Origin of the sequence: Actinacidiphila sp. bgisy167, from assembly GCF_965342175.1 — a bacterium.
Taxonomy (GTDB): Bacteria; Actinomycetota; Actinomycetes; order Streptomycetales; family Streptomycetaceae; genus Actinacidiphila.
Genome location: NZ_CBDRBL010000055.1, coordinates 1 through 45,343, shown reverse-complemented (window position 1 = coordinate 45,343; position 45,343 = coordinate 1). Strand labels below are relative to the sequence as shown.

Annotated in this window: 33 protein-coding genes and 4 pseudogenes; 20 read left to right on the top strand and 17 right to left on the bottom strand. The window is 71.3% G+C overall.

Features of this window, described 5'->3' with window-relative positions; all coding sequences use genetic code 11:
- From ACRWND_RS20610 to ACRWND_RS20595, 4 genes are all read left to right on the top strand, one after another.
- The coding region (locus ACRWND_RS20610) for a phosphoketolase (RefSeq protein ID WP_431951480.1) at window positions 1–1,570 on the top strand (1,570 nt) is incomplete at its 5' end.
- Window positions 1,571–2,034: 464 nt separating this feature from the next.
- Entirely contained in the window at window positions 2,035–2,802 is a 768-nt protein-coding gene (locus ACRWND_RS20605) for a hypothetical protein (protein WP_431951478.1), read from the top strand.
- Window positions 2,803–2,887: 85 nt separating this feature from the next.
- Window positions 2,888–3,073, top strand: coding sequence for a hypothetical protein (locus tag ACRWND_RS20600; protein WP_431951476.1), 186 nt, complete (start codon window positions 2,888–2,890; stop codon window positions 3,071–3,073).
- Window positions 3,070–4,413 carry a 6-phospho-beta-glucosidase gene (locus ACRWND_RS20595; RefSeq protein ID WP_431951474.1) on the top strand — a complete coding sequence of 448 codons (1,344 nt, stop codon included), beginning with the start codon at window positions 3,070–3,072 and terminating at the stop codon, window positions 4,411–4,413. Before ACRWND_RS20600 ends, ACRWND_RS20595 begins: the two co-directional genes overlap by 4 nt.
- A 150-nt stretch (window positions 4,414–4,563) precedes the next feature.
- Here the strand turns inward: ACRWND_RS20595 and ACRWND_RS20590 are convergent, their stop codons facing one another.
- Window positions 4,564–5,343 (bottom strand): CAP domain-containing protein, encoded by a 780-nt coding sequence (locus ACRWND_RS20590; RefSeq protein ID WP_431951472.1) that lies wholly within the window; start codon window positions 5,341–5,343, stop codon window positions 4,564–4,566.
- 445 nt (window positions 5,344–5,788) lie between these two features.
- Between ACRWND_RS20590 and cobF the strand changes: the two genes are divergently transcribed.
- On the top strand, window positions 5,789–6,556 hold the full coding sequence (gene cobF / locus ACRWND_RS20585) for a precorrin-6A synthase (deacetylating) (protein WP_431951470.1): 768 nt from the start codon (window positions 5,789–5,791) through the stop codon (window positions 6,554–6,556).
- A gap of 160 nt (window positions 6,557–6,716) precedes the next feature.
- Here the strand turns inward: cobF and ACRWND_RS20580 are convergent, their stop codons facing one another.
- On the bottom strand, window positions 6,717–7,319 hold the full coding sequence (locus ACRWND_RS20580) for a TetR/AcrR family transcriptional regulator (RefSeq protein WP_431951468.1): 603 nt from the start codon (window positions 7,317–7,319) through the stop codon (window positions 6,717–6,719).
- Window positions 7,320–7,474: 155 nt separating this feature from the next.
- Here ACRWND_RS20580 and ACRWND_RS20575 point away from each other — a divergent pair, with 155 nt between their 5' ends.
- Both ACRWND_RS20575 and ACRWND_RS20570 read left to right on the top strand, forming a co-directional pair.
- Window positions 7,475–9,073, top strand: a complete 1,599-nt coding sequence (locus ACRWND_RS20575) for an MDR family MFS transporter (RefSeq protein WP_431951466.1) — start codon at window positions 7,475–7,477, stop codon at window positions 9,071–9,073.
- 221 nt (window positions 9,074–9,294) lie between these two features.
- Window positions 9,295–10,197: a DUF3626 domain-containing protein gene (locus ACRWND_RS20570; protein WP_431951464.1), complete on the top strand. Its 903-nt coding sequence runs from the start codon at window positions 9,295–9,297 to the stop codon at window positions 10,195–10,197.
- An 82-nt stretch (window positions 10,198–10,279) separates the two neighbouring features.
- Here ACRWND_RS20570 and ACRWND_RS20565 read toward each other — a convergent pair whose 3' ends face one another.
- From ACRWND_RS20565 to ACRWND_RS20550, 4 genes are all read right to left on the bottom strand, one after another.
- Window positions 10,280–10,939: a response regulator gene (locus ACRWND_RS20565; RefSeq protein WP_431951462.1), complete on the bottom strand. Its 660-nt coding sequence runs from the start codon at window positions 10,937–10,939 to the stop codon at window positions 10,280–10,282.
- Between the two features lie 2 nt (window positions 10,940–10,941).
- Window positions 10,942–11,889 (bottom strand): sensor histidine kinase, encoded by a 948-nt coding sequence (locus tag ACRWND_RS20560; protein ID WP_431951460.1) that lies wholly within the window; start codon window positions 11,887–11,889, stop codon window positions 10,942–10,944.
- Window positions 11,890–11,967: 78 nt separating this feature from the next.
- On the bottom strand, window positions 11,968–13,185 hold the full coding sequence (locus ACRWND_RS20555) for a cation:proton antiporter (RefSeq protein WP_431951458.1): 1,218 nt from the start codon (window positions 13,183–13,185) through the stop codon (window positions 11,968–11,970).
- Window positions 13,186–13,189: 4 nt separating this feature from the next.
- A complete protein-coding gene (locus ACRWND_RS20550; RefSeq protein WP_431951456.1) occupies window positions 13,190–13,660 on the bottom strand; it encodes a cation:proton antiporter regulatory subunit in 471 nt (156 codons plus the stop codon).
- A 342-nt stretch (window positions 13,661–14,002) separates the two neighbouring features.
- On the opposite strand from ACRWND_RS20550, the gene ACRWND_RS20545 reads away from it, so the two are divergent.
- Together ACRWND_RS20545 and ACRWND_RS20540 are read left to right on the top strand one after the other, a co-directional pair.
- Window positions 14,003–14,800 (top strand): CAP domain-containing protein, encoded by a 798-nt coding sequence (locus ACRWND_RS20545; RefSeq protein WP_431951454.1) that lies wholly within the window; start codon window positions 14,003–14,005, stop codon window positions 14,798–14,800.
- Between the two features lie 256 nt (window positions 14,801–15,056).
- Window positions 15,057–19,274 (top strand): Kelch repeat-containing protein, encoded by a 4,218-nt coding sequence (locus ACRWND_RS20540; protein ID WP_431951452.1) that lies wholly within the window; start codon window positions 15,057–15,059, stop codon window positions 19,272–19,274.
- A 121-nt stretch (window positions 19,275–19,395) separates the two neighbouring features.
- On the opposite strand, the gene ACRWND_RS20535 is transcribed toward ACRWND_RS20540, so the two are convergent.
- The gene (locus ACRWND_RS20535) at window positions 19,396–20,415 is read right to left on the bottom strand and encodes a helix-turn-helix domain-containing protein (protein WP_431951450.1); all 1,020 of its coding nucleotides are present in this window, start codon (window positions 20,413–20,415) and stop codon (window positions 19,396–19,398) included.
- A 302-nt stretch (window positions 20,416–20,717) separates the two neighbouring features.
- A complete protein-coding gene (locus ACRWND_RS20530; protein ID WP_431951448.1) occupies window positions 20,718–22,565 on the bottom strand; it encodes a BTAD domain-containing putative transcriptional regulator in 1,848 nt (615 codons plus the stop codon).
- A gap of 234 nt (window positions 22,566–22,799) precedes the next feature.
- Between ACRWND_RS20530 and ACRWND_RS20525 the strand changes: the two genes are divergently transcribed.
- Together ACRWND_RS20525 and ACRWND_RS20520 are read left to right on the top strand one after the other, a co-directional pair.
- Complete coding sequence (locus tag ACRWND_RS20525) at window positions 22,800–23,159, top strand: FAD-dependent monooxygenase (protein ID WP_431951446.1); 360 nt, start codon at window positions 22,800–22,802, stop codon at window positions 23,157–23,159.
- Window positions 23,160–23,174: 15 nt separating this feature from the next.
- On the top strand, window positions 23,175–24,146 hold the full coding sequence (locus ACRWND_RS20520) for an alpha/beta fold hydrolase (protein WP_431951444.1): 972 nt from the start codon (window positions 23,175–23,177) through the stop codon (window positions 24,144–24,146).
- A gap of 222 nt (window positions 24,147–24,368) precedes the next feature.
- Here ACRWND_RS20520 and ACRWND_RS20515 read toward each other — a convergent pair whose 3' ends face one another.
- The gene (locus ACRWND_RS20515; protein WP_431951482.1) at window positions 24,369–25,367 is read right to left on the bottom strand and encodes a phosphotransferase family protein; all 999 of its coding nucleotides are present in this window, start codon (window positions 25,365–25,367) and stop codon (window positions 24,369–24,371) included.
- A gap of 454 nt (window positions 25,368–25,821) precedes the next feature.
- Between ACRWND_RS20515 and ACRWND_RS20510 the strand changes: the two genes are divergently transcribed.
- Window positions 25,822–28,392, top strand: a complete 2,571-nt coding sequence (locus ACRWND_RS20510) for a cation-translocating P-type ATPase (RefSeq protein ID WP_431951442.1) — start codon at window positions 25,822–25,824, stop codon at window positions 28,390–28,392.
- 266 nt (window positions 28,393–28,658) lie between these two features.
- Here the strand turns inward: ACRWND_RS20510 and ACRWND_RS20505 are convergent, their stop codons facing one another.
- Window positions 28,659–28,889 carry a DUF397 domain-containing protein gene (locus ACRWND_RS20505; RefSeq protein ID WP_431951440.1) on the bottom strand — a complete coding sequence of 77 codons (231 nt, stop codon included), beginning with the start codon at window positions 28,887–28,889 and terminating at the stop codon, window positions 28,659–28,661.
- A 191-nt stretch (window positions 28,890–29,080) separates the two neighbouring features.
- Window positions 29,081–31,870: a heavy metal translocating P-type ATPase gene (locus tag ACRWND_RS20500; protein ID WP_431951438.1), complete on the bottom strand. Its 2,790-nt coding sequence runs from the start codon at window positions 31,868–31,870 to the stop codon at window positions 29,081–29,083.
- 381 nt (window positions 31,871–32,251) lie between these two features.
- On the opposite strand from ACRWND_RS20500, the gene ACRWND_RS20495 reads away from it, so the two are divergent.
- Complete coding sequence (locus ACRWND_RS20495; RefSeq protein ID WP_431951436.1) at window positions 32,252–32,479, top strand: heavy-metal-associated domain-containing protein; 228 nt, start codon at window positions 32,252–32,254, stop codon at window positions 32,477–32,479.
- A gap of 118 nt (window positions 32,480–32,597) precedes the next feature.
- Complete coding sequence (locus ACRWND_RS20490) at window positions 32,598–34,859, top strand: heavy metal translocating P-type ATPase (RefSeq protein WP_431951434.1); 2,262 nt, start codon at window positions 32,598–32,600, stop codon at window positions 34,857–34,859.
- Window positions 34,860–35,137: 278 nt separating this feature from the next.
- On the opposite strand, the gene ACRWND_RS20485 is transcribed toward ACRWND_RS20490, so the two are convergent.
- The 3 genes and pseudogenes from ACRWND_RS20485 to ACRWND_RS20475 form a co-directional block, all read right to left on the bottom strand.
- Complete coding sequence (locus tag ACRWND_RS20485) at window positions 35,138–36,112, bottom strand: GNAT family N-acetyltransferase (RefSeq protein WP_431951432.1); 975 nt, start codon at window positions 36,110–36,112, stop codon at window positions 35,138–35,140.
- A gap of 125 nt (window positions 36,113–36,237) precedes the next feature.
- Window positions 36,238–36,374: pseudogene (locus tag ACRWND_RS20480) on the bottom strand (IS701 family transposase); the annotation flags it as partial.
- A gap of 50 nt (window positions 36,375–36,424) precedes the next feature.
- A pseudogene (locus tag ACRWND_RS20475) lies at window positions 36,425–36,958 on the bottom strand (aminoglycoside phosphotransferase family protein); the annotation flags it as partial.
- Between the two features lie 169 nt (window positions 36,959–37,127).
- On the opposite strand from ACRWND_RS20475, the pseudogene ACRWND_RS20470 reads away from it, so the two are divergent.
- The 3 genes and pseudogenes from ACRWND_RS20470 to ACRWND_RS20460 all read left to right on the top strand — a co-directional run bounded on the left by ACRWND_RS20470 (window position 37,128) and on the right by ACRWND_RS20460 (window position 39,967).
- A pseudogene (locus ACRWND_RS20470) lies at window positions 37,128–38,703 on the top strand (IS4 family transposase).
- An 80-nt stretch (window positions 38,704–38,783) separates the two neighbouring features.
- Window positions 38,784–39,083, top strand: coding sequence for a transposase (locus ACRWND_RS20465; protein ID WP_431951430.1), 300 nt, complete (start codon window positions 38,784–38,786; stop codon window positions 39,081–39,083).
- On the top strand, window positions 39,080–39,967 hold the full coding sequence (locus tag ACRWND_RS20460; RefSeq protein WP_431951428.1) for an IS3 family transposase: 888 nt from the start codon (window positions 39,080–39,082) through the stop codon (window positions 39,965–39,967). Before ACRWND_RS20465 ends, ACRWND_RS20460 begins: the two co-directional genes overlap by 4 nt.
- A 595-nt stretch (window positions 39,968–40,562) precedes the next feature.
- Here ACRWND_RS20460 and ACRWND_RS20455 read toward each other — a convergent pair.
- The 3 genes from ACRWND_RS20455 to ACRWND_RS20445 form a co-directional block, all read right to left on the bottom strand.
- Window positions 40,563–41,444, bottom strand: a complete 882-nt coding sequence (locus tag ACRWND_RS20455; RefSeq protein WP_431951426.1) for a GNAT family N-acetyltransferase — start codon at window positions 41,442–41,444, stop codon at window positions 40,563–40,565.
- Between the two features lie 73 nt (window positions 41,445–41,517).
- Complete coding sequence (locus ACRWND_RS20450) at window positions 41,518–42,480, bottom strand: JmjC domain-containing protein (RefSeq protein ID WP_431951424.1); 963 nt, start codon at window positions 42,478–42,480, stop codon at window positions 41,518–41,520.
- Between the two features lie 162 nt (window positions 42,481–42,642).
- Window positions 42,643–43,704 (bottom strand): cytochrome P450, encoded by a 1,062-nt coding sequence (locus ACRWND_RS20445; protein ID WP_431951422.1) that lies wholly within the window; start codon window positions 43,702–43,704, stop codon window positions 42,643–42,645.
- A gap of 169 nt (window positions 43,705–43,873) precedes the next feature.
- Between ACRWND_RS20445 and ACRWND_RS20440 the strand changes: the two genes are divergently transcribed.
- From ACRWND_RS20440 to ACRWND_RS20430, 3 genes and pseudogenes are all read left to right on the top strand, one after another.
- The gene (locus ACRWND_RS20440; RefSeq protein ID WP_431951420.1) at window positions 43,874–44,143 is read left to right on the top strand and encodes a hypothetical protein; all 270 of its coding nucleotides are present in this window, start codon (window positions 43,874–43,876) and stop codon (window positions 44,141–44,143) included.
- A gap of 459 nt (window positions 44,144–44,602) precedes the next feature.
- Complete coding sequence (locus ACRWND_RS20435; protein ID WP_431951418.1) at window positions 44,603–45,055, top strand: hypothetical protein; 453 nt, start codon at window positions 44,603–44,605, stop codon at window positions 45,053–45,055.
- A 90-nt stretch (window positions 45,056–45,145) separates the two neighbouring features.
- Window positions 45,146–45,343: pseudogene (locus ACRWND_RS20430) on the top strand (hypothetical protein); the annotation flags it as partial.

The window sequence follows — 45,343 nt, the reverse complement described above, 5'->3', positions numbered from 1 at the left end:
GGGGGGGGGGGAGCGGGTCCCCCCCCGCTGGCCAGTGATCGTGCTGCGCACGCCCAAGGGCTGGACGGGCCCTGCCGAGGTCGACGGCCTGCCCGTGGAGGGCACATGGCGCGCCCACCAGGTGCCGATGGCGGCCGTCCGCGACAACCCGCAGCATCTGCGGCAGCTCGAGGAGTGGATGCGCTCGTACCGGCCGCAGGAGCTGTTCGACGAGCACGGCGCCCCCACGGCTCAGGTGCTGGCCTGCGTCCCCGAGGGCGACCTGCGCCTCGGTGCCACCCCGTACGCCAACGGCGGGTTGCTGCTGCGGGCCCTGCCCGTGCCGCCGCTGGAGCGGTTCGCCGTCGCGCTCGACAAGCCGGGCGTGACCCGGCACGAGCCCACCCGCATCCTGGGCGGCCTGCTGGAACGCGTCATGGCCGACACCGCCGAACGCCGCGACTTCCGGCTCGTCGGCCCCGACGAGACCGCCTCCAACCGGCTCCAGGCCGTCTTCGAGGCCAGCGGGAAGGCCTGGCAGTCCGAGATCCTGCCCGTCGACGAGAACCTCGACCGGCACGGCCGCGTCATGGAGATCCTCTCCGAGCACACCTGCCAGGGCTGGCTGGAGGGCTACCTCCTCACCGGCAGGCACGGGTTCTTCTCCTGCTACGAGGCCTTCGTCCACATCGTCGACTCGATGGTCAACCAGCACATCAAGTGGCTGCGCACCACCCGGGCGCTGCCCTGGCGCCGCCCCATCGCCTCCCTGAACTACCTTCTGACCTCGCACGTGTGGCGGCAGGACCACAACGGCTTCTCGCACCAGGACCCCGGCTTCATCGACCACATCCTCAACAAGGCGCCCGAGGTCGTGCGGGTCTACCTGCCGCCGGACGCCAACACCCTGTTGTCCATCGCCGAGCACGTGCTGCACAGCCGCGACTACGTCAACGTCGTCGTCGCCGGGAAGCAGCCGACCTTCGACTGGCTCGACCTCGACGCCGCCCGCGCCCACTGCGCCCGCGGCGCCGGCGTGTGGCCGTGGGCGGGCACCGAGGACGGCACGCGGGAGCCGGACGTCGTCCTCGCCTGCGCGGGGGACGTCCCCACCTTGGAGGTGATGGCGGCCGCCTCGCTGATCCGCCGCCTCCTGCCCCAGCTCGCCGTACGCGTGGTCAACGTGGTCGATCTCGCCCGGCTCCTGCCCAAGGAGGAGCACCCCCACGGCATGGCGGACGCTGAGTACGACGCGCTCTTCACCCGCGACAAGCCGGTGATCTTCGCCTACCACGGCTATCCGTGGCTCATCCACCGCCTCGCCTACCGCCGTGCCGGCCACGCCCACCTGCATGTGCGCGGCTACAAGGAGATCGGAACCACCACCACGCCCTTCGACATGGTCGTCCGCAACGACCTCGACCGCTTCCGGCTGGTCATGGACGTCATCGACCGTGTGCCGGGGCTCGCGGTGCGAGCCGCCCCGGTATGGCAGCTCATGGAGGACGCCCGGTTGCGGCACCACGCGTGGATCCGCGAGCACGGCGTGGACCTGCCGGAGGTCGTCGACTGGACCTGGACCGGGCAGTGACCGGCTGACGCCGGGGCCCGCCGCCGGGGGCTCGTCCGGCGCACCCGTCCGGCGGTCGACCCCCGAGGGACGGCGACCGACGGCGCGCCGCCGGTCGCACCCGTTCGGCCTCAAGGGCGCGCCTGCCGTGCCCTGGTCCGCCTCTCCGAACCGGGCCAGGGCCAGTGCCCCCGCGATCGACGGCACGACCGAGCACCGCCGGCGGCGCCCGGTCGTGCCATGTGGAGTCCCCCCGCCGCACCACTCCGAAAACCGCGGGCCACAGGGACTCGGTGATGACCGTCGCGGCCGTCGCGGCGGTCACCGAGCCCGCCGGCTCATGCCTGCTCCACTGCGAGGGACGCACGGGTACCGACGCCCCGCGACAAGGTCGGCGGCTCACCCCTGCGGAGGATCGGGAATGCCGTGTTCGCGGCGATATGATCCGCCAGGGCGGGTCCGGTGCCGACAGCGAGGAGCGAGGCGTGGTGACGAGTCGGCGGGCCGTGGCGGCCGTGTCCGCCCTCATGGCGGTCGGGTGCCTCGTCGCCTGCGACGCGGGAGGCGGCGGCGAGCGGGCACGTCCCGCGTCCCCCGCTCCCGGTTCGCCCTCCGTGCCCCCAGCGGGCAGCGGCTCGACAGGCGGCGCGCCCTCCCCCCGGCCGCACGCGTACGAGGTGTCCGGCGTCAAGGCGTTGAGCGTGCGCAATGTGAACGGCACGGTGCGCGTCACCGCCGGGAGCGGTCCGGTGTCGGTGGTGGAGACGCTGGAGTACGGCGCCGTCGAACCCACCACCGGGCACCAGGTGAAGGACGGCACCCTGGAGCTGACCGGGTCCGGCTGCGGCGGCGCCAGCCCCTGCCGGGTCGACTTCACGGTGACGGTCCCGGCCGCCGTCCCCGTCACCGTCAGGCTCGACAACGGCGACGTGGACGTCGAGGGACTGACCGGGACGCTGAACCTCACGACCGGCAACGGCACGGTCAAGGGCGTCTCGCTGGGCGCCCGCGAGGCGACGCTCAGGAGCGGGAACGGCATGGTCGAGGCCGCGTTCACCGCCGCTCCGTACGATGTCGACGCCGGCACCGGGAACGGCGCGGTCACGGTCACGGTGCCCGCGGGCCGCTCCTACGACGTCCGGGCCACGGCCGAGGTCGGGATGCGGCAGGTGGACGCGCCGACCGACCCCTCGTCGCCGTACCGGATCACCGCGACCACCCGGGCCGGCGTCGTCACCGTGCGCACGGGATGACCGCCCCGCAGGCCCTGGCACGGGGCCGCGAGGGACGGGTCCGCCCTTGATTGACTTCGCCGAGCGCCCGGGTAGGGTTCGAGCCGTGCCGCCGCCCAACGACATGGACCGGTCCGGCGCCCGGCGCGCGAGGCGGGGCTTACGTCGCACCGGCACGGCTCTGACGGGCGGGGGCACGAAGGGCATCGGCGCCGTGGTGACCGATGCCCCGGCGGACACGACGACCCGCACCTCGCGGCGCGAGGCCGGGGTGGAGGTGGTCGAGGTATGAGGCTCACGATTCTCGGCGGCGGGGGCTTCCGCGTCCCGCTGGTGTACCGCGCCCTGCTGGAGGACCGCGCGGAGGGGCGCGTCACCCACGTCGCCCTGCACGACCTGGACCCAGCCCGCCTGGACGCCGTCGTCAGGGTGCTGCGCCGGCAGGCGCGGGACCGCCCCGACGCGCCCGAGGTCACCGTCACCACCGACCTCGACGAGGCGGTGACCGGGGCCGACTTCGTGTTCTCCGCGATCCGTGTCGGCGGCCTCGCCGGACGCGTCGTCGACGAGCACGTCGCCCTCGACGAGGGCGTCCTCGGTCAGGAGACGGTCGGCGCCGGAGGCATCGCCTACGGGCTGCGCACCGTCCCCGTCGCCGTCGACATCGCCCGCCGCGTCGCGCGGCTCGCCCCCGGCGCCTGGGTCATCAACTTCACCAACCCCGCGGGCCTGGTCACCGAGGCGATGTCCCGCCACCTCGGCGACCGCGTCATCGGCATCTGCGACTCGCCCGTCGGCCTGGGCAGGCGCGTGGCGCGAGCCCTCGGCGTCGATCCCGGCCGCGCCCGGCTCGACTACGCGGGACTGAACCACCTCGGCTGGCTGCGGGCGGTCCGCGTCGACGGCGTCGACCTGCTTCCGCGACTGCTGGCCGACGACGGGGCGCTCGCCTCCTTCGAGGAGGGCAGGCTCTTCGGCGCCGACTGGCTGCGCGCCCTCGGCTCGGTGCCCAACGAGTACCTGAACTACTACTACTCCACCCGCGAGGCCGTCGCCGCCGCCCGCGGCGCCGAGCACACCCGCGGCGCCTTCCTCCTGGAGCAGCAGCGGCGCTTCTACGACACGATGCGGGCCCCGGGCACCGAGCCTTTCGCCGCCTGGGACGCCGCCCGCCTGGAACGCGAGACCACCTACGGGGCGGACGTCCGGGAAGCCGCGGGAGCGGGCGAACGCGACGCGGACGACCTGGAGTCCGGCGGCTACGAGAAGGTCGCCCTCGCCCTCATGCGGGCCATCGCCCTCGACGAGCGGACGACCCTGATCCTCAACGTCCGCAACCGGCGCGCCCTCGAACCGCTCGACGCGGAGGCCGTCGTCGAGGTGCCCTGCCACGTCGACGCCAACGGCGCCCGCCCGGTCGTCGGCGACCCGCTGCCCGGACACGCCGTCGGCCTGGTCACCACCGTCAAGGCGGTCGAACGCGACGTCATCGCCGCCGCCACCACCGGCGACCGGGCCGCCGCCCTGCGCGCCTTCGCGCTCCATCCGCTCGTGGACTCCGTGGCCGTCGCCCGGCGGCTTCTCGACGGCTACCGCGAGCGCCTTCCCGGCCTGGCCTACCTCCGGGACTGAGCCGGACGCGGCCGACGGCGCGCGCCAACAAGCGCGCGGTTGACGGAACCGGCGAAACGCCGGTTCCGTCATCCGCCTCCGTGCCCACGGCTCGTGGCCGCCATCGCTTTCGAGACGCGCGCCACCGGCGCGGGCCTTTGGGCGGCGGCTTCAGCGCGCGGCGCCGAAGTCCTGCGTCCAGTAGTTCCCGGGCTGCGCCAGCGCGATCCCTATTTCCTTGAAGGAGCAGTCCAGTATGTTCCGCTTGTGATCCGGACTGGCCATCCAGGCGCGCATCACGCTGGACGCGGAGGAGTAGCCGTAGGCCACGTTCTCGCCGTAACGGCTCCAGTCGTAGCCCTCGGAGGAGATGCGGTCGGCGGGGGACGAACCGTCGGAGCCGGTGTGCGACATGGCGTGCTGGGAGGCCATGTCCTTGCTGTGGTCCTGCGCGGCCTCGGTCAGCTTGGGGTTGGCCTTCAGGGCCGTGCAGCCGGCCTTGGCCCGCTCCTTGTTGACCAGGCTGAGGACGGTGGCCGGGGCTCCCTTCAGCGCCGCGCCCGAACTCGCGGCCTGGGAGGCCGGCGCGGCGGACGGCGCCGATGAGGGCGCGGGGGCCGGCGCCGCGGGTGCGGCGGCGGACGCCCAGGACGGCTTCCCGCCCCACCAGGGGCCGCGCTTCGTCCACGTCCCACCGGAGGACAGATCGGCGAACCCGCCCGCGGAACCCCTCCACGACCCGCCCCAGGCGCCGTGGTCCCCGCGCCCCTTGACCTCGGTCTGAACCTGGGAAGCGGCCTGGGAGGGGCTCTGGGCCCGGGGGCCGCCGTAACGGGGGCCCTGCTGGGCGCCGACGCAGGCCATGGCCACCGACGGCACGCCCGCGGCGGCCACGGCGAGGACGGCGACGGTGGTCTTCCGGAAGGGCATCGCCCGGCGGTTCTTCGTCATCAGCGAGACCTCACTCAAGGGTTCGGCGTGCGAGTTCACAACCCGTGTGAGCCGCGGCGGCTGGCGGGCCCGGCCATTGTGTGGACGGCCCCGGACTTCGGGCAATGAAAGATCGTTACTACGCGCACTCGTAGCGGCGGCGCCTCTTGCACCGGGCGTCCGGGCGTGTCCGGTGGCCGGACCCGGCACTCGGAGACAACCTGATGATCAGTCAGAAGCTATGCCCCTGGGGAGGCTTCGCCCATGGTGTCGCGTGGTCTCGACGGCTGTCGCCCCCTGTGCGGAATATGTCCTATTTCGTCATGGATAGCAGCTATATGGTGTGTGCGCCCCGGCTACTAAGAAGCACCGTAACCACCCCATCCAGCGTGAGGGACCTCACAGGGCGTCCCGGAACAGTTGCCGCGGTGGCCGTCGCCGTCGCACCGCACGGCACAATCACCGCATGCGACACATCCTTGTCATCGGCATCGGCGCGGGGGATCCCGAACACCTCACCCTTCAGGCGGTCAAAGCGATCGCCCGTACGGACGTCTTCCTCGTCCTGGGGAAGCCGGAGGAGCGCCAGGACCTGATCCGCCTGCGCCGGCAGATGCTCGACGACCACGCGCGCCCCGGCCACCGGCTGGTGGAGGTCCCCGACGCCGAGCGGGACCGCGCCGCACCCGGTTACGCGGAGGCGGTCGAGGACTGGCGCCGCCGCCGCGCCGACCTGGTGGCGGACCTCCTCGACGCCCACCTCGGCCCCGGCGAGACGGGCGCCTTCCTGGTCTGGGGAGACCCCTCCCTCTACGACAGCGTGATCGCCGTCGTCGAGGAGGTTCTCGCCCGGCGGCCCGGCTCCTTCACCCATGAGGTCGTCCCCGGCATCAGCAGCGTCGCCGCCCTCGCGGCCCGGCACCGGCTCACCCTGACCCGGGTCGGCCGCCCCCTGCAGATCACCACCGGCCGCCGCCTCGCCGAGGGATTCCCGAAGGACGCCGACGACGTGGTGGTCATGCTCGACGGCCGCGCTGCCTTCGCTGAGATCGACCCGGAGGGCCTGGACATCCATTACGGCGCGTATGTCGGCACCGAGGACGAGATCCTCATCTCGGGCCCGCTCGCCGAGACCTCGGAGCGCATCCTCCGGGCCCGCACCGAGGCCCGGGAACGCAAGGGCTGGATCATGGACACCTATCTGCTGCGCCGCCGTCCCGACAGCACCGGCTGAGCCGGCGCGGAGCCCGCCCGGCCGGTTCCGGAGCGCCCCGGGGGTGGCCGGCGAGCAACCCGGGGCGCCGGCCCCGGGGCGAGCCGCCCGGCCGGGTCGCGCGGAGCGCGCGCCCCGCTCCACGGTGCGGCTGGAGGGGACGGGGCCCGTCCTCGTGGCGTCAGACGCCTGGACGGGCTGTGTTCCAGCCGCGTTCCAGGAGGTCGAAGGCGCTCTCGACGGCCGTCCGGGGATCGCCGCCCGTGCGGGCGAGGGCGGCGGCCTCGAGGGTGAAATGGGCCAGCGCCCGACAGGTGGGGTCGCCCTGGGGGGCGCCGCTCGCCTCGCTGACGGCCTGCGCGAGCGCGTCCTCGTGCCGCATCCACATGCGGTGCGCGTACTCGCTCAACGCCGGGGTCGTGTCGATGAGTTCGATGAACCGCGCCATCCCCGCGTCCTGGGAGACGTCGGCCCTGGCCAGGACGTATTCCCGGAGTGCGGACAGGATCGGCTGTCCGGCGGGGCGCTTGCGGACGGCGTCGAGCAGGCTCGTCTCCCGGTCGGCGTCCATGTCGAAGACGAGCGCCTCCTTGCTGGGAAAGTGCTTGAACAGCGTGGCGGTCGAGACATCGGCGGCGTCGGCGACCTCGCGGATTCCCACGTTCTCGTAGCCGCGATCCAGGAACAGGCGCAGTGCCGCGTCGGCGATGGCCTTGCGGGTCGCCGCCTTCTTGCGCTCGCGGCGTCCCGGTGTCTGCGGTTCGCGGATCTGTGTCGCTCCCATGCCCGCCACCCTACCCCGATGCGAGTCCAATCAAAAAGTAGAGTCGTTGCACTTTTAGAGTTGTTGTGCTTCTGTGGCGTGGTCGCCGTCGGGCCCTACCGGCCGCCGGCCTCCCCTCCTCTTCTGCCTCACGCCTCTGAGGGAGCGACTTCGCCATGTCCACGTCTCCACCGCCGTCGACGTCTGCAGTGTCTCCGACGCCTCCGGCGTCCCCTGCCGGCTTCGCGACGGCCACGGAAGGCCCGCCCAGGAACGTCCGCTGGGTGCTGGCCGGCGTCATGCTCGCCATGCTGCTGTCGATGTTCGACACCATGGTGGTGGGCACCGCGATGCCCACGATCGTGGGCGACATCGGCGGTCTGGAGCACATCTCCTGGGTGGTGACCGCCTACACCCTGGCAACCGCCGTGACCACCCCGATCTGGGGCAAGTGCGGCGACCTCTACGGCCGCAAGCCGGTGTATCTGGCCTCGATCGTCGTGTTCCTCGTCGGCTCCGCGCTCTGCGGCGCCTCCCGGTCCATGTCCGAACTGATCGCCAGTCGCTCGCTGCAGGGCGTCGGCGCGGGCGGCGTCGGCGCGGGCGCTTTCGCTCTCATCGCCGTTCTCGTACCGCCGCGCGAACGCGGCAGGTACCAGGGCATGACCGCCTCCGTCATGGCCGCCGGGGCCATCGGCGGTCCGCTGATCGGCGGCCTCGTCACCGGGCACTGGGGCTGGCGCTGGGCCTTCTACGTCAACCTGCCGCTCGGCCTGCTCGCCCTGGCGTGGCTGTGGCGGCTGCTGCACGTACCCGCCCGGCGCGTCAGGGCGAGGACCGACTGGCCGGGCATCGCCCTGCTGACCGTCACGATCAGCGCGACCGTGCTGGCCGCCACCTGGGCCGGCACCACCTACGCGTGGGGCTCCTGGCAGATCCTCACCGCGGGCGCCGTCGCCGTGCTCGGACTGGCCCTGTTCGTCCGCGTGCAGCGGCGGGCCGCGGAGCCGGTACTGCCGCTGGCGATCTTCACCGGACACCGCAACTTCCCGCTGGCGACCCTCCTGCTGCTGGCGGCCGGAGTCGTGACCTTTGGCACCGGCCTCTACCTGCCGCTGTTCCAGCAGACCGTACAGGGCGCCTCGGCCGCCGACTCCGGTCTCGCGATGCTGCCGCTGATGATCCCCGTCGTGGTGGTCTCCACCGTCGCGGGCAAGGTCATGTCCGCCACCGGCAGATACAAGATCTTCCCCGTCCTCGGCGCCGGTTTCCTCACCGTCGGACTCGGGCTTCTCGCGACGATGGGGACCGGGACACCAAGGCTCCTGACCTGTGGCTACATGGTTCTCCTCGGTACCGGGCTCGGCCTCACCCAGCAGATGGCAGGCACCATCGCCCAGAACAGCGTCTCCCTACGCGACATGGGAGCCGCCATGAGCGCGGTCACGCTCTTCCGCTCCTTGGGCGGATCCCTGGGCGTCGCCGTCTTCGGCTCCCTGTTCACCCGCAGCGTCCGGTCCCACCTTCCCGGCGCCGCCGGCGGCGCCGGGAGCCAGGCGTACGCACTGGCCCGCCTGCCCGCGGGGGCCCGGGACGCCTACCTCAGGGCGGTCACCGGCGGCACCCACCAGATCTTCCTCACCGGGGCCGCTCTGTGCGCGGCCGCCTTCGTCGCGGCGCTCTGCGTCGTCGAGACCCCGCTCCGCACGGCAGGACCGCCGAACGGCGCGCAGAACACCGCCACGTCGGGCCCGACACCGGCTGAGGCGCCCTGATCCACTACCGCGCCATGCCGCGGGCCGGGGCGTCGTGGACCGCGCCCCGGCCACGGACGGCCCGGGACCGAGGCGCGGCCAAGTGCGGTCGTCGCTCCACGCCGAGAGCGGATCCGCTAGGAGATCGTCTCGCTGGGCGATCGACGGTCCGTGACGCCGGACCGGGCTGTCGGTGGACAATCCACGTGCACTGATCGATCACGTCGGGGAACACTGTGCCGATGAACTCCGCAGCCTCCCAGACATCGCAGGAACGGGCCCTTCGGCATGTCGGTGACCTGGCGTCGGGCCCTCCGATGGACCCGGCGCTGCGGGTGACCCTCAACTTCCACCCGGACCGTCTGCTGCGCGGCAAGCCGATCCTGGACGCCATGGCCGAGGACGGCGTCTATCGCTCGCAGTTCGTCACGGGGACCAGCAACGGCGGACTGACCGCGTATCCGGGCGGCGACCGGTGGCGCTGGGAGAGCCGGATCTTCGACGGGGCGTACGACGAAGCGACCCCTCATGAACGGCCCGTCTACGGGGCGTTGAATTTCCGTCGCAAACCAGTCGGCGGGGCGCCGCGGTTCGGCTCCGCTCACTTCCGGCTGGCTGCCGAGACGCTGGCGCGGACCACGTTCTGCTACCCGGACAGTTTCCTCGAACCTTCGGATTTCGGTGTCGCGGACCGCATGGGGCTCATCGGGCTTGCCCTCGCTGATCGTCAGGACGAGCTTGACGACTACATCGAGGCGCAGGTGCATGGGCCGGTCCGGCCGAGTGCCGACGTTGAGGCGCTGGTCCTGGACCCCTGCTACCGAGGCACGACAGTCGAGGCTGCGGCACTGCGTCTTGGCTGCCCGGTGGAGTGGCACCCCGGCTTCCGGCTCGGGGTTGAAGAACTCCGACGTCACCCGGACTACCGCGGCCAGGAATACGTCGCCTTGGGCACGCAGGTCGCGGTCGACGGCGTGCTCGATCCTCGGATCGTCGGAGATGCCGCACGTGCTGGTCTCCATGACCCGCAGGCCGTCAAGAAGGTGTGGCACTACCTGGCGCGGTTCGGGGCGCGATGGAAGGCCAGTGGCGGACCGGTGACTCCGGCACCGGTGGAGGGGACAGTACTCGACGGCCTTCGTTGACGGGCTGGTGCCGGAGGGGCTGTGGGAACGGTCCCGGGCTGAAGAACCGTCGATCCCCACGAGGCCGCGAGGCGGTGGCCGCTCACGGCTCGATCAGACCGGCCCGGATCGCGTACCGGGTGAGCTCGAGGCGGTCGCGCAGGCCCAGCTTCTGGAGGATGTTGGCGCGGTGCCGCTCGACCGTCTTGGCGCTGATGTAGAGGATGTCCCCGATCTCCTTGGAGGTGTGGCCCTCCGCGACCAGCTTCAGGATCTCCTCCTCCCGGTCGGTGACGGCTCGCGCGGGCAGCGGCTCGCCCTGCCGGGCGCGTTCCAGGAAGTTGCGCACCAGCGCGGTGACCGCCCCCGGATAGATGAACGGCTCGTCGCGCACCGCCGCCCGGCAGGCCTCCACGAGGTCGCGGTCGGCGACGGACTTGGGGACGTAGCCGCTGGCCCCCGCGCGCAGGGCCTCGAAGAAGAACTGCTCGTTGTCGTGCATCGTCAGCATGAGGGTCCGCAAACCGGGCCGCAGCCGGGACAGTTCGCGCGCCGCCTGGAGCCCGGTGAGGCGGGGCATGGCGATGTCGAGTACGGCCAGGTCGAGTTCGTGGGCGCGGGCCTGCTCGATGGCCTCGGCGCCGTCCCCGGCCTCCGCGACGACGCTCAGGTCCGGTTCGTCGTCGAGGATCATCCGCACGCCGCGGCGCACCAGAGCGTGGTCGTCGGCGAGCAGGATGCGGGTCTTCGTCGCCCCGGGCACGGTCAGTGGTCCTCCTCGCGCACGGGTACGTCGAGCCGCACCTCGGTGCCGCCACCGGGTCCCGGACCCAGCGCGAGGCGCGCCCCGACCAGCAGCGCGCGTTCGCGCATCCCCCGGATCCCGGCGCCCTCCGGGGCGGCGCCGAGGCCCTTGCCGTCGTCGCGTACGGTCAGGCGTGCACCCTCGGCGGTGCGTACCAGTCGGAGGTCCACCCGGCCCGCATGGGCATGGCGCACGGTGTTGGTCAGGCCCTCCTGGGCGACCCGGTACAGGACCAGCTCGGTCTGCTCGTCCAGGGCGGGCAGTTCGGGGTCGAGGCGGAGCCCCACCGCCAGTGCCGGGGAGGTGAACTCGGCGGTCAGCGCCCGCAGCGCGCTGGGCAGGCCGAGCTCCTCCAGAACTCCGGGCCGCAGCCGGCGGGCGATGCGGCGGATCTCCTCCAGGCTGCCGCGGGTGGTCTCGCGGACCTGGTGCAGCTCCTCGCGCAGCGGGCCGGGGGCAAGTTCGGAGACGTGCTTGAGCTGGAGCAGCACCGCGGTGAGCGTCTGCCCGACCTCGTCGTGCAGCTCCTGGGCGATGCGCTGCCGCTCGGCCTCCTGGCCGGAGAGCACACGGGCACTGCCGGCCGCCTGCTCGCTCTCCAGCCGGTCGAGCATGGTGTTGAACGTGGTGATGAGTTCGGCGATCTCGCCGTGCCCGGCGGCGGCCGGCCGGCTCCCGGGCCGCAGCAGGTCCGCCGCGGCCATGGCTCGGGTCAGCCGGCGCAGCGGCGCCAGCGCGACGCGGAGCAGCACGGCGTTGGCGACCAGCATCACGACCAGGCCCGCCAGGATCACCGCCGCCTCGGCGGGCCGGACGGGGGAGGAGACGGTGACCGGACCCAGCAGCAGTATCGCCGCCGCCGTCAGCACGACGACGTTGAGCAGGAAGATCCGCCAGAACAGCGACACGGGCCAGGTCCTCCTCTCGGGTGTCGCGCGGAACGGGAACCGCCGTGGCGCGCCGTGCGGGGCGCACCAGGGCGGAGGTCAGTCCCCGGTGACGGGGGAGGGCGTCCGCTCCGGCTCGGCCCCGCTCTTGCGCGCCCGGGCCAGGCGCCCGGAGAGGGCGTTGGCCAGCGGCTCGGTGTAGCGAGCCGTCAGCGGGCCGAAGACGACCAGCAGCAGGACGTACGCCGTCGCCAGCGGGCCCAGCGCGGGCTCGATGCCCGCCGTGACCCCGAGTCCCGCGATGACGATGGAGAACTCGCCCCGCGCCACGAGTGCGCCGCCCGCACGCCACCTGCCCGGCGCCGCGACTCCGGCGCGGCGCGCCGCCCAGTAGCCGGTGGCGATCTTGGTGAGCGCGGTGACGATCGCCAGTGCCAGCGCCGGCAGCAGGACCGGCGGGATGCTCGCCGGGTCGGTGTGCAGACCGAAGAAGACGAAGAACACGGCCGCGAACAGGTCGCGCAGCGGGCTCAGCAGCGAGTGGGCGCCCTCGGCGACCTCCCCGGACAGCGCGATGCCCACCAGGAACGCCCCCACTGCCGCCGACACCTGCAGTTGCTGGGCGATGCCCGCCACCAGCAGCGTCAGGCCGAGAACGACCAGCAGGAGCTTCTCCGGGTCGTCGCTGGAGACGAACCGGGAGATCACCCGCCCGAAGCGGACCGCGATCAGCAGCACCAGGCCCGCGGCGCCCAGCGCCACGGCCAGCGTCACACTGCCCGCCGCCCAGCCGACACCGGCCAGCAGGGCGGTGAGGATCGGCAGGTACACCGCCATCGCCAGGTCCTCGAGGACGAGGATGCTCAGGATGACCGGTGTCTCGCGGTTGCCGAGCCGTTCGAGATCGCCCAGGACCTTGGCGATGACCCCGGAGGACGAGATCCACGTGACACCCGCCAGGACGACCGCGGCCACCGGCCCCCAGCCCAGCAGAAGCGCCGCCGCCGCGCCGGGCAGGGCGTTGAACGCGATGTCGACCAGACCGGAGGGGTACTGCGTCCGCAGGTTCCCGATCAGGTCGCTCGCGGTGTACTCCAGGCCCAGCATCAACAGCAGCAGGATGACGCCGATCTCGGCGCCGATCGCCACGAACTCCTCACTGGTGCCCAGCGGGAGGATGCCGCCCTCGCCGAAGGCGAGACCTGCCAGCAGATAGAGGGGGATGGGAGAGAAGCGCAGTCGCCCGGCGACCCGGCCGAGCAGGCCGAGACCGAGGATGATGGCGCCGAACTCGATGAGGAAGACCGCGGAGTGCAAGGGCTCACTCCCGCCCGAGAATGGCGGCGGCGGCCTCGATGCCCTCGCGGGTACCGATGACGATCAGGGTGTCGCCTCCGGACAGGCGGAAGTCCGGGGTGGGGGAGGGGATCGCGTCCGCCCTGCGCAGCACGGCGACGATGGAGGCGCCGGTGTCCGTGCGCATCCGCGTCTCGCCGAGCAGACGGCCGTTCCAGTGCGAGGTGGCGGACAGCTCTATCCGCTCCGCGACCAGTCCGAGGTCGGTGGTGTGCAGCAGGTTCGGGCTGTGGTGCGTCGGCATCAGCGCGTCGATCAGGGATGTGGCCTCGGCCCCGGACAGCCGCAGCGACTGCGCGCACGCGTCGGGGTCGTCGGCGCGGTAGATGTTCACCGTGCGCGATCCGTCGCGGTGGGCGACGACCGACAGATGGCGCCGGTCCCGCGTGGTGAGGTCGTACCGGACACCGATGCCCGGTAGTGGTGTCGTGCTCATCCGCGGAGCAGGCACAGCTCTGTTCCCTTCACGGACGGCGCGGCGCCGCCCCTTTCCTTGTCCGTTTCGCCCCCAGCGGGCCTCATCCTTTCATCCGGGCGAAGCGGGCCGGTATGGGTGCTGACACCCATCGCGGACCGCTGTGACGTTTCCCACACCGAGAGGAGGCGCAGGCCGGGGAGCTGGTGCCTCATCCGGGGGCGGCCCTTTCCGCGCTTGAAGATCCGTTCCGGGACCGGTAGTTGTGCGGGGCGGCGCGCCTAGGGTCGGTCGCAGTGCCGGGCTCACGGCGTTGTGACGGGCCCGGTGCGGCAGTCCCGTCCTGACGGAGGTATCCCGAGCATGAGTTCCCACAGGAAACGCCGCCGCGCCCGCCGCGCACCCTCGGCGCGGTCCTGGCCGCTGGCCGCCGCGGTGGCGACGGTGGCCGCGGGATCCCTGGTCGGGGCCGGCGCCCAGTTCGGGAACGACGCAGGCGGCAAGGAGAAGGCCTTCGCGGTGGCCGGGGACCGGGCCGACGGCGCCGCTCCCGTCGCGGCCGAGGCGCCCCCGGAGACCGCCGTCCCGAGCCCCGGCCCGACGGCCGTGAGCCCCAGCGCGTCCACGGAACCGCGGCGGCGCGAGCCGACGCCGCGGCACACCCGGACGCCCACGGCCTCCGCCACGCCCACCCGCACGGTGGTCCCGTCGACCACGGGTGTGACGAAAGGCCCGACGACGGCCGCGACGACAGCCACGGCGACCGCCGACGGCGAGGACCCGGTGGTCGCGCAGATCGTCCGGCTGGTCAACGACGCGCGTGCTTCCGCCGGATGCCGTCCGGTGACGCTCGAGGAGCGGCTCACCGAGGCCGCCCAGGACTACACGGACGTGATGGCCCGCTCGGGAGTCCTCTCCCACACCGGTCCCGACGGGTCCACCATGGCGGGGCGGGTCGAGGCGGCCGGTTACCGGTGGTCGACCCTCGGCGAGAACATAGCCGTGGGCCAGCGGACCGCCGCCGACGTGATGGACGCCTGGATGCACAGTGAGGGACACCGGGCGAACATCCTCAACTGCGCCTTCGAGCAGATCGGCGTCGGCGTGAACACCACGTCCGGGGGCCCCTGGTGGACCCAGGACTTCGGCACGCCCCGCTGAACCGCCGCCCTTCCGCCGTCCTTCCGCCGTCCTTCCGCGTCCTTCCGCCGTCCCGTCGCGTCCCTCCGCCGTCCTTCCGCGTCCGTCCGGCACCGCCCACCGCTCGGGGGCCGCTCCCCGAGATTCACCGCGATCGGCTCAACGCGCCACCTCGCCGGGGCGAGCGATGTCTAATGGGGCCGGCGATGAATGGATTCATTCGTCGCCGCCGACCGCACAGTTGACGTTGCCTCACCGGACAGACAGGAACGGTTGGTTGTACATACCGAGAAAGCCCACACGCTCCGGACGACACGGACTCACCGCCGGCCTGACGGCGCTCGGCCTGTCGCTGCTCACCCTGCTGGGGACGCAGGCGTCCGCCACCGCGCAGACGCCGGCAGACGGGGCGCATCGCGAGACCGCGAACACCGCCAGGGACGACGGCCTGTCCATGGAGCCCTCCTGCTCCGTACCGAAGAAGAACGAGTACGCGTGCTTCGCCCTGCGCCGCACGGACCTCCCCGCCGCCAAGCGGACCTCGCAGCCGACCGGGTACGGCCCCGCCGACCTGCGCAGCGCATACGACCTGCCGGAAGGCGGCGGCGCGGGCCAGACCGTCGCCGTGGTCGCCGCGTACGACGCTCCCACCGCCGAGCAGGACCTGGCCGTGTACCGGGAGCAGTACGGGCTGCCGCCCTGCACCACCGGCAACGGCTGCTTCCGCAAGGTCGACCAGCGCGGCGGCACCGACTACCCGCAGCCCGATCCCGAATGGGCCGGGGAGATCGCGCTCGATCTGGACATGGTCTCGGCCGTGGCCCCGAACGCGCACATCCTGCTGGTCGAGGCCGACAGCGCCGACCGGGACAACCTCGGGGCAGCCGTCGACCAGGCGGTCGCGCTCGGCGCCACGGCCGTCTCCAACTCCTACGGCTCCTACTACGACAGCCTTCCCGGGGGTGGTGAGGACCCCGCGGAGACCACCGACCCGCACTACAACCACCCGGGCGTCGCCATGGTCGTCGCCGCGGGCGACCTGAACTACGGGGTCCCCTATCCCGCCGCTTCCCCCTATGTCACCTCGGTCGGCGGCACCTCCCTCGTCCGTGATCCGAACACTCCCCGCGGATGGTCGGAGTCGGTCTGGAGCAACGGCGCCAAGGGCACCGGCTCGGGGTGCTCCGCCTACCAGGCGAAACCGGCCTTCCAGAAGGACACCGGCTGCCCCCGGCGTACCGTCGCGGACGTCTCGGCGGTCGCGGACCCCGCCACGGGCGTCGCGGTCTACCAGAGCTACGGCCAGAGCGGCTGGCAGGTCTACGGCGGGACCAGCGCCGCCACGCCGATCATCGCCGGCGTCTACGCGGTCGCCGGCACGCCCGCGGCCGACAGCTACCCCAACTCCTACCCCTATGCGGCCTCCAACGGCCTCAACGACGTGACCAGCGGGTCGAACGGCGAGTGCGACTCCTCCTATCTGTGCACCGCGGGCCCGGGCTACGACGGACCGACCGGCCTCGGAACGCCGCGCGGAGTGGGCGCCTTCCGCGGCGGACCGCACGGGGAGATCTCCGGAACGATCACGGACTCGGCCACCGGAAAGCCGGTGGCGGGCGCCGCGGTCTCGGGCGGTGACGTCGTGGTGCACTCCGACGCCTCCGGGGCCTACATCCTGCCGTTGCCGACCGGGACCTATGACATCAACGTCGAGGCCTTCGGCTACGCGAACGCCACCACCGCGGATGTCACGATCGCCGACGGGGCGACCCTGACCAGGGACTACGCCCTCCGCACGGTGCCGAGTCGCACGATCTCGGGCCGGATCACCGACGGCTCCGGGCACGGCTGGCCGCTCTACGCCAAGATCGTCGTGGACGGCTCGCCCGGCGGCCCGGTGTGGAGCGACCCCGCGACCGGTGCGTACAGCCTCACGCTTCCGCGCAACCGCGCGCACACCCTGCGGATCACGGCCTCCCTCCCCGGCTACCGGGAGGTCGTCCGGCAGATCCCGCAGGGAACGGCCGCGCAGGAACTCGACGTTCCGGTCCCCGCCGACGTCTGGTCGGCCGGCGGCCCCGCCTACACGACCAAGCTGACCGGCCCGACCCAGGAGTTCACCAGGGCGGACTCCGCGCCGCAGGGCTGGTCGGTCGTCAACGCCGAGGGGACCGAAGGCGGCTGGACCTTCGACAACCCCGCAGGACGGTCCAACACCACCGGCGGCGACGGGGGCTTCGCGGTGGTCGACAGCGACTACTACGGCTACACCGCGTCCCAGGACTCCAGCCTGGTCAGTCCGCCGTTCGACTTCACCGACGTGGCGGTCCCCGAGGTGGCCTTCGACACCGACCTCGTGCCCTTCCCCGGCCAGACCGCCGACCTCGACGCCAGCACCGACGACGGCGCGACCTGGACGAACATCCGGTCCCTGACCACGGACGCGGCCGGCCCGAGACACTTCGACGTCCCCCTGAGCGCCTACGCGGGCAAGCCCTCCGTCCGCCTGCGGTTCCACTACACCGGCGCCTACGCGCTGTGGTGGGCCGTGGACAACGTCTTCGTCGGCGGCAGGGAACTCACGCCCACCCCGGCCGGTCTCATCAACGGAACCGTCAGCGACGCCAACACCGGCGCGGGGGTGGCGTCCGCCGCCGTCACCTCCCCCGACCTGAGCGCGACCACGGCGGCGACACCCGAGGACTCGAACCTCGGCGACGGCTTCTTCACCCTGGTCGCGCCCCTGGGCCGGCACACCCTCACGGCAGCGGCACCGCACTACACCGAGCGGACCAAGGCGGTCACGGCCCTCGCCGACACGGCCGTCTCCTCCACCTGGAAACTCGTGGCCGGCCAACTGTCCCTGGCCACCGAACCGATCGAGGCGACCGCGGTCCTGGGCAAGCGCACGACCCGCAGACTGACCGTCACCAACACCGGAGGCGCCCCGGCGACCCTGACGCTCTCCGAACGCGCGGGCACCGGCAACACCGAGGAGGGCGCACCCCTGCGGCGCGTCACCCAGCGCCCGCCCGCGCCGTCCGCCGGCGACCGGCGCCCCGCGCCGATCGACGGCCGAACCACCGGGATCGGCGGACGCGCCTCCGCCTCCGCCTCGGCCTCCGCCTCCGCCGAGGCCGGGCCCTCGGGTGATGCCTGGAAGCCCGTCACCGACCTGCCCGTGAGCGTCATGGACAACGCCGTCGACACTCACGACGGCACGGTCTACTCGGCGTACGGGTACGACGGGGAGGAGGACACCGGCGACCTGTACCGGCTCTCCCCCGACACCGGCGCCTGGACCCGGCTCACCGCGTCCGCGCACCCGCGCCGCGCACCCGCGCACGGTTTCATCGACGGCAAGCTGTACGCCGCGGGCGGCTGGGGCGACAGCACCGGCGGCATCGACCCGGGCCTGGACATCTACGACCCGGTCACCAACAGGTGGGCCGACGGCGCCAAGGCGCCCAGGGCCTACGCCGGATCGGGCAGCACCGTCCTCGACGGGAAGCTGTACATGATCGGGGGGTGCTCGGCCGAGAGCTGCGGCACGACCGACGCCCTGGTCTACGACCCGAAGCAGGACCGCTGGTCCGAGATCGCCTCCTATCCGGAGCCCATCGCCTGGCAGTCCTGCGCGGCGATCGGGACGAAGATCTACTGCGCCGGAGGGGAGAGCGGAGGCGCCGTCGCGGTGTCCTCCGCGTACGTCTACGACCCCGCCACCGACCGGTGGTCGTCCCTGCCCGACATGCCGATCCCGCTGTGGGGGGCGGCGCACACCGCCGCCAACGGCCTGCTGCTGATCTCCAGCGGGGTGGCCGAGGACAGCCGGCTGACGAACGAGGGCTTCGCCCTCGACCCCGCGACGGGCACGTGGAGCGCCCTGCCCAACGCCAACACCCCCACGTTCAGAAGCGGCGGCGCGACGGGCTTCTACAAGGTCGGCGGCACCGTCAGCGCCTACGAGCTCGCTCCCACCTCCACGGTCGAGCTGCTGCCCGGCTACGACCAGGAGGGGCTGTCGGAGGTCGGCTGGCTCGGCGAGTCCGCCAAGAAGATCACCCTCGCCCCCGGCCAGAAGACGGTGCTCACGCTCACTTTCGACACGGCCGCACTGGAGGTCGCCCAGCCCGGCGACTACGGCGCCCGGCTGGCCCTGTTCACCGACACCCCCTACGCACTGCCCGACATCCCCGTCGTGCTGCATGTCGACCCGCCGAAGACCTGGGGGAGCATCAGAGGAACGATCCTCGGGGCGACGACCGCGGGTGGCACCGCCCCCCTGGCCGGCGCCACCGTGCAGATCGACAGCTGGACCGGCTCCCACACGCTGACCACGCGCCAGGACGGCACGTTCGGACTGTGGCTCGACACCCGTGAGAACCCGCTGACGGTCATCGTCGCCAAGGACGGGTACCGGCCCACCGCGGCCACCGTCCGTCTGAAGAAGGGGGTCGCCGTCGTCCACGACGTCACTCTGAAGCGGGCATAGTGCCCCGAGGCGCCGGTTCGCGTGATCCTGCCGGCGCTTCGCCGAGCGGAGCCGGGCCCGAGCGCGCGCTCCACCGCGTCGTCCGGGACGTCCTCGGAGAGCTCTACTCGTCACGGTGGGCTCACGCACCCCGTGCACCGTCGGACCGCTCCTGCGGGGCCCCGGCCCCCGGGAGGCAGTCCTGCCGCCATTCGGCGGGGGAGAGGCCGTAGACGGCCCGGAAGGCGCGACTGAAGTGCGAGTGGCTGACGAAGCCCCGGCGGTGCGCGACGGCCGCCACGGTCAGCCCGGCGAGTTCGGGGCGTATGAGGTCCTTGCGGCAGGCCTCGAGCCGGAGGCGCTGGATCCACCGGCCGACGGTGGTGGGTTCGTCGCGGAAGAGCTGGTGGAGGTAGCTGACGGAGATCTGGTGCGCCGCCGCGATCGACGCCGGGGAGAGGGTGGGATCGTCCAGGTGGGCGCGGATGTAGGCGCGGACGTGCGGCAGCAGGGCTCGCTCCACCGCGCCGTGGTCTTCAGTGGACCCCTCCAGCGCGACCAGAGCCGTCAGCACGTCGACGATCCCCTGCCGGAGGAATTCCTTGGACGCCGGGGCGCAGCCGCACTGGTTCGGCGCGCAGGTGCAGCGGTGCGTGAGCGTGGCGAGTGCGTCCACGTACGACGCGAGAACTTCGCTGACGCCCCGTTCGGGAGAGAAGGCCCGGCCCGTGGCCAGGCGCAGTGCCGAGTCGGGGAGATCGACCAACTCGCGCGGGACTGTGGCGAGGTGCTGCCGCACGGGGCCGGCGAAGTCCAGTTCATAGGGCTTGCGGGCGTCGAGGAGGACGAGCCGGCCGGCCATGAGCGGGATCTCTCGCCCGTCCTGGGTCGCGACGCCGGCCCCGGCCCTGTGAAGGCTCACGACCAGCGGGCCGTCGCCGCCCGCGTCGATGAGCGGCCCGGTGCGCGCCATCCGCTGCGGGCTCGCCTGGAGGGTTCCGATCTGGACGTCCGCCAGGCACGCCTGGCGTATGGCGCCGTGGATGCCGATCTTCCCGCGCGTGCGGACCTCCAACGGGATGAACGCCTTTCCCACGGCGTCCGTCCAGTACTCGTGCCGCTCGGCGGGTGGCGCGGTGTCGGTGCAGAAGGCTTGGGCCACGATGTCCTCCCGGACGGCCAGGAGCCCGTGGGTCCCTGAAGCCTTCGACGGGCGATGCCGGGGACCCCTTGCTGCCACCGTAACGTTCTGCAGTGGTCGTGGACGGTCCACGGGTGTGACTGCGGGACACCCGCAGTCACGCGGTTCCAGAACTGCGGGATTCCCGTAGGCGGCCAGGTGCGGCGGCTCCGGGGGTTGCCGCACGCTGCGCTGACGTCACCGGCCCGGCCGACGGCTCGGGCCGAGGCCCGGTCGTCTGCGGATGCCCTGCCGATCGCCGTCCGGTCGTGCGGGCACGTCCGTCACTGCGACAGCGGCGGCTGTGTCTGCCGCGCGCCCCGCGACCGCCCGGTGCGCCGCAGTACCGCCTCGCAGCCCGCCCGGTCGTGCAACTGCGCCTGCCGCCATGCGAACGCCTTGACAAGGCGGCGGTAGCGGTAGACACCGGGTGCCACGGTGTCGATGAAGTGGGAGTCGACCAGTTGCTCGAGCGCTGTGACCACCTGACGACGCGGGAGGCCCAGGACGGCCGTTGCCACGTCGACGGTGATGTCCTCGTGGCCCAGGGCGGCGGCCAGCCGGAACACGGCGGTCGCCACGGGGGTGAGGCGGCGCTCGGCCCTGCGGAGCCGATCGCCCACGACATGGCAGTCGTCGTGCATGCTGGCGACGTCTCCCAGCTTCCCCACCAGATCACGCTGCACTTCACCGACAGTCCACCGCGGTCGTGTCAGCAGTCTGCTCGCGGCCACCCGGATGGCCAGGGGCTGTCCCGAGCAGGCGTCGGCCAGTGCGGTGGACGCCTGGGGTTCGCGGAGCAGGCGTTGCCTGCCCGCGAGAGCACCGAGCAGGTCGACCGCGTCCGGAAGCCGCATCTGGCCCACGGTGACCCAGTGGGCGTTCGGCAGGTCCATCCTGCGGACACCTGTGGTCATGATGACCGCGCTGCCGGGGCTCCCCGGCAGCAGGTGCCTGACCTGGTCCCCGTCCTCGGCGTTGTCGAGGAGGACGAGCACGCGTCGGTCGCTGAGGGTCGCCCGCCACAGGGCGGCGCGCTCATGGAGTCCCTCGGGGATCTCGCTCCGGGCCAGGCCGAACGCCCGCAGGAACCCCAGGAGGACAGCGCTCGCATCCTGGCGGTCCTCCTTCCAGGGGTCGAGATCGGCGAAGACCTGGCCGTCCGGATAGCGGTCGCGCAGACAATGGGCCACATGGACGGCGAGGGCCGTCTTCCCGTATCCGGCGAGTCCGGTCACCGCCACCACAGGACTTGCCTCGTTCCCCGAGAGCAAGGCGGAGACCTCCTGGATCTCGGCCGACCTGCCGACGAAGCCCGGCAGATCGGCGGGCAGTTGTGCCGGCCTCGCCGGAGCCGAGGGGGCAGGACGGCTCAGATCGCGATCGCCTCGGAGAACGCGCTGGTGAAGCGACCGCAGTCGCGGACCGGGGTCGACCCCGAGCTCGGCGTCCAAAAGGTCCCGCACCTCGCGGTAGGCGCAGAGTGCCTCTGCTCGCCGGCCGGTCCGGTACAGGGCGAGCAACCGCAGCTCCCACAGCCGTTCACGGAACGGATGGAGCTCCACCTCGGAGGCGATCTCCTCCACCAGACCGGGAGGGACCCCGAGCTCCACATCGCAGGCCATGCGTTCCTCGAGCGCCGCCAGCCGCTCCAGCTCCAGTCTGCCTCTGGCCTCCAGGACGAACTCTCCGTGGGCTCCGGACAGCGCCGGTCCCCGCCACAGTGCCAGCGCCGCGCGCAGGTGCTCCGCCGCCACGGCGACGTCTCCGGCCTTCCGAGCGCCGTGCGCGCGCTCGATCTCTTTCCGGAACACGGCGAGGTCCAGATCCAGCGTACGCTCGCGCAGCGAGTAGCCGCCGTTCCGTGACACGAGGACCGCGTCACGACCCGGGTCTCCTTCCGCCGCCAGTGTCCGGCGCAGCCGGTGGACGTAGGTCCTGACCGTTCCGCCCGCGTGAGCGGGAGCGTTCTCCCCCCACATCTGATGGACCAGTTCGCCGAGGGGCACGGCGTGCGGATGGCGAAGCAGCAGGAGGGCCAGGACAGCGCGCTGCTGCGGCGAACCGAGATCGAGTTCGCTGCCTTCTCGTCGCGCCCGTATTCCGCCGAGCACAGCGAAGTGCAGATCCATCCGGAACGGTCTCCTTCATCCACCCGTGTGCCTGCCGTCGTGCCGGCTGCCCCGATGGACGGTTCACCTCACAACGCATATGCAGGGTCGGGTCCAGGATACGCAAACGTGCGCCGCGCGCCGGTGCCTGTCCGGCATGGCGGCCGCGACGGGATTGTCATGCTCGCATCGTTTCTATGTATATCGCGTTGACAAGGCGCCGCTACGTTCGCAGTGGGTGCGGAACCCGTTGTGATGCGACGAAGAGGATCAGCTTTGAGCTACACCCAGCACGGGAACACCCCTCACCGCCAGGTACTGAGCGTCGGAGGAGGGCCGGTGAGCCTTGTCGCGGCGTGCGACCTGGCGCGCCGGGGGGTCGCAGTCCGCATCGTCGACGCGGCCGCCGCACCCGCCACCGGTTCGCGGGTGAAGGGGCCGCACCCGCGCAGCCTGGAGGTCTTCGACGACCTCCAGGCTGCGGCGCACCGAGGTGCGGCAGGGGGCGTTGCCGGCGCCGCACGCCGCTACGAGGCCGAACGATCTTGGGCGGGAGTGATCTCGACGCCGATGCCGAGGAACCGTCCGCGGCCACGCCGTGCACCCGCATCATGATCGCCCCTCAACTGCATGGGGAAGGCAATGCTCCGTCAGAGAACACCGCGCATCGCAACGGATTCGCCTCTCCGTGAAACGACGTCAATTGCACAACTGGAGATGATGGAAGTGTTCACCATATCCCTGCCGGGCCAACGCGTTCTTGACGTGGAGGTCTCCGGGCCTTCCGACGGGATTCCCCTTGTCTACCATCACGGTTCGTCGACCTCGGGAGAGCAGTTCGGTTTCCTGAAGCGCGCCGCACACGAGCGGGGGCTGCGCCTGGTGTCGTTCTCGCGACCTGGTGTCGGCGGTTCCACGCGCCTGGCCGGCCGTTCGGTCGTGGACTCGGTGAGTGATGTGGCCGCCGTCCTGGACCATCTCGGAGCCTCCCGTTCGCTTCAGTTCGGGTGGTCCGGTGGCGGCCCCCACACCCTGGCTGCCGCGGCCCGGCTGCCGGAACGGGTCACCGGCGCGGCGGTCATGTGCAGTGTGGCCCCGTACGAGGAGCTGGGGGAGAAGTTCTTCGCCGGAATGGGCCAGGACAACGTGGAGGAGTTCAGGGCGGCGCTGGAAGGCGAAGAGGCCATTCGCCCCTCGATGGAGGCGCAAGCTCAAGGAATGCGTTCCGCCGGCTCCGGGGAGGTGCGGGAGATCCTGATGGGTCTGCTCTCTTCAGCCGACCGAGCCCTCGCGACCGAGGAGTTGGCGGCAGACATCGGTGCGAGCTGGGCCGAGAGCCTGCGGAACGGCGTCGACGGATGGGTCGACGAGACGCTTTCCTACCTCGCACCCTGGGGGTTCTCGGTCGAGGAGATAGCGGTGCCCGTCACCGTCTGGCACGGAACCGACGACCTGGCGGCGCCCATCGGCCATGGCGAGTGGCTGGCGAAGCGGATTCCTGGGGCAACCGCGCGCCTGCTCGAGGGACATGGGCACGTGTCGATCCTCCTCACATCGGTCGACCAGGCTCTCGATGAACTCGTGGCCACGCTTGACGACTGACGACTGACGACTGACGACTGACGACTGACGACTGACGACTGACGACTGACGACGACGGCTGACGGCCGGTCCGTACTCCGGGTCGATCACCTCTGCCCCCGAGTCCTTCCTGACGGCCCCCGGTTCTTCTGGCGGGCCGTTTCGGCGTCCAGGAGGTCGTGGGCAGGTGTGCTGCCTCCCCCGCGCCGGCGCGGACCGCAATCGTTCTTCCGCAGGCGCAGCTCATGCGGCCAGCCGGGTGATCAGGCCCCGGATTTCGGCGTAGGTCTTGCCGAGCTCTTCGTGCAGGCCGAAACGTTTGTACTCCAACAACAGTGCTGTCGCGTGTTTGGCCTCGTACACCAAGGCCCGCCAGCGGGCCTGCTCGGTCTGTCCGACCTGGCCGTAACCCTCCCAGAACGCGTCCCGCTCGCTGCCTGGTTTGCGCAGCGCCAAGTAGATCGGCCAGTCCGCTTCCGGGTCTCCCCACCACGTGCGGTCGCAGTCGTATACGCCCGTTACGGTCGGTTTTGGTGCGTCCATGGCCAGCATCGTGTTGCCGACCCAGAGATCACCGTGCAGCAGCCTCGGCTCCGTGACCTCGTCGAGCAGGGCACGGTTGCGGTCGACTACCTCGATCAGTCTGCCGATATCGCCCGCCTCGAGCCCGTTGTGACTGAGATCCGCAGCGGCGAGGTCGAACCAGCTCAGCAGCGCGTCACTCCACCGCTCGTATGTCGGACCGGCGACCCGGCCGAAGCCGGGCCCGCGTACCCGGTGGATCGTGCGGGTGATGCCGCCGAGATCGCTGTAGAACGCGGTGTGCGACGACAGAGGGTAGGAGCCGAGCGCGGAGACTGCGGGTGCCCCGTCGAGAAGCGTTTGGAACAGGTAGTCGCGGCCGATCACCTGGTGCGTGAAGTCGACTGCGAGAGTGCGCGGCAGCAGGCTGGACACCGGCGTGAGGAATGGCACACTGGCGTACTCGTTGCGCATCAGCTCTGGGTCCGCCCGAGCCTGCCGCGAGGGCTCGGGGGCAACCCGCAGGATGACCGGTCGGTCCTGCCCGATGTCCACCCTGTAGGTGTTGTTGTAGTAGCTGTTGCCGAGCTCGACCGCAGAGCGCACTTCGGTGTCCGCGCCAAAAGCTGCGCGGCTGACCGCAAGAATGTCGTTGGCGCTCATCGACTGCTGGAAGTCGCCTGTATTGCGTTCGATGGGTCGGTAGTCCACTCGGAGCATCGTATCCATGCTCCTGGTTCAGATGTCCCTCTGGCAATGGTCAGTGGTCAGCCGAATAGCGTGATGAAGGGCGGTTCGCTCACTGGTGCTCAGCGGATACGCCAATTCCAGAAGCCCTCGTTGCCCAGCCGTCTCGAATGTTGCCTTGTCGCATCCAACGGAGCAAGTGCCTTGCGAACCGTCGAACCTGGAGCCGCCGGTGAACTCGCCCTACCGAACGTGGCGAAGCCAGGGCGAGTTCAACCGGTCGTTGCAACACCGGGCTGCTGTAGTGAGCGCTGTGCGGCCGGACCGGACCGGGCCGGGCCGGGCCGGGGAGCCTGACGGCGGTGCCGCCGCGGCCCGGCCCCCTGCCGCCCTCGCGGCCGTCCCGGCGCGGGGGCCGCGAGGGGCGGCTCCACCGGGCAGGTCACCGCGACCTGCGGCCGCCCCTGGGCGAGGTGATCCTGTGGGAGTGGCAACGAACCACGGCACGACGGCGGCCCTGGAAGGGCTCACCCAGGCGGAGGCGGAGCAGCGGCTCCTGCGGTACGGCCCCAACGAGGTGGCGCCGCCGGCGCCGACTCCTGTGTGGCGTCGCGTGGCGCGGCAGGTGCGCGATCCGCTGATCCTGGTCCTGCTCGCGGCCGCCGCGCTCACCCTCGCCACGGGCGACATCCCGGACGCCTGCGTCATCCTGCTGGTCGTCACCGTCAACACGGCCGTCGGCGTGGTCCAGGAGATCCGTGCGGAGCGCGCTGTCGCGGCGCTGACCGCGCTCAGCGCGCCCGCGGCCCGCGTGGTCCGCGACGGCGAGGAGCGCCGTGTCCGGGCGGTGGACGTCGTCCCCGGGGACGTGGTGCTCCTCGGGGAGGGGGACATCGTGCCCGCCGACGGCGACGTGGTCGAGGCGGCGGCCCTGCTGGTGGACGAGTCGTCGCTCACCGGCGAGTCCGTTCCGGTGGGCAAGGACACGGGTGGCACGGCGGCGTCGGGCACCGTCGTCGTCCGCGGGCGGGGCGCGATCGTGGTCACCGCCACGGGAGCCGCGAGCGCCACGGGCCGCATCGCCTCACTGATGGGCACGGCATCCGGGCCGACCCCGCTGCAGCGCAGGCTCGCCGGCTTCAGCCGGGTCCTCGCCGCCGTCACCGTCGTGCTGTGCGCCGTGGTCCTCACGATCGGGCTGCTGCGCGGACAGCCCGTGAGGCTCATGGTGGTCACCGCGATCAGCCTGGCCGTCGCGGCCGTCCCCGAGTCCCTGCCCGCCGTCGTCACCCTGGGCCTGGCCCTGGGCGCCCGGCGGATGGCCGCCCGCAACGCCATCGTCCGCCACCTGCCGGCGGTGGAGACGCTCGGTTCCGTCACCGCCATCGCCACGGACAAGACCGGCACCCTCACCGAGGGCCGTATGGTCGCGGAACGGCTGTGGACACCGGTCGGCGAAGCCGAGGTGCGCGGCAGTGGCTACGACCCGGCGGGGCAGGTGGTGCGGGACGGCGCCGCTGTCACCGCGGACGACGCACCCGACCTGGCCCGCCTGCTGCGCGCCGCCCTGCTGTGCAACGACGCGGGGCTGCAGCCGCCGTCCGGCACGGACGGCGACACGGCCTGGCACGCCCTGGGCGATCCCACCGAGGCCGCTCTCCTCGTCGCCGGCGCCCGGCTGGGCCTGGACCGGGCGGCCCTCGCACGGGAGTTGCCGCGCGTCGACGAGGTGCCTTTCGACAGCGGCCGCAAGCGGATGACCACCGTCCACCGGCTGCCGCACGGCGCACGCCACGTGGTGTCCAAGGGCGCACCGGAGGTCCTGCTCCGGCCCGGGGTACTGGACGACGGGCCCGCCGTGCTCGCCGCGGCCGTCAAGAGAGCCGAGGAGCTGGCACGCGAGGGGTACCGTGTGCTCGCCGTCGCGGCAGGGGACCGCCGCCCGCCCCCCTCGTCCGACGCTCACGCCGACTGGGAGAGCGGACCGCTCTCGCTGCTCGGCCTCGTCGCGATCCTCGATCCGCCCCGTCCCGCCGCGGCTGCCACCGTCTCCGCGTGCCGGACCGCCGGGATCGTCCCCGTCGTGATCACCGGTGACCATCCGCTGACCGCGGGCGCCATCGCGGCCCGCCTCGGCATCGTCGGCAGGCCCGACGGCGGGGTGGTGACCACCCGGAGCGACGTCGGACACGCCCTCTCGGGGAAACCCACCGGCGCCCGGGTCTACGCCCGCACCACCCCCGCGCAGAAGCTGGACATCGTCCGGGCGTGGCAGCGCGCCGGGCACGTGGTCGCCATGACCGGCGACGGCGTCAACGACGGGCCGGCGCTGCACCAGGCCGACATCGGCGTCGCCATGGGACGCCGCGGCACCGAGGTCGCCCGGCAGGCCGCCGACCTCGTCCTGGCCGACGACGACCTCGGCACAGTGGTGTCCGCCGTGGAGGAAGGCCGCCGGGTCTACGCCAACGTGCGCCGCTTCCTGCTCTACGGCCTGTGCGGGGGCATGGCGGAGATCCTCGTCATGTTGCTGGGCCCGTTCCTGGGCATGCCGCTGCCGCTGCTCCCCGCCCAGATCCTGTGGATCAACCTGCTCACCCACGGCCTGCCCGGGGTCGCGCTCGGCGCCGAGCCCGCGGACCCGGCCGCCATGCGCCGTCCGCCGCGGCCACCGGACGAGAGCGTGCTCGGCGCCGGGCTGTGGCCGCGGATCCTGCTGATGGGCCTGTTCGTCACGGCCGTCACGCTGCTCACCGGCATCTGGGCCCACGACACGGGACGCCCCTGGCAGACCATGGTCTTCCTGGTCCTGGGCGCCACCCAGCTCGGTGTCGCCCTCGCGTCCCGGGCCCGGCCCGGCAGTTGGGCCAACCCCTTCCTGCCGGCCGCCGTCGCGGCGGCGCTCGCCCTGCAGATCGCGGGCGTCTACCTGCCGCCGCTGCGCGCGCTCCTCGGTACGGATGCGCTCTCCGTGGAGGACCTCGGCATCGCATGCGGCCTGTCCGCTCTCGGGTACCTGGCCATGCGGCTCCAGGCCCGGCTTCTCCCGACGCGGTGAACGAGCGCCCGGCCCCGGGCGGCCGGTGTGACCGGCGCGGGGGTAGGCCAAGCCGACAGCCGTGCTCGGCAGCCGGAGGAGAGAATGCGAAGGGTGTTCCCTGGTCGTCCTCGGTCGACGAGTCATACGGCGCCGATGCACGATGTGGCATGCGAGCGGGTGCTCGACGGGCGGACATTCAGCGAGTCGGTCGTTCGAGGCGAGTCGCGGGCATGGTTTGGGCCGGCAGGAAAGCCGCCGACCCGGTTCCTCGATGGCGTGTCGTCCTATCCGAATTCGCCTTCGCGTACGCCGTCTCGGAAGGCTGCCCATTCTTCCGCACTGAACCGCAGGGGAGGCAGTTCGCGGTGGGCGGAGTCACGTATGGCGACGGCTCCGTCACCGATGTCTGCTACCTCGACGCAGTGAGGGCGGTAGCCATAGGGACATGCGGTGCTCTTGACCCAGCTGGCCTGGGTCAGGTCGCGTGCGTACAGGTCGCTCTCTCTGGCGTGCATGGCAGGCTCATGCGGTAGTGGTCGTACGTACCTTCCTCCCTCCACGCTTGCGCTTTTTCCCCGGTTGTGCAACGGCGGTGGCCCCGCCCCCCGAATGCCGAGGGAACCGCCGGCCCGGCCCCGGCATGACCGGCATCGGGCGGAAACCGCCGGCCCCCGCTCCCAGCCGGGCCGCACCGGCCCGTCGTCGCTCAGCGCAGGTGGCCCCTTTCGTCGCGACGGACACCACTGGGCGTGCGGTAGCGGTCGGGTGCGGAGTCGAAGGCGGCAGCGCACCGTGGGGAGCAGAAGGAGTAGCTGCCGTCAGCGGTGTCACGGCGCTCCGGCGCGGTCGCCGGGTCGACGCGCATCCCGCACACCGGGTCCACGACGGCCGCCCGGCCGGGTCGCGCGTCGTGCCGGGACCGGTCGGCAGCGGATCCGACGTGCGGGTGCACGGCCGCGGCTGGTGGGGCGGGCGGTAGCTCCGGGGCGTGCCAGCGCCGCAGGCGGGAGGCATTGGCGACCACCGACAGGGAGGACAGCGCCATGGCGGCGGCGGCGATGATCGGGCTGAGACGGATGCCCCACGGCGGGTAGAGGACGCCCGCGGCGACGGGCACGCCGACAGCGTTGTAGATCAGCGCGCAGAACAGGTTCTGGCGGATGTTGCGCATGGTGGCCCGCGACAGCCGGATCGCGGTGACGACACCGGCGAGGGATCCGGAGATGAGGGTGACGTCGGCGGCCTCGATGGCCACGTCGGTGCCGGTGCCGATGGCCAGGCCCACGTCGGCTGCGGCCAGCGCCGGGGCGTCGTTGATGCCGTCGCCGACCATGCCCACGGTGCGGCCTTCCCTCTGCAGGCGGCGGATCTCGTCGGCCTTGTGCTCGGGAAGGACCTCGGCCAGCACCCGGCTCACGCCGACCTGTGCGGCGATGGCGGCGGCGGTGCGGGCGTTGTCGCCGGTGATGACGACGACCTCGATGCCCAGCCGGCGCAGGGCGGCGATCGCGGCGGCGGAGTCGTCCTTGACGGTGTCGGCGACGGCCAGCACGCCTGCGGCCCGGCCGTCGACGGCGGCCAGCACCGGGGTCTTGCCCTCGGCAGAGAAACCGTCCGCGAGGGCGGTCACGTCGGCGGTGTCGATGCCGACGTCGCCGAGCAGCCGGGCGGTGCCGACCAGCACGGGGCGGTCCTCGACGGTGGCCTGCACTCCCTTGCCGGTCACCGAGTCGAACCCGGTCGCCGCGGGCCAGGTCACGCCGCGTTCGCGGGCGCCGTTGACGACGGCCTGCGCGAGAGGGTGCTCACTGTCGGCTTCGGCTGCCGCGACCAGCCGCAGCAGTTCCCCCTCGGCGAAGGCGTCGGTGGTGTGCACGTCGGTCAGGACGGGTTTGCCCGCGGTGACGGTACCGGTCTTGTCCAGCACGACGGTGTCCAGCTTGTGCGCGCTCTCCAGGGCCTCGGCGGAACGGATCAGGATTCCCGCCTGGGCGCCCTTGCCGGTGCCGACCATCACCGACAGCGGCGTGGCCAGCCCCAGCGCGCAGGGGCAGGCGATGATCAGCACCGCTACGGCGGACACCAGTGCGAGCGTCAGCGCCGGCGGCGGGCCGAGGGTGAACCACACCGCGAACGTGGCGACGGCGATCGCGATGACGGCGGGCACGAAGTAGCCCGAGACCGCGTCGGCCAGACGCTGGATGGGCGCCTTGGACGCCTGGGCGGCCTGCACCAGGCGGATGATCTGCGCGAGCATCGTGTCGGCGCCCACCTTGGCGGCACGAACCCGCAGAGAGCCGGTGCCGTTGACGGTCGCGCCGATCACCGTGTCCCCGGTGCGCTTGGTGACCGGCATCGGCTCCCCGGTGACCATCGACTCGTCCACGGCCGAAGCTCCCGACAGGACCTCGGCGTCCACCGGGATCTTCTCCCCGGGCCGGATCACCACCTCGTCGCCGACGGCCACGTCCTCCACCGGTATCTCGGTCTCGGCGCCGTCGCGGACCACCCGGGCGGTCCGCGCCCGCAGCCCCAGGAGCGCGCGGATGGCCTCACCCGTGCCGGCCTTGGCCCGTGCCTCCAGCAGCCGGCCGAGCAGGATCAGGGTGAGGATGACACCGACCGCTTCGTAGTAGACCTCGCGCAGGTCGCTGGGCAGCAGGCCGGGAGCGACCGTCACCAGCAGGCTGTAGCCGTACGCGGCGGTCGTGCCCAACGTGATCAGCGAGTTCATGTCGGCGCCGCGGTGACGCAAGGTCAGCCAGCCGATGGAGTGGACCGGCCACCCGGTGTAGAACATCACCGGCGTGATCAGCACCAGTTGCAGCCAGTGGTTCAGCAGCAGGCCCGGCACCCACGGGGCGCCGAACAACTCGTGTGCCATCACCGCGAAGAGCACCGGAAGGGTCAGCACGGCTCCGACGGCGACCCGGCGCGTGAGGTCAGCGATCTCCGCCTGCCGCTCGGCGGCATCCGCGGCCTCCGCCTCGGCCGCCTCGCGGCCCTGATCCGCAGGCCCGCCACCCGCAGCGGGCTCTGCCGCCGCGGGGCCCGCCGGGACCGGCCCGGGGGGCGCCGTGCTGCCGCCGCCGGGGGAGGGGAGCGCGGCTTGGAGCCCCTCAGCGGGCTCGACCAGGAGCGTGCCGTGGATCATGTGCATCCCGCAGGTGAAGCTGTACGAGCCCGCCTGGTCGGGGTCGAACCGCACCGCGGTACGCGTATGCGCGGGCAGCCCGGCACCGATCTTGAAGTCGGGGAAGACCACGCGGGAGGTGCACTCCCCGGACTCCTGCCGGTCGAAGACGATCTCCACCGGGGTCCCCTGGCGCACGCGGATGACATCGGGGCTGTAGCCGCCGCGCACGGTCACTTCCACGCGCTGCACGCCGTCCTCGAGCCGGGCGTCACGGGTGCGACGCGGCCCGAAGAAGAACCAGCCCAGCGCAGTGATCAGCACGATGGCGGCGACGATCACGATCACGTCGAGAACACCCATGGCACCTTCGCCTTCCGGACACCTCCCCCTTTCACTGTGCCTCCGGCCCACCTCCTCCGGCATAGGCTGCCCGGCCCACCCGGAAACGCCGGCCGGGCCGTGTCGTGCGGTTCTCCGACACGGCGCTTCGCAGGGACGCGCAACACCTCGCTCGGCGGCAGCGGTGCTCGTTCGCCTGCCAGCTCACGCACCGGTTGCACATCGACCGACGGCTGTCTGCCGCCCCGGGCGGGTGAGGCGTGGCCGGTATGCGACGCATCGCTGCCCCCACGCGGTTGTGCGCGGATAGGGGAGGGGGGTATACAAGAGGGGCCAGCCAAGATACCCCATGGGGGTATACGGTCCTGTGTCCGCAGGGCCCATCGTCGTCCGGAGGAACCCATGACCGCCACTGACCGCACCACCGCCTACGACGTCGCCGGCATGAGTTGCGGCCACTGCAAGGCCACCCTCACCCGGCAGATCGGCGCACTGGACGACGTTCTGTCCGTCGACGTCGACCTGAACACCGGCCGTGTCACCGTGACCACCGCCAACGAACCCGACGACGCCCTGCTCGCCGAGGTCGTCGACGACGCCGGATACGCGCTCACCGGCCGGGCCGCCTGAACCGGCCGTTCCGCGTACCCGCCCCGCCCGCGCGGGGAAAGCCCGACCCGCCCGCCGGCATGTCCAGCCCCCTCGTCCGCCAGCCTGTCCATCCCTCTTGTCAGCTCGAGGAGCAGTGATGACCACCACCGTCCCGCAGACCTCAGAGGTCGAACTCGCCATCGGCGGGATGACCTGCGCCTCCTGCGCCGCCCGCATCGAAAGGAAGCTGAACCGCATGGACGGTGTGGAGGCCACCGTCAACTACGCGACCGAGAAGGCCAAGGTCACCTACCACGGCGACGTAGCCGTGGACGACCTGATAGCCACGGTCGAGGCCACCGGCTACACCGCCACACCTCCCGCTCCTCCCCGCGCCGACGGCCAGGCAGGCGACGGCGGCCAGGACGCGCCGGGGAAGGCTGACGAACTGCTGCCGCTGCGGCAACGGCTGATCACCGCCGTGGCCCTGGCCGTGCCCGTCATCGCGATGGCCATGGTCCCGGCCCTGCAGTTCGAGTACTGGCAGTGGCTCTCGCTCACCCTGGCCGCGCCGGTCGTCACCTACGCCGGCTGGCCGTTCCACCGGGCCGCCTGGACCAACCTGCGGCACGGCGCCGCCACCATGGACACGCTGGTCTCGGTCGGCACCGCGGCCGCGTTCGGCTGGTCGCTGTGGGCGCTGTTCTTCGGCACCGCGGGCATGCCGGGCATGACCCACGGCTTCGAGCTGACCATCGCTCGCAGCGACGGCGCGGGCAACATCTACCTGGAGGCCGCCGCGGGCGTCACCGCCTTCATCCTGGCCGGGCGCTACTTCGAGGCCCGCTCCAAGCGCAAGGCCGGCGTGGCCCTGCGGGCGCTGCTGGAACTGGGCGCGAAGGACGTCACCGTCCTGCGCGGCGGACGTGAGATGCTGATCCCCACCGGGGAGCTGGCCATCGGCGACCGGTTCCTGGTGCGGCCCGGCGAGAAGATCGCCACCGACGGCACGGTCGTCGAGGGATCCTCGGCCGTGGACGCCTCGATGCTCACCGGCGAGTCCGTGCCGGTAGAGGTCACTGTCGGCGACACGGTCACCGGCGCCACCGTCAACGCCGGAGGCCGGCTCGTGGTGGAGGCCACCCGGGTCGGCGCGGACACCCAACTGGCCCGGATGGCCAAGCAGGTGGAGGACGCGCAGAACGGCAAGGCCGCAGCCCAGCGACTCGCCGACAGGATCTCCGCGGTCTTCGTCCCGATCGTCATCGCCCTGGCCCTGGCCACGCTCGGGTTCTGGCTCGGCAACGGCGCAGGCCCGACCGCGGCCTTCACCGCCGCCGTCGCCGTGCTGATCATCGCCTGCCCCTGCGCGCTGGGACTTGCCACGCCCACCGCGCTGATGGTCGGCACCGGCCGCGGCGCCCAGCTGGGCATCCTCATCAAGGGCCCCGAAGTCCTGGAGACCACCCGCAAGGTCGACACCATCGTCCTGGACAAGACCGGCACCGTCACCACCGGGCAGATGACGCTGCTGGCGGTTCACACCGCGGACGGTGTGGACGAGGCAGACGTCCTGCGCTTGGCGGGCGCGCTCGAGCACGCCTCCGAGCACCCGATCGCCCGGGCGGTGGCGAAGGGAGCCGAGGCGAAGGTCGGTCCGCTCCCGGCGCCGGAGGACTTCGCGAACATCGCCGGTCTCGGCGTGCAGGGCATAGTCGAAGGCCACGCCGTCCTCGTCGGCCGCCGGCGCCTGCTCGCCGAATGGGCCATGGACCTGCCCGCAGACCTGGCCCGGGCCGAGGAGGAAGTGGAGAGGGCCGGCCGCACCGCCATCGCGGTGGCCTGGGACGGCGAGGCCCGGGCCGTCCTGGAAGTCGCCGACGCGGTCAAGTCCACCAGTGCCGAAGCCGTCCGGCGGCTTCGGGCCCTGGGCCTGACCCCGATTCTGCTCACCGGCGACAACCAGGCCGTCGCCCGATCCGTCGCCGCCGAGGTGGGCATCGACGAAGTGATCGCCGAGGTACTGCCGCAGGACAAGGTCGCCGTGGTCAAGCGCCTGCAGGGTGAAGGCCGTTCGGTGGCGATGGTCGGCGACGGCGTCAACGACGCGGCCGCCCTGGCCCAGGCCGACCTGGGGCTGGCCATGGGCACCGGCACCGACGCCGCCATCGAGGCCGGCGACCTGACGCTGGTCCGCGGCGACCTGCGGGCCGCCGCCGACGCCATCCGCCTGTCCCGCCGCACCCTGCGCACGATCAAGTCGAATCTGTTCTGGGCGTTCGCCTACAACGTCGCCGCCCTGCCGCTGGCAGCCGCCGGCCTGCTCAACCCGATGATCGCCGGAGCGGCGATGGCGTTCTCCTCGGTCTTCGTCGTCGGCAACAGCCTTCGCCTGCGCGGCTTCGACGCCGCCGACTGACCGCAGGCACCACACCGGCCGGGGCGGGCCACGGCCCGCCCCGGCCTCTCCCCCCGGCCCGCGGCCGGCAGGCCGTTGCCGGAGGACCGCCCCTGCGGTGCCGGGGCAGCAGCCTCGGCACACGGTGACAGTGGGCCGGGCCGTCCCCGCGCCGGGGTCGGCCTTCGTGCCGTGACGGCACTGCGTCGTCTCCAGTTCCGCACGGCCGTGTGCGCCCGGTCGGAAGGACACGCGTGAACCCCCGTGTCAGCGGGGAGGGTCGGCCCGTGTGGGGGCGGTCAGGCGTCCAGCGCCCAGCGCACGTGCCGCTCCTTCGGCACGAAGCCGGCCCTCTCGTAGACCCTGGATGCCCCGGTCGGGTTGGCCGAGTCCACGCTCAGGCTGGCCTTCCCGTAGCCCTGGTCGGCGGCGCTGCGCAACGCGTGCCTGATCAGGCCGCCGGCGACGCCGCGCCTGCGGTAGTCCCGGAGCGTCCCGATGAGCATGAAGTAGGCGTCGCGCACGCCGGTGGCCACCGTGTCGGCCTCCCAGTACAGGGTCACCAGCATGCCCGCCGGGGCCCCGTTCGCCACGTCGCGGAGCAGGAAACTGACCTCGGGACGGAAGGTGTGGTTGATGATGTTGCTCTTCCAGGCGTCCGCGGGCATCGGCACGGCACCCCAGTGGTCCTTGAAGGACTCGTTCCGGATCATCCGGAACTCCTCGTCGTTCCGCTCCGACCACGGCTCCACCCGCAGCCCGTCGGGGATCGCCGCCTCCGGGATCGCGTCACCGAGCGGGTGCTCCATGAACTGGTAGTAGCGGACCGGTGCGAAACCTTGGGAACGGAAGAGTGCGGCCGCACCGTCGATGCGCTCGCACGCCATGACGTGGACCTCGAGCTTCAGCGTCGGCTGATGCATCGCGTGCAGTGCCTTCGCGCCCGCGATCCCCGCCTTCAGCAGCACGGTGCCGACACCCTGGCGCCGGTGGTCCGGATGCACGCCGCCGTCGACCATGACCCGGTGTACGTCCTCGGCGGTCGGCTTGTAGGTCGCCTTCACGTAGCCGACCATCACGTCGCCGTGGAACGCGGCGAGGCTCGCGCGCTCCAAGTCCGCGTGCGGATCAACCAGTTCCTGGAGGACGTCCGCCTCGTCGTAGTTCTCGCCGATCTTGTCCTCGGCCTCGATGGCGTTGAGGAGGTCGGCTGAGGCCTTCGCGTCGCCCGTGGTGAGCGGTCGCCACGTCAGGGTGCTGGATCGTGAGTCCACGATGTGAACATTAGGAACCACGCCGGCGGGCTGTCGAGTCGAATTTCGGAGCCCGGCCGAACCCGGCTCCACGTCACCGCCCGCGCCCGCTCCTGGAAACCGTCGCACCCAAGACGGCCGCCGCCGTCCGACAGCAAGCCCAGCACCAGCCGCCCGGCTCGCAGGCGGGGTTCGTTCGGGAGAAGCGGCCCGCGATGCGGCCCGTGGCCGCAGCGAACGCCTCCCGCCACCGGGCGGGATCTATGCTGTGACCTGCGGCCACCATCTCGTCGTCAGAACGGTGGCCGCACTCGCCTGCCCACCGGACCCGACCTACGAGCGTTCGGTGAGCAACTCCGCCAGGCGGTCCGCGAACTCGGTGAGCCAGTCCAGCCGCGGTCCACTGCGGGCGATACGGAAACCGTGACGGCGACCCCAGAACGCCGCCTGGACGGCATGGAACTGGGCCCACCGCTGGACGCGACCGCGGTCGAGTTGCGCGGCCTCGGCGAAGACGTCCAAGACCCGGTGGACGGCCTTGCGCAGGTCATCCGCTTCGAAGAGCGCCAGCGCGCGGGACTTGAGCAGTGTGCCGCCGTCGTAGGCGGGATCTCCCGCGTACCCTTTGGGGTCGACAGCCAGCCACGGCTCCCGACCGGCACGCAGGATGTTCCGGGCATGCAGATCGCCATGGATGAGGGTGTCGGGCTGGGCCCGGCCCAGTTCCCTCACGGTAGCCACCGCGGCGCCCAGCACCTGGCGCGGAAGTGCATGCGGCAGTTCCTCGGCATCCTTGCACAGCTGCTCCTCCCAGGCGTCGGCCTGCTCACGCAGCCGGGGCAGGCCGGGGGGTGAAGCTTCCCCAAGGCCAGGTAGTTAGGGGATTTCCAGCGCTGTCAAGGGGTTCATGCAGGTCCGCAGCAGCAATACAACGGAGCCCTCGTTGTACTGCACGTCGTCCAAGACAGCAGTCAGGAGAGCTCCGTTGGCCCTACATTGTGCACCACCTACGACAGACGGGGTCTCAGAGGGACTGATCGCTTCGTCGCGGGGCCGGTACGCGCCCGCACACCTGGGTGAGTTGGGCGCTCTGCTGCCACCGGAGCTGGTCGACGCCGTGCTGGAGGAGCACGGTGGCCGGCACTCACGGCTCCGTGATCTTCCTTCGCGCTGCGGGGTGTACTTCGTGCTCGCGATGTGCCTGTTTCCCGAGGTCGGCTACGGCCTCGTATGGCGTAAACTCACTGCCGCACTGAGACAGTTTCCCCTGGTGGACCCGACGGCGAAGGCCCTGCGCGATCTACGTCGGCGTATCGGCGTCACCCCGATCCGGGCCGTGTGCGAGACCGTGACGGGACCGCTCGCCCAACCTTCCACCCCAGGGGTGCCGGCCGGTACCGCACCGTCTCCTTCGACGGCTGCTCCGCGATCAAGCTCCCCGACAGCGGCGCGAACCAGGCGGCCTTCGGCCGGCACGGCGGCTGGCCGATGCTCCGGCGGATGACCCTGGTCGAGACCGGCACCCGGGCACTGATCGGCTCCACCTTCGGTCCGCCCAGCGAGGGCGAGGCGGCCTACGACCGCCGCCTGCTGCATCTGCTGACCCCGGACATGCTCGTGCTGTGGGACAAAGGCTTCGACGCCAACGACTTCCTCGCCGAGACGACCGCCACCGGCGCGAAAGTGCTGGGCAGACTCAAGTCCAACCGGATCACCCCCATCCTGGCCCGCCTCGACGACGGCTCCTACCTCTCCCGGATCGGCACCGTCGCCGTCCGCGTCATCGAGGCCCGATCACCGTGACCTGCGCGGACACAACCACCTTCACTGGTTCCTACCGACTGATCACCACGCTCACCGACCCCCGACGCCACCCCGCCCGCATCCTCATCGCCCTCTACCACGAACGCTGGGAACACGAATCCGCGTACTACGCACTACGGCACACCATGATGAACGGCCGCGTCCTGCGCTCGAAGGACCCAGCCGGAGTCGAACAGGAAATGTGGGCCACCCTCACCCTCTACCAGCTCCTGCGCACCGTCATGGTCGACGCCGTCGAGACCCGACCGGGCACCGACCCTGACCGGGCCGGTTTCACCGTCGCCCTCCAGACAGCCCGCGACCAGCTCATCCTCGCCGCACCCGCCACAGGCGGCCTGGGACGGGCCACCGAGATCGGCCGCTGTGTCCTCGACGCCCTGCTCCCCGACCGCCGCCCACGCGTCAGCACCCGCAAGGTCAAATCCACCACCGTCCGCTACGCGGAGCGCCTCAACGACGGCCGCCCCGACCACTCCACCCCGATCACCCACCTCACCACGGAGGTCCTGCCCCCTCCCGAACACAGCCAATACCCCAAGACCACCACGGACGAGCGCACCCTTCCCAGGGCATCGCCCCAGCGCCGCAGCGAGAAAATCATCGGCTTCCTGCGCTCCGAACCGGACCGGGCCTGGACCGCCAAAGAACTCTCACGCCGCCTCGGCGACATCACCGTCCAGTCCATCTACCGTCAGCTCAGCCGCCTGGCCGACCGCGGCCTCATCATCAAGACCAGCCCCGGCGCCTACACCCTCCCAACCCCCTTGACACCGCTGGAAATCCCCTAACTACCTGGCCTTGGAAGCTTCCCCTTGATCGTGGACACCTGGAGACTGGGATCTTGAGGTTCCAGAGGAAGTAGCACCAGGTGGGAAGCAAGTACACGAAGCGGTACACCGAGGAGTTCAAGCGGGACGCGATCGCGCTCGTCGATTCCTCGGGTAAGACGGTCACCGCGGTCGCTCGGGAACTCGGCATCAGCTCCGAGTCCCTGCGCGGCTGGTACCGCCGGGCGAAGGCTGACCAGGGCGAGGGCACGTCCGGTGATCTGACCAGCGCCGAGCGCGAGGAGCTCAAGCGACTACGCAAGGAGGTCCGCGAACAGCAGCAGACGATCGAGATCCTGAAAAAAGCGACGGCCTTCTTCGTGAAGGAGAACGACCGGTGAGCGAGCTGTACCGGTTCATCCACACGGAGAAGGCGAACTATCCGATCATTCTGCTGTGCAGGGTCCTGCGCGTGGCCCGCTCCTCCTACTACGCCTGGCGCGAAGGCGAAGCCGCCCGCCGCGCCCGGCGGGCCGCCGACGACGCGCTCGCACACGAGATCACCGTGCTGCACATCGCTTCCCGGCACACCTACGGCGTCCCGCGCATCCACGCCGAACTGCGCCGCCTGGGCCGACGGGTGAACCGCAAGCGCGTCGCCCGCGTGATGCGTGAACGCGACATCCGCGGCGTCACCCGACGCAGACGGCGCTCGCTGACCCGGCCGGACGCGAAGGCGAAGCCGGCCCCGGACCTGATCGGCCGCGACTTCCACGCCGAGCACCCCGGGACCAAGCTGGTCGGCGACATCACTTACCTGCCCACCGCCGAGGGCTGGCTCTACCTCGCCTGCTGGCTGGACCTGGCCACCCGCGAGGTCGTCGGCTACGCCATGGCCGACCACCACCGCGCCGAGCTGGTGGTCGACGCTCTCGACATGGCCCACGGCCGAGGCGGACTCGAGCCCGGCTGCGTGGTCCACAGCGATCACGGCAGCGAATACACCTCGACCCAATTCCGTGAGCACATAGGGAGGTTGGGGCTGCGACAGAGCTGCGGACGCACCGGATCATGCTTCGACAACGCCGCCGCGGAGAGCTTCTGGGCCCTACTCAAGGAAGAGATCGGCACCCGCACGTGGCCCGACCGGGCCACCGCCCGCGCCGAGGTCTCCTCCTTCATCGAGACCTTCTACAACCGCCGCCGCCTACGCAAACACCGCACGTTCGGCTACCTCACCCCGGCCGAAACCAGGCAACGGCACCAGCACACCCTCGCGGCATAACGATCACGTGTCCGAGATCACGGGGAAACTTCACCTTGGTATTAGCCCTGTTCAGGGGGCATTCCAAGGCGGTTCGGCGGCACCCTGCGGTTCGACCGTAGCCATGCCGGGGCTGGAGCCAGCGGGTCCATTGCAGGACCACAAGGGAGATGACGAGGGGCCTGTCAAGCAGCACGCTGAAGCGGGCGCGGCGGGAGCGTGCGGTCATCCCGAGGATATCGTGCAGTGCGGTGCCGTCCTCTGCCCAGCGCCGGAGTCTGGCGTGGTCAGACCACTGCACTCCGTGCCGGTCGCCCCAGGCGGCCCATAGCCGCTTGATCAACACCGGCAACGTTCGTGGTCAACGCACTGGATCAGCCGCGACAGCCAGCGCGGTGACCAGCACGCTGTCCTCCGTCCGCGATGGTGCGGCGGACGATGTACTGGCGCCCGTTCGGTCCGGCGATCACGGCCCAGTCGTAGGTGCGGAATCCCTTCGTTTTGATCCCGTATGCGCGCCGGGAGAAGTCTCCGGGCCGCAGGTGTGACGCGAGGTTGTCCCACCGGGCCTGGAGCACCGCGGGCGACGGCAGCGGACCTTGTAAAAGCCCCGGCCTCAGAGATCGAGCTGGTATTCGTACGTGGTGTGCGTAGGCCGGTAGCCGAGAGCATCGTTGACCCGGCGGATACGCGGATTGTTGTCGGCCGTGTCCGTGAGCAGACCGCCGAGCAGGGGGTACCGCTCACGGGCGTGCCGAACGGAAGCTGCCTTCATCCAACGGCTCAGGCCGTGACCGCGGTGTTCGGGTAGGACGGCGGTCCCGTAGTGCTGGGCGTCTCCGGTGCCGCCCCCGGGGATGGCCAGTTCGGTGTACCCGGCGATGGAGCCGTCTCCTTCGGCGATGGCGACGACGGTGTGCAGGACGTCACCTCGCTTCTCGACGGCAGTGACGGCGGTTCGGACGCGTTCCAGGTCCCAGGGAACGACACTGAAGTCGACGCCGCCCGTCGGTGTGTCGTTCATGGCGTGTCGTGATGCGACGAATGTCTCGGCGAGTGGGTCCGGGACCATGCCCTCCCAGGAAGCGAGACGGTACCCCGGGTGCGGCTCCTCCATGATCCTGCCCAGCGCCAGGGGGTCCGCGTCGCGGAGGGAGAGCCGGGCGGAGGTAAGGGACAGGACTCTGCGGAAGTCCCGGGCCGTCAGGAACGCCTCCCCCAAGGATCCGGCCCTGACATGGCTGATGATGCGCCGCCGGTCGTGTTCGCGTGCGGCGGCCGTTGCCGCGTCAAGGAGAAGGAAACCGGTGTCCTCCTGCCGCTCCTGCGGGTGGATGTGCAACCGCAGGTCGGCAAGATCGTGCTGCCCGGCACGCATGAACAGGCGAAGGAATGCGGACCCGACCGGCGTGTCGTCGGCGCCTGACGCCAGCCACACCAGTCTGCGGCTGGACGGGCTGGCATCGGGGTCGATCAGCGCTGTGATGCTGGCAGGCATGTCGTCTCCTGGGCGAACGGTTCGTGGCCCTGCTGGCAGGCACCCGGTCGCTGTCGCACCGGGTCGGGGTACGTCAGCGGGTGTGGCTTGCCGCGCCGAGCAGCTTCCGCAAGGTGCGGCTGACGGAAGCCGGGCCGGGTTGGGTGCCGCCGGGGGCGGCCGTCCAGTCGTGCGCGGCGTCGGCGAAGGTCTCCCGCGCCGACGGGATCTCCGGCGTCACGTGTGGGGCCGGCAGCTCCGCCTGCCGGGCACGGGCCGTGCGTCGGAGGTCCTGTGCGGTGAGGGTGTCGAGCTTCGCCCGGACGTGCTCGAGCAGCGCGGCGCAGGCGTCGGCGATCGCGGCGTCCCCCAGAGGGCGTGCAGGCAAGCTGAGGCCTTCGGTCAGCTGCTCTTCGAGGGCCAACCGCAGATCCCGCACGGAGACATCGCGGATGGTCAGCGACAGGTGGGCGGAGAGTCCTGCCGCTCCCACAGCCCGGTGGGCGAATGCCCTGGGTATGTACAGCACGCTGCCGGGGTTCAGGACGGTTCGCAGCAACTGCGGGGAGCGCTCGTCGTCCGGGAGTTCGCCCAGTGCCCAGTCCGGGGCCGTCGGCGCGTCGTGGACGTACCAGGTCTTGCTTCCGGCTGCCTGCAGGACGAACACGTCGGCGTCGTCGCGGTGAACGGCAAGCCCCTGACCGCCCGGGGGGGTAACGAAGAAGAACGCTTCGACGCGTCGGCCGGTTTCCTCCGACAGGCGGGCGACCAGGTCCCTGGTGGCGGGGTGCCATGATCGACGCGCCGCAGTAGCAATGTCGCACCGGCACGCAGGAGGGAGAAGACTTTGGAGCGGTCGGCGAAGCCGTGATGGGTCGTGCCGTGGACCACTCGTGAGGTGGTGTAAGCGGCGGCAGGGACGACCACTTTGTCCGCGCGGACCATCTCGACGTACGGGGTGCCCAGGAGGCCGCCCTCGAAGGCGGCGTCCAGTTCGACGAGATCGAACGGCGTGGAGAATCCGTCCGGTGTGAAGACCGAAGGCCGGCGTTGCCACTGCTGGAGAGCGAAGGTCTCGATGTCGCCGACCCAGTCGGCCAACATGGACGATTTCATGGTGCTTCCGGTACTTGTCGAGTGTCCGTCGATCCGCGAGGGTGAGGCTGCGGGGCCGCGGGGCTGCGTCCCCAGGGCGGTGCACGCAGCCACTCGCACGTGCCTACGCCGCTGCCACTTCCGCCGTGAACCGGACGGAGAGCAGAGAGCGCAACGGAATGTGCGTCTGCTGCTCGGGGCTGTGGAGGGTGATCCGGTTGTCCAGGGCGACGTTCAGCAGACGTTCGGCCAGCGGCACAACCAGGTGTTTGGCCCAGCAGCGAGCGCCTTCGAAGCCGAAGGGCATGAAGGCGGAGGTCTTTTCCGGATCCCCGACCCCGTGCCATCGCTCCGGCCGGAACTCCAGCGGATCAGACCAGTGGTCGGGATCCCGGTGCATCAGCAGCGGGAAGAGGGCGATGTTGTCCTCTGAGCGGATGTCGGGGTGCAGTCCGTCGTACACGTCCCCGCCGCTGCGGAGCAGCATCCACGCGGGCGGGAGGAGCCGCAGCGTCTCCCACAGAACGGCGGTCAGTTCCGTTCTGGGTACGTCAGATCTTTCCGGTCCCATGAGCCACAGGCTGTTGGCGACCAACGCGGCCACTCCATCGGACAGGGTGGCCGTCGCCCGCCGGTAGAGCGCGATGGCCTGCCGCCTCTCCCGGGTGTCCGCTGCGTCGACAATCTGCCGGCCCAGCATGCTCCCTCGTCCTTCGCCGCCGGATCCCGGCCAGACCGTGACCGCGCGGTCGACCACCTGGGAAAGCAGGTCGGAACTGGTGATCCGACGCTTCCGCAAAAGCGACATCGGCAGGGGGTCGGACGCGAAAAGCCACTCTCGCAGATATGAGGACGCGGCGTAGGGCCACTCACCCGACAGCCGCTGCGCCGGAGGAGGGGCCGTCTCGACACCCGCCATGACGTCCCGGCCCAGCGCGTGAATGGAGCGCGTGGCACTGTCGTGACCGATTTCAGCACCCGCGGCAGGCTTGAAGACCGAACGTTCCTTGGCCAGCACCGGGCGCGCCGCGACGACAGCAGATACAAGGGGAAAGTCGGATACGCCGACCATGGTGCCGTCGACCCGGAAGACCTTCGTCTCTCTTGTCAGCAGATCCTGGATCTGCCGATCGTATCGAATTCCGTAGTGACGATGAGCCGCCACGGTCACTGGGTTCGACTCCATGCGAATCCGCCTCCTTCGGGGTGGCGCCGAAAATGTACTCAGTGTCGCGCCGAGATTTCGCCGACACGAAGGGGGGAGAACCGCCGCTCCGCAGCGACCCGGCAGATCAGATGTGCCGCGGCCGCCGCTGACAAGGGCAGTTGAAAGCCTGGATCAAAAGGTGCCGCCGATGACGGCCGGAGCCGCGGCCTCGGCCGCCATCGGCAGCGGCGCATCAGATGACGTGGTAGGGCCACGCGTTGCTGGCCAGGTTGTCGGCCGGCTTGAACTTCTTCACGAGCGCCTGGATCATCTTCATTTCGTTTCCTTTTCTCCGTACACGGACATGCCGAAGCAATCCGCATCGGTTTCCTTGGTCGGCATTCCGGACTGGAGGCCGAACAGTCCTCATGAAAACCTACCCGGCGGCGGAAGGGGACTGCCCCTGATGTTTCCCTGACGCCGGACCAGCCGTTCTTGATGTCCTTGGGCCGACGTGGAGCTGGTTGAAGTCCGCCGCGACGGGCATGCGCTCGGACTTGCTCGCCGCACGTCGTCGTTCAACCTCGATTCCGTAGGGGTCTGATGGGTTCTGCTGGTCCGGCGTCAGGCCCTGATGTGTCCGGCCGGTCGGGTCGGAGGCCTTCGCATGCGCTGCGGGGGCGTCGGCTTCCATGGAGCCGAGGGGTGCTTCGCTCTCCTCCTTTCTTACTTCGGCGGGGTGGTGGCCGTCTGTCAGGAGATGGCCGGGAGTTCGTGGGCTCGTTTCCAGACGGTGGTGCATCCCTCGAGAACGGTGTCATCGCCCACGGTGCCCGTGCCGTCGTGCTCACCAAGGAGCCGGGTCTCGCCAGACTCCTGTCGATCAAGAGGCACCACCGAGGTCGAAGAGCGCTTCAGCGGCCAGGAGTTCGCTCCAGTGACCGACGCGGACGCCGAAGACCGGCTGATGGCGGCCGTGGCGCTGGACGAGGCGATCTCCGAAGCCGTGGGGCGGCAAGGAGAGCTGCGGACGGAGCTCGCCCTGCGGACGAGGGCCGAGGCCGAGCTCGACGTCGGTGACATCACCCGCGTGGCACACATCTTCACCGGCCGGGAGGACTACCCCAAGGGGATCCTCGATCCCATGGGACTCCGCACCGATCAGGGGCTGCTCGAATTCGGGCGCGGGCCGGGGCGCATGACGGCAGGGCAGTTGCAGGTTTCGGGGTCGTGCGGTTGGTCGGGTAGTGACCGGTTGGGGTGCATAGCAGAACAGGCACGGGCTTCGTGGTCATTGTGGTGTCTGAAGCCCGATGATCACGAGGTGGCCCGTGCCTGCTGCCATATCTTCTCCTGTCCCCGCCGTGCTGGTGAAGCTGGGGCCGCTTGACGCTGACCGAGTCGCTGACCTGCGCCCCTACCCCGACGCGGTGCCCGACCCGCTGCTGGCGGTCATCGGCATCCGCCGCCGTCCACTGAGGTGGCGGCGCGCTCCGGCACAGTCCACCGCCGAGGGCGCCTCCACCGTTCACACGGGGACCGCACCCCGGGCCGCAACCTCGCCATCGGTGTCCTGAAAACCCTCGGAGCCGACGACATCGCCAAGCCCACCCGGGCGATCCGCGACGAACCCAAACGAGCACTCCCCATGCTGGACATCACCAACAAACCGGACACC

What these genes read in the sequence shown, in the direction of transcription:
- ACRWND_RS20595 (WP_431951474.1), top strand. Translation starts at nt 3,070, where the DNA reads ATGAGGCTCACGATTCTCGGCGGCGGGGGCTTCCGCGTCCCGCTGGTG.
- ACRWND_RS20590 (WP_431951472.1), bottom strand. Translation starts at nt 5,343, where the DNA reads ATGACGAAGAACCGCCGGGCGATGCCCTTCCGGAAGACCACCGTCGCC.
- cobF (WP_431951470.1), top strand. Translation starts at nt 5,789, where the DNA reads ATGCGACACATCCTTGTCATCGGCATCGGCGCGGGGGATCCCGAACAC.
- ACRWND_RS20580 (WP_431951468.1), bottom strand. Translation starts at nt 7,319, where the DNA reads ATGGGAGCGACACAGATCCGCGAACCGCAGACACCGGGACGCCGCGAG.
- ACRWND_RS20575 (WP_431951466.1), top strand. Translation starts at nt 7,475, where the DNA reads ATGTCCACGTCTCCACCGCCGTCGACGTCTGCAGTGTCTCCGACGCCT.
- ACRWND_RS20570 (WP_431951464.1), top strand. Translation starts at nt 9,295, where the DNA reads ATGAACTCCGCAGCCTCCCAGACATCGCAGGAACGGGCCCTTCGGCAT.
- ACRWND_RS20550 (WP_431951456.1), bottom strand. Translation starts at nt 13,660, where the DNA reads ATGAGCACGACACCACTACCGGGCATCGGTGTCCGGTACGACCTCACC.
- ACRWND_RS20545 (WP_431951454.1), top strand. Translation starts at nt 14,003, where the DNA reads ATGAGTTCCCACAGGAAACGCCGCCGCGCCCGCCGCGCACCCTCGGCG.
- ACRWND_RS20530 (WP_431951448.1), bottom strand. Translation starts at nt 22,565, where the DNA reads ATGGATCTGCACTTCGCTGTGCTCGGCGGAATACGGGCGCGACGAGAA.
- ACRWND_RS20525 (WP_431951446.1), top strand. Translation starts at nt 22,800, where the DNA reads ATGCGACGAAGAGGATCAGCTTTGAGCTACACCCAGCACGGGAACACC.
- ACRWND_RS20520 (WP_431951444.1), top strand. Translation starts at nt 23,175, where the DNA reads ATGGGGAAGGCAATGCTCCGTCAGAGAACACCGCGCATCGCAACGGAT.
- ACRWND_RS20515 (WP_431951482.1), bottom strand. Translation starts at nt 25,367, where the DNA reads ATGCTCCGAGTGGACTACCGACCCATCGAACGCAATACAGGCGACTTC.
- ACRWND_RS20505 (WP_431951440.1), bottom strand. Translation starts at nt 28,889, where the DNA reads ATGCACGCCAGAGAGAGCGACCTGTACGCACGCGACCTGACCCAGGCC.
- ACRWND_RS20500 (WP_431951438.1), bottom strand. Translation starts at nt 31,870, where the DNA reads ATGGGTGTTCTCGACGTGATCGTGATCGTCGCCGCCATCGTGCTGATC.
- ACRWND_RS20495 (WP_431951436.1), top strand. Translation starts at nt 32,252, where the DNA reads ATGACCGCCACTGACCGCACCACCGCCTACGACGTCGCCGGCATGAGT.
- ACRWND_RS20490 (WP_431951434.1), top strand. Translation starts at nt 32,598, where the DNA reads ATGACCACCACCGTCCCGCAGACCTCAGAGGTCGAACTCGCCATCGGC.
- ACRWND_RS20455 (WP_431951426.1), bottom strand. Translation starts at nt 41,444, where the DNA reads ATGCCTGCCAGCATCACAGCGCTGATCGACCCCGATGCCAGCCCGTCC.
- ACRWND_RS20445 (WP_431951422.1), bottom strand. Translation starts at nt 43,704, where the DNA reads ATGGAGTCGAACCCAGTGACCGTGGCGGCTCATCGTCACTACGGAATT.
- ACRWND_RS20440 (WP_431951420.1), top strand. Translation starts at nt 43,874, where the DNA reads ATGACGGCCGGAGCCGCGGCCTCGGCCGCCATCGGCAGCGGCGCATCA.